This window comes from Mesorhizobium sp. B2-3-13 (genome assembly GCF_006442195.1).
GTDB classification, from domain to species: domain Bacteria; phylum Pseudomonadota; class Alphaproteobacteria; order Rhizobiales; family Rhizobiaceae; genus Mesorhizobium; species Mesorhizobium salmacidum.
Map to the genome: position 1 here is coordinate 1 of NZ_VFVQ01000032.1, position 45,975 is coordinate 45,975.

Below are 45,975 nucleotides of genomic sequence, written 5' to 3' on the forward strand. Positions count from 1 at the left end.
GCCCGGTGGCACCAGTAGAGCCAGTTGCTCCGGTAGAGCCAGTCGCCCCAGTCGAGCCGGTCGCTCCGGTCGAGCCTGTCGAACCGGTCGAACCAGTCGATCCGGTCGAGCCTGTCGCACCGGTCGAGCCGGTCGAGCCGGTCGAGCCGGTCGAGCCTGTCGCGCCGGTCGAGCCTGTCGCACCGGTCGATCCGGTCGAACCAGTCGAGCCGGTCGAGCCGGTGGCACCAGTCGAACCTGTCGCTCCGGTCGAGCCGGTCGAACCCGTCGATCCGGTCGCACCGGTTGAACCAGTCGACCCAGTCGCACCAGTCGCACCCGTCGCACCCGTCGAGCCAGTCGAGCCGGTCGAGCCCGTTGTACCGGTCGAGCCCGTAGAACCGGTCGAGCCGGTCGAACCGGTCGCACCAGTAGAGCCTGTCGCTCCGGTATCACCGGTTGCACCCGTGGCTCCGGTATCACCGGTTGCACCTGTGGCTCCGGTATCACCGGTCGCACCTGTGGCTCCCGTAGAACCGGTCGAGCCGGTTGCTCCAGTCGATCCGGTCGAGCCCGTCGAACCGGTCACACCAGTCGAACCGGTCGAACCGGTCGCTCCGGTATCACCGGTTGCACCTGTGGCTCCCGTAGAACCGGTCGAGCCGGTTGCTCCGGTCGAGCCGGTCGCTCCGGTATCACCGGTTGCTCCTGTGGCTCCAGTCGATCCGGTCGAACCGGTCGAGCCTGTCGCTCCGGTATCACCGGTTGCACCTGTGGCTCCCGTAGAGCCGGTCGCGCCAGTTGCTCCGGTCGAGCCGGTCGCTCCGGTATCACCGGTTGCTCCTGTGGCTCCAGTCGATCCGGTCGAACCGGTTGAGCCTGTCGCTCCGGTATCACCAGTTGCACCTGTGGCTCCCGTGGAGCCGGTCGCGCCGGTCGCTCCGGTATCACCGGTTGCTCCTGTGGCTCCAGTCGATCCGGTAGAACCCGTAGAGCCTGTCGCTCCGGTATCACCGGTTGCACCTGTGGCTCCGGTAGAGCCGGTCGCGCCAGTTGCTCCAGTCGAGCCGGTCGCGCCAGCCGGACCCGTTGCGCCTACAGTACTGGTGCTGAAAGTGCCAATATCAAATTGATTGCCCCCGTTCCCATTGGCGGGGCCCAAGATCGGCCCATCAGCAAAATTATACGTATTTCCAGCTCCAGGTGTAAGCGTTCCGTACAAATTAAAACCGCTATCATATATTTTATAAGTATGAGTCGGATCTGGAATTGTTATCGTCACTGCAAATTCGCTGACAACTCCATTTCCAGACTGCGGAAGCGGAAAACTACCTACCAACAGATCAGGATCGGCCGTAATGTCTACTAAATAGTACGTATTTATACTGGCACTTCCATTCTGCGTGGTTAAGTTGCCGGTGAGAGTCAGATCAACCGAAAGCACTCCTGTATAAATTAGTGCGCCAGCTGAAGTCAGCGGCGGCAGCGGCCCGGGTGCGTTGACGCGCGCGGACAGCTCCCATGCGCCGCCTAGTGCGGCTGCGCCAACCAGCGATCTCGACGCGCAGACGTCCGCGCCGACGGCCTCTTCTAGCGCCGCCACGAAGGTCTCGCCCCCATTGCCCGATGCCGTCTCGCAGCTCCACAGCCGCAGTTCGCCATCAGCGGCAAGCGCCCGGCCGATTGCGGCAAGATCCTCAGCCTCTTCCTTCAATGTGGCGGTCGACCACTCTCCTGCAGTGAAGCTAACCTGGCCAGGCGCGCCATGCGCAATCACGTGCACTGCATCGAGCCCTGCATGCCCTGCGAGCGCGGCAGCGATCTGCTGCGCCGCCGGCCGGCGGCCGTCGAGCACAATCGCTTGAATCTCGGGGCGCAGGTTGCCGAGAACCGTCTGGAGGTCGGAGACTGAAGGATCGACAAAAAGAATTTCAGAGGCACGGGCCATGACTGGCTCCTGTTGGCTTCGAATTCAATTCACGGGGACACAGCCCACCGGCCTGGCCGGCGAGCGCTGGGGACAAGGGGCTTGAGACGCGTCACCTTCCGGCCGGCCCGACGGCGTCGTCGGGACGTTCTACGGCTGGGGTCTCGACGCGAAGGAAGCTGGCGGCCTGGAAATTCCCGCCATCATCAAACGTTCCAATGGCAAGTGAACCGGCGGTGCTTGGGACTTTGGCGGTGAGAGCGACGGCGAGGCTTCGCTTGACGGCTTTGGGCAGAATGACCTGACCGACGATCGCGCTCTTGGCCGTGTCCAGAATGAAATAAGGTGCATTTTCGGTCGTGTCGCCGATCGGCAAAACGCCCCGAACTGTGACTTCCATGACCGCAAATCCTGCCGTGTAGCTCATCATGTCCTCCTCGTCGGCTGCGGCCATGCCGCAGCTTCCTCCTGTTTCGTATCTTAGATTTCAACTGCTGGTTCCAATCGCCGCCGAGCGCATGCGACCTTCGCGGATCGGCGGATCGACAAAGTCTCGACCCACGTTGGCTGCAGCTCCGCAAGCCAACCGGCGACGCGCAGGGTGACGAGACCGGCGCGCAAGACTTGACGGCGTCTTCGCGCTGCTCGATCGAACGTGTTCAATGAGGTGGGTGTGAAGTTCGCAGACGCGCTGCGATCCACAGGGCGCAGAGGAAAACCCGTCAATCTCGGGACAATCCCGGCTAGTGGCCCGGTGCGGATAATTGGGGGACTGATCGAAGCCGAACCGGCGTCGCGAGCGCATCGTTTCGTACTTGGTATCACGCCAACCACAGCCAACTCCCGTAACGCACGTGCCGATTTCTCGACGACGACTTGCGAGGGAACTGACTACTCGCGAGGGAATATCAGGTTGGGAAAACGCTGGCCTTGAGTTCAAGGCGATACGACGTCTCTCCAGCACGTCAACAAACGCCCCATGCGCCCTAACGCACGAAGTGATTTGGCCCTGCGCGCCCTCAACGCACAAAGTAACTTGCTCCAGATACTCTCCTGGTCTTGTAGACTGCGTAGCCGACAGGCCCTCTGCCCGGTCCGCGGCTACCTTCCCATGCACAAGACATTAGTAAAATCTAAATTTAGCAACTTGTAAATAACGAAGTTAACGATTTATTAATTGTTGAGGACAAGCAACTACTTTTCGGCCGAGATCGAAATGGCGCGCATGGCCCAAACGCCTTGAAAAAACCGAGGCTTAAAGACGTCCCTGGGCTCGCGTCGAACCCTCGATGTCGCGGAAGAATTTGTGCGTCAGCGGTTGAGCCGACGGGAACGTCTGTTCGCACCCCCCGGGTGCAAGGGTGAACACGAGCCCCCTTGCCGTGACGGAAACCGCTGGCTAACAATGGATAGGGTTGAGATGCTGAACAGGAAGGGGCGATCGATCTCTGCAACAAACGCCATGCAAATGGCCGAGGCCGCGCGGAATGTGTCTTGCGAACCGTCCCCCTTCAACAAATTTCGAGCAGCGTGTAACCAACGCCGCTCCGCCGAGGGATTAGCATGAGCACCATCGGCCTATGCATGATCGTCAAGAACGAGGCAAAGGTCATCCTGCAATGCCTCGCCAGCGCGCTTCCTCTCGTTGACTATGTGCTCGTCGTCGACACAGGCTCCGGGGACGGCACGCAGGATCTCATCCGTACTTTCCTGAGCACGCACGATGTCAACGGCGCAGTCATCGACGAGCCCTGGCGGAACTTCGCCTACAACCGGACCTTCGCCCTTGACCGGCTGCGTGAAGTCGAGACGGTCGACTACGCCATGATCATCGACGCGGACGACACTGTGGTCCAGGACCCCGGCTTCGATCCGATCGAGTTCAAGTCGCGGATGGAACACGATCTATACGACCTCGAGGTGTCCCATGGTGGCATTTCGTTTTATCGCCCGCAGATCTGCCGCAACCGGCTGCCGTTCTCGTTCAAGGGCGTGCTGCACGAATATCTCGAGGCCCCTCCTGGCAATCTCACACGCGAGACCGCCAAGGGATTTCGCGTGGCGACGGGGCGTGGCGGAGCACGCAGCCAAAACCCCCGAAAGTACCAAGACGACGCGGCTGTTCTTGAAAATGCGCTTGCAACGGAGACCGATCCCTTCCTTGTTTCGCGATACACTTTCTATTTGGCGCAGAGCTACAGGGATTGCGGTGAACGTGAAAAATCGCTGGCGAACTATCTGAAGCGTGCCGAGCTGGGTTTTTGGGACGAGGAGGTCTATGTCAGCCTGCTCGAGGCGGGCAATCTCATGGCAGCGCTGGCACGGCCATTCGACGAGGTCGTTGCCGTATTTGAGCGTGCGACGCAGATCGTTCCCACCCGCGCGGAGGCTCTTCACGCCGCGAGCCTCTATTGCCGCCACCAGGGTCGGAATGCGGAAGGAATGGAATTTGCGCGTCGAGGGCTCGGCCTTACCCAACCCGCTGGACTTTTCGTACAGCCCTGGGTCTACGACCACGGACTGCTCGACGAGTTTGCTGTCAATGCCTACTGGACAGGCGCTTACCGGGAATCGCTCGACGCCTGTCTGAAATTGCTCGCCAGCGACAAGTTGCCAGCAGACATGCTGAAACGCGTGGTGGCCAACGCGCGCTTTGCCGCCGACAAGCTTCAGGTCGGCGAGCCAGCGGCTTTGGGCAGGTTCGGCGCCGAGAGCTTGGTTGAACAGCACAAGCTCATCCCGCAGCGTTCGTTGCGATCGCGCATCAAGGGCACCCCACGCGTCCTCATAGCAATCTTGGCAAAGCAGAAGGAGCCGGCACTGCCGCTTTACCTTGAGTGCATCGAGGCGCTCGACTACCCGAAGGAGTCGATCGTCCTCTACATCAGGACGAACAACAACACCGACAGGACCGAGCACATATTGCGCGAATGGGTAGAGCGTGTGGGCCACCTCTATGCGGCGGTTGAGTTCGATGCCTCAGACGTATCCGATCGTGTGGAGCAGTTTGGCGAGCACGAATGGAACGAGACGCGCTTCAGAGTGCTCGGTCGAATCCGCAACATAAGCTTGCGGAAAACTCTCCAGCACGGCTGCGATTTCTATTTCGTTGTCGACGTCGACAATTTCGTACGGCCGGCCACGCTGCGGGAACTTGTCGCGCTCGACTTGCCCATCGTCGCTCCCCTGCTTCGCTCCATCTCGCCCGGCCAATACTATTCGAACTATCACGCCGAGATCGATGCGAACGGCTATTATATGCAGTGCGATCAATATGGCTGGGTGCTCAACCGCCATGTGCGCGGCATTATCGAGATGCCGCTCGTGCACTGCACCTATCTCGTCCGCGCCGATGTGCTGATCGAACTGACATATGAGGATGCCACATCCCGGTACGAGTACGTCATCTTTGCCGACAGCGCCAGGAAGGCCGGCGTCGTCCAGTATATGGACAACCGACAAGTCTATGGCTACATCACCTTTGGCGACGGCCAATACCATGTGAGTGACGGGATCGAGCGCGCTCGAGCACTGTTGCACGGTGCGGGCGACACCCCCGCATTCATTGGCATCACCCTCTCGGGCTCCGGGACGATGCCAGCTCGACCTGTCGAGCCTACGGGTTCGCCGAAAATTCACCTGATAAACCTCGACCGCAGCGTCGAGCGCTGGAGCAGGTATCAAAGCAACAACTGGCATCTGATGCACAATACGGTTCGCGTATCGGCCGTTGACGGCACTTCTCTCGACAGGGCGGCGCTCGTCGAGGAAGGGCTGATCACCAGTGATTGTCCGTATCCCCCGGGCACGCTGGGATGCGCTCTATCGCATATCAACTTGTGGAAGCTGTCGGCTTCAGAGAACAAGACAATAACCATTTTTGAAGACGATGTTCGATCATCGTTTCGATTCATGGAGGAATCCGCCGATATTTTATCTCAAGCACCAGCGGATTGGGATATGATACAGTGGGGCTGGATATTTGATCCATCTTTCATTTGGTTGGATTTTGGTTTCTCGAAGGCCAAGCTGGATTTCTACGATCGCCGATATACCAATAGAACTGCCTTGTTTCAGTCCGAGAAATTCGCCAGATCCCTCATCAAGGTTGAGCATTCATTTGGGCTTCAGGCCTACACAATCACACCAAGAGGTGCGCGGATACTTCTGGAAAAATGCCTGCCGCTACGAAGAAGGCTAATCCCATTTCCTGGAACTGCCGTCGTCCTTGACGACACGGGTATCGACTGCGCGATGTGTGCTGCATATGGCTCGATGCAAGCTTTCCTTTGCATGCCACCACTGGTCATTCTGGACGACGAGCAACCTTCAGATCGAGTGGCGGCGGATCAGGGGGGAGCTTGGAATGAGGACAAGCTGTTGAGGTTCCAGAACTAGGACTCTATCTCGGTAGCGACCGTCGCTGCATCCATGCCTCACGGGTAAGGAGGTATTCCTAGCACTTGGCTGGCTACAGCAAATTTTCTCTTTGCTAGACTGGAGAGAGCGGCGACCTTATCGCGCCTCTTGGTAAAGAGAGCGTCAAATTCGACTGCATCGCCATCGAAGTGCGGTACTTGATTAAGCTGGCGTAGAGCGAAACCAAAATCACCAAGAATATCGACTATGTCACCAAGAAGCTTTTGTCCGTGATATATCGGAACAACATGCGTTTCTAACTCTATAGCCAAACACGATTCCAGAAGATGGCCGAAACCAAGCAGAACTTCGTATTCAAGACCTTGGACGTCTATTTTTATAACATCCGGTGACGGAACCGCTCCTGCACGGAACAACTCGTCATACCGAGCACAGTCGACCTCTTGAATATCGACAACTTTGAAGACACGGCCTACTGAGTAGTGCTGTAAGATATCAAAGTTTGGCTCTCGTAAGGATGAGCAGTAGGATCCGGCGGTGACATACAGCTTTTGGGGGCCAGACGTGTTGGCCAGCGCCTTTTCTACCACCTGCGTGCCCGGAATCCGAGCAAGGGTTTGGCGTATCACGGTCGCTTCCGACGACAAGGGTTCGAACACGACGGGCGTGATACAATCGGCTCGTAGCATCCACTTGAGTTGTAGCCCGCCTTGGCCGCCAACGTCGACGAGTGTGATCCTCTCCTCCGCCGGCGTGCGAGACAACTCGGGGTATGCATCAAACGTTTCAACCAGAACGCTCAAGAGTGCAAACTGTTCGAGTCCAGTGCCGGCATAAACGGGACGACTATTGTCGGAGCAACCTATTGAGAGAGACCCGTGACAATTCAAAAAGCTCACATCGATCTCGATCGCGTCATCTGGACGAACATTGATCGAAATGTTGTGACTGATGCCCTTATTTATTATGGTGCCGTCGAACGCAATTTCTGCAACATCCAAAGAACCGTAATGATGGATATAGAAATTTGTGGTGGTCGTGGGGAAGAATCTGACAACGCACTTCATCCGAACCATTCGAAACAGAAAAGCTGAATCGTGAAGTCGTAGAAGATGCCAGTCGCGGTGGTCACTATCGCAAACGACCAAAGCTCCGCCGACGATATGAGTCGACAGCTCGTGGACGACCTGCCAGCTTGATAAAGCATCTCCAACATACGTTTTGGAAAAGATCGCCTCGCCCACTCTCACGCCCCTTAGCCGCTTCCGAGTAGTTCAACTTTCAAGCTGGCCTACGCCTTAGACCTCGGCCGATAGCAGAACAAGCTGGGAGTTCCTATTTTTCGCTTTGCAGAGCCACATTAGGCTGAAGTCGTGACATCGGGGTTCGAAGTTGCAGCGACGAAATCTCCTGACATTGCTTGCGGGTTCAGCTGCCGACAGCCTAGCAGCGGTAGCGTTGACACGCTTGGGTGGTTGGAGCACAGGCTACGCGGCTATGTCTCCCCAACAATCCCCGGCCGGCCCGCAGCCAACCCTCCTCACCGCCCCCATCGAGCTTGCCGGGGACTGGGGGCGCATGCTGCCTGGTGCGGCCCAGCAGGTCGTCGAGCGCATGCGGCACGCCTGCCTGGATGGGGTCCGCCTGCTGTCCGACCGCCAGCCGACGCGGCTGCGTGTCGACGAGCACACTTCCGGCACGCCGGCCGTCTGGCTGCATCCGGACGGCAGTAGCATGGCGTGGATCATTGTCGACATCGGCGAGCGTGACTGGTCGAAGCTTGCCTACCAGTTCGGGCACGAGCTCGGCCACGTGCTCTGCAACAGCTGGCAGCCGGACGCCAAGCCAGCGCCCCCTTGCCAATGGATCGAGGAAGCCATGGTGGAGGCCCACTCGCTGCGCGGGCTCGGGCGCCTGGCGAAAAGCTGGAAGGACGCCCCGCCCTTCGCCGGCGACAACGCCTTCGGCGATGCCATCGCCCGGTATCGCCAGGACATTATCGACCGCTATGCGGCCCTCGCTGAAAGCCAGGGGCTCACGCGCGATGCCGCGGCGTGGTTCGCCGACCATCGCGGCGAGATCGAGATGCCCGCGCTCAATCCATTCGCCCAGGCGATGTCGCTGACCATCCTCAGCGAATACGACCGCGCGCCGGACTGCGTCGAGGCGCTGGGCGCACTCAACCGCTGGCCCGGCCGAGCCAGTATTCCGATCGCCGAATATCTCCGGCAATGGGAGAACAGCTGCAAGCAATTGCACGCCTCGCCGCAACTGCCGCGCCGATTGCAGGACTTGTTGCGTACGCAACGGTTCAAGTGAAAGTGAGCGCGGAGCTCCATCGGTCCGGCCTCGAACGGGTGTGCCATGTAACGCTAAAAGGACCGTTTCGCGGTCTTCCCTACTCCCACTCGATTTTTCTAAAGCATCATAACGCATTGATCCATCGAGGAAAATTTTCCGCTGGCGATGAAGAACCGTATCCCGGATCCGTCGGAAATTCTTGCTCTTGAATTCGGAGGAGAATTTCGGCGATCCTCGATCTGGTCGGTTTCAAAGACGGTCGGTTTATTTCTGGGGAGTTCTCCGCATTACGGCAAGCGTCGCCGGCGAGCTGCCGGGCGTCAGTCGCGCGATATGGACAGCCCCGCGAGAAGCGGACCGTATGCGGCGAGCCTGCGGGATACGAACTCAGTGAAGAGCTGCACGCGCTTCGTCTTGCGTGTCTCCCCCTGCGTGAGAAGCCAGAGCGTTCCGTACATGTGCAAGTCGGTGCCCGGCACCCTCACCAGCAGAGGGTCGGCATCTCCGACGAAGCACGGCAGTGTCGTGATCCCGAGCCCTTGCCGTACAGCAACGATCTGCGCCTCGGCATCCGTGGTCCTGAACGGAACCCCCGTCGTGCGAACCTCACCCTCGCTGGCCCAATCCGGAATTCCATGAATGCTTATGACGATCCACCGGATGGGATCAGGCGCGCCCGCACGCCATGCGGCCAGTCGATCGCGGGACATGTAGACGTGGCCGAACAGCTCCGGCCCTTTCAGGCCGTGAAGATTGAGCGGCAGGGTCTTGCGGTCGTAGACGACGCGGATCGCCACGTCGGCCTCTCGGTTGGTCAGATTTGCCAGCTCGCCGGACGATGAGATTTCCATCTCGATGTCCGGATGCAGACGCGCGAACTCGGCGAAGTCCGGCATGAGCAGGTGTGTCGCGAGGGTCGGAGCCAACGTCACCCGCAGAAGCCCGCGCACGCTCTGGTCGCGCCCGAAAACGCGGGTCTCCAGCTGGTGCGACGACGCTTCCATCTGGTTCGCGAGCTCCAGGACCTCCTCGCCCGCAGTCGTCAGGCGATAGCCCGAAGGCAGCTTTTCGAACATCCGAGCCCCGAGGCGTTCCTCGAGCTGAGCGATGCGTCGCAGCACGGTCGAGTGATACACCCCGAGGCCCTCGGCGGCAGCCCGCACCGAGCCACCGCGTGCCACGGCAAGAAAATGGCGAATGTCATCCCAGTCGATCATGGTGCAATCCCGCACCGTGCGGTGCGCCTTCCCAAAGCCCGTATCCAACGCATCGTACAGCAGTACGGCGGTCATCATAGCTTATGTCAACGAGCGCCGCCCAGTTCCGAATGGCGGAAACAGATCGTCGCGCGGCTGGCGTCAGTCGTCCAGCCGGATCGATTTTGCACCACCGATGTGCGCGTTTCCGCACTCACCAACTGACGCCAGCGGACCCATTTCGAGGTCCTCGGAGGCAGATGCTGTCTCGACACCACGAAAGGAGAAGTCATGGGAAAGCTTGAAGGTAAGGTTGCAGTTATCACGGGTGGATCGAGCGGCATGGCGCTGGCGAGCGCCAAGCGGTTCGTCGAAGAAGGCGCCTACGTTTTCATCACGGGCCGGAGGCAGGAGGCGCTGGACGAGGCCATCATGCTGATTGGCCGGAACGTGACCGGCGTGCGCGGCGATGCGGCCAATCTCGACGACCTCGACCGCCTGTTCGATACAGTCAAGCGGGAAAAGGGCAAGATCGACGTCCTGTATGCGAGCGCCGGCACGGGCGAAGCCGTCCCACTGGGCGAGATTACCGAGCAGCATTTCGATGCGACCTTCGGCCTGAATACGCGCGGCACGCTGTTCACGGTTCAGAAGGCGTTGCCGCTGTTCAACGATGGCGGATCGATCTTCATGACCGGATCAGTTGCTTCGCTGAAAGGTTTTCCCGGCTACAGCGTGTATGCGGCGAGCAAGGCGGCGTTGCACGCATTCGCACGCGGGTGGCTCAACGAACTGAAGGGCAGGAATATCCGGGTGAACGTGCTGCACCCGGGGCCGATCGCCACACCGATGCAGGACCAAGTTCTCACCGAAGAGGCGAAGCAGATGTTCGAATCCCTGATCCCGCGGGGAAAGATGGGGCGTCCTGAGGAAATTGCGGCGGCCGCGCTGTTTCTTGCTTCAGACGATTCGAGCTTCGTGAATGGGCTGGAATTGTCTGTCGACGGAGGCTTCTCGGCCATCTGAAATCGCGCCGGATCGCGGGAAGCGGCTGATCGGCGGGAACCAGCGTGTCCATGGTCGAACGACTTCCGCGCTGAACGGTCGGTCCGGCCGCGCCGGAGTCGTTCACGACGGGACGTCTACGCAAAGATCGCCATAAAGCAGAACGGATAACCCGGCGCCGTTGAGGGCCGGGGAGCCAATATCAACACGGATCGGAGAAGTATTATGAGCTATGCGATTGTAGGATTCGGTAAGATAGGCCAGGCCCTCGCCCACGCCTTCGCCCGTAAAAACATCGAAGTGGCCGTCGCGAGCCGCCGGCCGCCCGAGGCGCTGGCGCCGCAGGCTCGGGCGATTGGACCCACGGTCGTCGCCAAGTCGCTGCGGGATGCACTCGAGGCCGACACAATCATCTTGGCGGTCCCGTTCGGGGAGCATCGCGAGGTTGCGAAGGCCCTGCCGAGCTGGAAAGGCAAGACGGTCATCGACGCGATGAACGCGTTAGTTCCCCCTGAGGAGTTGGACGGTCTCCCGTCCTCCGCCTTCGTCGCGAAGGCGTTCACCGGCGCCAAGTTCGTGAAAGGTTTCAATCACCTGATTGCGGCCACCCTGGCTGCCGATCCGACCGTCGAGGGCGGACACCGGGTCGTCTTTCTGTCGAGCGACGATGAGGACGCGATTGGTCCCGTGGGGGCCCTGGCCAAACAACTCGGGTTCGCACCCGTCAAGCTGGGAAAGCTCAGCGAGGGTGGCGCGCTGGTGCACGCACGCGGCCGCGTTTGGGGCCAGCTCATCTTCCAGGATTTGTTCAAGAAGGAGCAATGACCGGTGTACGACCATGTAATTTGGCCCGAGCGGTATGATCCGGGAACGTCGACTCTCTACGCGCTCAACGACATCGACGTGAAGGCGCCCCCTGAAGTGGTTTGGAGGCTGCTTGTCGACGCCGAAAATTGGTCGAGCTACTTTCCGGCCGAGGATCAGGTCAAGGTTCTGACCGACGATCCGGAACTTGCGCTCGGAACCAAGTATAGCCGGGTGACGGTTGGATTCCCGATGAGTTTGATCGTGACGGAATGCGAGCCCTTCCACAGGCTTGCGTGGGCGACGACCGTCGATGGCGACGCGACCGGCTCAAGCGCGTACCACGGCTGGGTCATCACTCCCACGAGCGATGGTTGCCATGTGCTGACCGAGGAGACACAGCAAGGCCCCTGGTTCCTCGAGGAACTCGGACGCAAGCATCCCGGTGCGCTCTACCGCTATCACCAGGAATGGGTCGAAAGCCTCGCACGCGCGGCGGAGGCGGAAGTCGCGAATAAGGCAGGTTAGCCCGTTTATCCTGATGCTTGGGCGGCCCTGCCGCCTAGGCATTAACTCATTGAGCGCAGCGATGGCTGTGCCGGCCAAGGTTGGAGATGAATGACATGAATATCGAACTCAAGGGCCGCACGGCGATCGTCACCGGGTCGACGGCAGGCATCGGGCGCGCCACCGCAGAGGGTTTAGCTCGTGCCGGGGCGTCGGTCGTCATTAATGGCCGTGGAAATGCCCGGGTCAACGAGGCGGTGCGGCAGATGCGCCAGTCTTTCCCGGACAGAGAGATCTCCGGCGTCGCCGCCGATCTGTCGACCGCGGAGGGCGCCGACACATTCTTCGCGCAAGCGCCCGACGCCGATATACTCGTGAACAACCTCGGTACGGCTCACATCCGGGACTATAACAGCGTCGAGGACATCGCCAAGATCCCCGATGAGGACTGGCTTGGCCTGTTCCAGCTGAACGTAATGAGCGGCGTGCGCATGACGCGCCACTACGTGCCGCGCATGGTGGCGAAGGGCTGGGGCCGCGTCGTGTTCGTGAGCAGCGAGTCCGCAGTCAACACCCCCAAGGAGATGCTCGACTATGGCATGACCAAGACCGCGCAGCTGGCGGTCTCGCGCGGTCTTGCCGAGGCGGTCGCGGGCACGGGTGTCACCGTCAACGCCGTCCTGCCGGGACCTACCCGGTCCGAGATCCTGGGTGACTTCATGGCCAAGCAGGCTGAGGCAACCGGAATCACGCAAGAAGAAGCCGAGCAGGGCTTCCTGAAGGCGATGCGTCCGACCACCCTCATCCAGCGGTTCGCGACCAACGACGAGGTCGCCAACATGATCATCTACGTGTGCTCAGAGCAGGCCTCCGCAACCACTGGCGCGGCTCTGCGCGTGGATGGTGGCGTGGTCCGCTTCGTCGCCTAAGCGTCTAGCTATAGGGCGTCAGTACGAGATCGCGTGTAAACCGCTGAATCGATAGGGACTTTTCTAACAACACCCTCCCCTCACTCCCGCTCGATTGTTTTGAGACCAGCTATGTCATTGATCTAGATGGGCCCCCACGACTGTTTCCAGCCGCGGGGGCGTCGGGATAACTTCCCGGAAACCCGTGGTCAGATGTTGGCGAGCAATTCGTTGACTCGGCTTTCCATGTCCGCAAGCGCGGCATCGACGTCTTTCTGGCCAGTGATTGCGGCGCTCATCTCTTCGCCGACAATGTCCTGGATCGCAAACTGACGCTGCACCGCTGACGGCAGCGGCCTGCCGAGATCGGAGATGGCGGCAATCGTGTTGCGATGCGGCAGCGCCTTGAAGGCGTCCGAGGTGATGATGGCCTTGTATGCCGGCAGGTGACCGGTGCGCGACCATTCGAAATCGTTGTCGGCGAAGAACTTCAGGAACTTGCCGATGGCCGCGGTCTGTTCCGGCGTGCGGTCCTTATGCGAGACTGCCCAGGTGTGGCCATCGGCATATTGCGCATGGGCGCCGCCAAACAGCTGCGGATACGGGTAGACCGCGTAGCCGCCCTTGTTGAGCGCCGTGCCCTTGGTTTCGGACTGGGCATTGTTGTCGCCGACAACCCACGTGCCGTTGAGCTGAACGCCACCCTCACCGGCAAGGAAGGCGTTGATAGCGCCGCCGTAGTCGAGGTCCTTGGTGGTGTAGCCCTTGTCGAAGATCGCCTTGTACATCTCGACGACCTTCTTGGCTTCCGGCGTATTCAGCTTCACATGCTTGGGATCGGCAAAAAAGTCGGAATCCTGCTGGAAGAGATAGGTGTAGAGATTGCGCGTGTAGAGTGCCGTCTCATTGGCCAGGTTTTGAACGAAGTAGGGCTTGCCGGTCTTCTGTTTGAACTGTTCGGCCTGGGCGAGCAGTTCCTCAGGCGATTTCGGAAGCATCGGAGTGCCGTCGGCATTGACAAGACCGGCCTGTTTAAAGAGGTCCATATTGATGTGATAGAGCATCGTCCAGCTGTCGATCGGCAAGCCATAGATCTTGCCGTCTTTGGTGGCGCCGTTGCGCGCTGCGTCCGTGAAGGCTTCAGGTGCGACGCCGACGGACTTCAAGAGGTCATCGAGTGGCATCAACAGGCCCTTGGACTGATAGTCCGACAGCGCGGATTCGTGGATCGTGACGATGTCTGGAGCATCGCCCGAAGCGAACTGCGCAGTCAGTTGGTCATAGCCCGGCCATTCCACGGTGGTGACATTGACGTGCACGTCGGGATTGTCGGCGTTGAACTTGTTGATCAGCGAGGTGATGATGCCGCATTCGCCGACGGCCTTGCCTACATCGGTGTTGGTGCCGAAATTGGCATCGCAGGCACCGAAGAAGCGCTGCACGGTCAGTTCCGTCGCTGCAAGGCTCGGGCTGGCGAGCATCATTACCCCCGCGGAGACCGCGGCAAACAGTATTTTCTGCATTTTCATATCAGTTCCTCCTACTGAGTTTCCGCCTCTCCACCCTGGATTGGCTTCATGCTTTCCATCGCCGCGGCGCACTCCCCGCCGCCTGCAGTCGGGCAATTTCGTTATCGGACTGCGGCGCCAGAGACGGCCGTGACGATGTATTTCTGGAAAAAGAGGTAGACGATGAGGATCGGCGCGCCGGCGAACACCGCCTGCGCCATCAGAAAGCCGATGCCTTCAGACTGGGCGAAATTGGTCTGTGTCGAAGCCATACCGACGGTCAGCGTGTACATGTCCTTCTTGGTTGCCGAGATCAGCGGCCACAAATAGTCGTTCCACGCGCCAAGGAAGGTGAAGATGCCGAGGGTTGCCTGTGCAGGCACCGTGAGTGGCAAAAGCACCTTCCAGAAAATCCTGAAGCGGCTGGCATTGTCCAGCATGGCGGCTTCGTCCAGCTCCTTCGGGATGGCCTTGAAATATTGGGTCATCAGGAAGACGCCGAACGAAGCCGACAGGCCGGGGAGAATGAGCCCGTGATAGGTGTTGTGGAACTTCAGTATGCTGAAGATCTGGTGGCGGGCGACAAGCACGGCCTGTTCCGGAACCGCCAGACCGAAGAGCACGATCACGAACAGGACGTTTCGGCCGGGAAAGTTCAGCCGTGCAAAACCGTAGCCGGCGAGCGATGACAAAACCAGCGTGCCGAGTGTCAATCCGCCCGAGACGACGATGCTGTTGCCCACCCAGAGGAATACGGACGAGGTGCCGATGGTGTTGAGGTAGTTCTTGAGGGTGTAGGGCGCGTGAAACACCGAATTCGGATCGGCCATCAGCTCGGCATTTTCCTTGAGCGACAGGCCGATGACCCACAGAACCGGGGCGATCATGACGATCGAAAGCAGGATGACGAGGGCCAACAACACGCGGTCGCCAAATGCCCGCCCCTTGATGGAAGTGGCTGGAGCACTCATGCCTGGTCTGCCTTGTTGCGTGCGACGAGGTACTGGGCCATGGCCGCGATCAGGATGAGGATGAAGAGGATTTCCGATGCCGCGGCACCCATGCCGAGATCCCAGCGGCGGAATGCGGTGTCATAGATGTAGAGCACGATTGGCTTGGTCAGGTTGTTGGGACCGCCGCGCGTCATCAGCCAGGCTTGGCCGAACAGCTGGAATTGCAGCACGATCTGGATGATGATCACCAGGACGAAAGTGCGTTTGATCGACGGCAGCGTGATTGAGCGCAAGGTCTGCCAGCGATTGGCATTGTCGAGGGCCGCCGCTTCGTAGATATCCTGCGGGATCTGCTGCAGGGCCGAGAGAAAGAGCATCATCGGCAGGCCGATGCACCACCAGACAGTGGCAATGGCGATACCGATCATGGCAAGGCTTGGATCGGAAATGAAGGCTGGGGCGGTGGCACCAAACCATCCGTAGATCGTCGACAGCAGGCCGACATTCGGAATGAACACGATGCGCCAGATCAGTGTGACGATGGTAACCGACAGCACCGAGGAGGAAAAGAACAGGGTCCGCAGCACAGCGGCAGTGCGCGTGCGGCGGTTGAGGCAAAGCGCGAGAAAAAGGCCGATCAGTGCCAGGGTCGGCACCGTCAGGAGCACGAAGTAGAAGGTATTCCAGACCGATTGCAGGAACACCTTGTCGTGAAACAGCCTGATATAGTTGCCGAAACCGACGAAGTTTCCGGATGAGAATGTGTCGGCCTTGTGGAAACTCAGCCACATTCCCCAGAACAGCGGGACCAGCAGAAGCGTCGTGAAGAAGAACAGGAACGGCGCGACGAAAATGAAGTTTCGCCATTGCGGCGCGTAGATATCGACGCTTGCAGCTCTGACGCCGGCGGCCGGAAGCGCGGTGCGCGGCGTCGCCCGTCGGTCGTCCATGTCAGACCTCCCTCGCGTGCCAGGCGCGACCGGTCTCGCCGAACAGATGCGATTTCCGCCCGTCGAAGGCGAGCCCGACCTTGTCGCCGACCGCGACGCGGCTGTTGCCAGCATCCGAGCCGACGATCTGCTGGCCGTCGCCGAGCCGGGCGTAGACCAAGGTGCGTTCGCCGAGCCGCTCAAGCACATCGACCACGCCATCGGCATTGCCCTGCCCGGCGGGAGCGATGCGCACGTCTTCCGAACGGATGCCGAAAGTGTATTTGCCATCGATCGTCTGGCCGGAGGCGATCTCGGTCTGAACCGCTATCCCGTCCGCAAACCTGACCGTGGCATTCCGGCTCGATCTGTCAAGCGTCGCCTCGACAAAATTCATCGCCGGTGCGCCGACGAAGCCTGCGACGAATTTGGTCGCCGGGCGGTCGTAGATTTCCATGGGAGAGCCGATCTGCTCGATCTTGCGATTGTTCATGACGACAATGCGGTCGGCGAGCGTCATCGCCTCAACCTGGTCGTGGGTGACGAAGATCATCGTCGATTGCAGGCGCTGGTGCAGTTGGGCAAGCTCGATGCGGGTACGGGTCCGCAATGCCGCATCGAGATTGGAGAGCGGCTCGTCGAACAGGAAGGCCTTCGGCTCCTTGACGATCGCACGGCCGATGGCGACGCGCTGCCGCTGACCGCCGGAGAGCTGGCCCGGCTTGCGCTCGAGCAGGTGCTCCATTTCGAGGATGCGGGCGCTCTCCTTTATGCGCGCGTCGATGAGGTCGCGCGGCATGCCGATATTCTCGAGCCCGAATGCCATGTTGTCGCGCACGCTCATGTGCGGATAAAGCGCATAGGACTGGAACACCATGGCAATGCCGCGCTTGCCCGGCGGCAGATGATCGATACGTTCGTTGTTGATGGCGATCTCGCCAGTATCGACAGTTTCGAGGCCTGCGATCATTCGCAGAAGCGTCGATTTTCCGCACCCGGACGGCCCGAGAAACACGATGAATTCGCGTGCCTTGATGGACAGCGACAGATCCTCCAGCACCGCCATGGCACCGAAATGCTTGCTCACATTCCTGATTTCGATATCGGCCGTCACGTCGACGCTCCTCCTCAGCGCATGCACTTTTCGATGGTCCGCCCGAGATCAGAGTTTCAGGCGGATCATCTGGTAGGAATAGGCCGGCAGCGATAGGCTCAGTCTGCCGCCAGCCACCGAGGCGCCCTCCCCCCTCTTGGGCCCGACATTGCCGGGGTTCCCGGCCGAATTGACGGCTTTCAAATCCGCGTGCGTTATCACTTGGTGATCAGCGAGGTCAGCCGCACCGAAACCGCTGATGTCGATCACGGTTTCGATCGCCTCGCTCGAATGGCGGTTGACGGCGAAGAAGGTGACATGGCCGGTTTTGGTGTCATGCACGCCGGCCACGTCGACGCAGGAAACCTCACCCGCGACGGTGGACTTGTAGGTCGGGCTGTCCAGCTTGAGATCCAGCGCATTGCCACGACCGTAGATCGAGGCAAAGAGATAGGGATAGAATATCGTCTGGCGCCATGCCGGGCCATCCGGAACGGTCATGATCGGCGCAATGACGTTCACCAGTTGCGCCAGGCAGGCGATCTTGACCACATCGGATCGACGGATGAAGGTGTTGAGGATCAGGCCAACCTGCAGCACGTCCTCGAAATTGTAGATGTCTTCGAGCAATGGTGGGGCGAAGGGCCAGCCGTCATTGCCGCCAAGGATCTTCTTGTCCTGCTCTTTGGAATGATACCAGACGTTCCATTCGTCGAACGAGATGTAGACCTGCTTGCTGGAGCGCTTCTTGGCCTTGATATAGTCGATCACGCCGGCGACTGAGACGATGTAGCCGTCGAGCTTCTCGTTCATCGCGAGATAATTCGGCGCGTCATTGGCTTCATTGTCGAAATACATGTGCAGCGAGATATAGTCGACCTCGTTATAGGTATGGTCGAGAACGGTCGCCTCCCATTCAGGATAGGTTGGCATCTTGGCATTCGAAGAGCCGCATACGACCAGTTCGAGCGACTTGGAAAAAGCGCGCATGGCCTTGGCGGTCTCATGGGCCAGGCGGCCATACTCGTCGGCGGTCTTGTGGCCGATCTGCCAGGGGCCGTCCATTTCGTTGCCGAGGCACCACAGCTTGACGTCGAAGGGCTCCTTGCGGCCGTTGGCGATACGCTTGTCGCTCCACTCACTTCCGCCTGGATGATTGGTATATTCCAGAAAGTTGCGGGCTTCATCGAGGCCACGCGAGCCGAGATTGACGGCAAGCATCATCTCGGTGTTGGCGGACGCGCACCAGTTGGCAAATTCATGCAGGCCGACTTCGTTGCTTTCCGACGTGTGCCAGGCGAGGTCGAGGCGCACCGGGCGTTCTTCCTTGGGGCCGACACCGTCCTCCCAATTGTAAGCGGACACGAAATTGCCACCGGGATAGCGGACGATCGGAACGTTGAGTTCCCTGACGAGATCGATGACGTCTTGACGCATGCCGTTGGCATCTGCCGTCGGATGGCCGGGCTCATAGATGCCGGTGTAGACCGCCCGCCCCAGATGCTCGATAAAGGATCCGTAGAGCCTCGGATCGATTTCCGAGACGACATAGTGCGGATGCGCCGTTATGGCTGCCCTCATGCATTCCTCCCTAAATATCACAAATGATGATTTAAATCATCTTACTCGATATCAAAGGGAAGCAGGATCCATTCGTCAAGCGAAAAACCACCAAAAGTCTGACAATTAACCGACAGTCTCGGTCGTAAATGGAACCAATATATTGAAATCGCTGCGTTATTTTTGAGACCCGATTTGGTGATATCAATTGGTTTTGATCCTGAGCAGGATGTCCTGATCGTAATTTCCAAATCCCTTGCCGAAAATATTGATGCCGCCGGGACGCTTGGCATCGTCCTTGACGCCAATACGGACCCGGATTGAATGATGGCCCTTGAGGTCGAGGGCGGCGAGGCTGGTTTCTGAAATCCTGACACCGTCGACATAGGTGCCGTCGGTGGAAATTCGCCAGTTCTTCAGCTTGCCATATTGCGAGCCCTTGAGCTTCCACCAGGAGGGCGTGAAGACGCCGCGCTTGTCGCCGAAATCGCCGGGTGACGTCCACGTTCCGACATCGACGCCATTGATCGTCAGCGTGATGTCGGAGGGCCAATCGGCGCTGGTGCCAGGCACTTCCGAGGACAACTCCGTCACCAGTTCGAGTTCGGTAATCTCGGCATTGGCGAGCTTGGCATTGTTGGGGAACTGGTATTCGACAAAGCCGCGGGTGAACCACAACAGACCAGCCTTCATGCGGTCCGGATCGAGGAAGGTGTTGGGCACATCGAGGAGACCGATGATCCCGTCCGGCGAGCAGAGACCGCAGGGCGCGGTGACCTCGAATCCAGTGTAGAGCCCAATCGGCATCGACACTTCGATCGCGTCGTTCTTGAGCGAACGATATTCGCTCTTGAAGACCACGAGCACTTCCTCAGCGGTCGGATAGCAGATCTTTTGACTGCCCTTCTTAGCCTTCTGGTTCTCGGTGCGGATCAGGCCAGCATCCTCGAGCACCTGTATATTGGTCGAGACCGTCGACTGCGGCAGCGACAGCAGGGCGGCGATGTCATTGACATTCATCGGCCCTTTCTCATGCAGCAGTTTCAGCATCGAGATGCGCGCCGAAGAGGCCAGCCCCTTGAGGACGGCCATGCCTTCCTCAGGTTCGATCACCAAAAAATTGCGACTCATCGATTGGCCAGTCTATACGAATTCCATATCCGAAATTGCGCCTGTATATCTTGGAATCTGATTTAAGCAATGCGCTGACCGCCTCCAAATCACTTTTATTGATCGCAACCGTGCGGCGGGTTCCTTCCTTGGGGACTTTCGTACGCCTGCCGGCGCCCGAAATTCTTCACGCCCGAAACTCTTCACGAAAGCGGAATGACAGCGCAACAGCATCGGGATGGCGATAGCGGCATGGACGCTGGAAGTCTCGACCTGGCCCTCGGACTCGGGGGTCCCTTACCGGACGACATGCCAATTCAACGCATTGGCGGGCCTACGCTCAGCAGCGGTCCGACAAGAGCAGCAAAAAGCTTGCCTACTTGGTATGCTGGTATAATATGTAGATGGTATGGTGTCTTTCGGAAAGAGCCACCGTACGGAATGAACAGACGAGCCGATCAGGTCGGCCGGTGTTTTTGGGAGGAGGTATCATGAAGTTTTCAATTGTGGCGGCGCTTGCCGGCGCCGCGCTGGCCAGTGTTTCGGTTTTGCCGGTGATGGCGTCGCCGGACGCACCGGTGATCGCACTCGCCAACGCCTATTACGGCAACACCTGGCGGCATCAGATGGTGGAGGCTTTCGAGGCCTCGGCCAAGGAAGCCAAGGCGGCCGGTCGGATCGCCGACTACGTCGTCATGAACGGTGACGGCTCGGTGGCGCAACAGAACAGCCAGATCGCCGAACTGATCCTCAAGAAGGTCGACGTGCTCGCCGTCGACGCCGCCTCGGAAACCGCAGTCAACGGCATCATCGAAAAGGCCTGCAAGGCCGGCATCATCGTGGTTTCCTTCGATTCGGTTGCTTCGGCGCCCTGCAACTACCAGCTCAACTTCGACTTCAAGGGCTACAAGGCGGCCCAGGCCGAAGCCGTCTTCAAGATGATCGGCGGCAAGGGCAACGTCATCCAAGTGCGCGGCGTGAAGGGCTCGGCGCCCGACAACGACATGTTCAACGCGCAGCAGTCGGTGCTGGCGAAATATCCCGACATCAAGGTTGTCGCCACCGTCTATGGTCAGGCGACCGCCTCGGTCGCGCAGGCGGCGATCGCCAACGTCCTGCCCTCGCTGCCACATGTCGACGCCGTGCTCGGCCAAGGCGGCAGCGACGATGTCGGCATTGCCCAGGCCTTCGTCCAATATGGCGGTGATTATGCCGGCAAGATGCCGATCATCGAAGGCGGCGGCGGCACCGACTTCGTCAAATGGTGGGCCGAGGAGAATGCCAAGAACAGCTACCAGACGGTCTCGATGAACACCACGCCGGGCATTGGCGGCGCCGCATTCTGGCTCGGCCTTTCGCTGCTCAAGGGCGACAAGGCACCGAAGCTGATGATCATGCCGGTGGCGACCGTCGATGCCAGCAATCTCAAGGAGTATGCGAAGCTGCCGGGGGGCCAGATCATCAGCCCCAGCTATTCGCTCGACTGGGTCAAGCAGAACCTGCTCAGCAAGTAAGGCTTGTCATTGCCAAGGACCGGGCGCCGCCCAGACGGCCGCGCCCGGTCCTTGCCCGTAAAGAAACGGAGGACGAATGTCCCATCTTGCCGTAGCCGATCCGGAAGGCGCAGCCGCTACGATACCCGACATCAGGCCAAACGTCGTCTCGCTGTCGCGGGTCACCAAGAGTTTCGGGCCGACGCTGGCGAATGCGCAGATCGACCTCGCCGTCTCGGCCGGTGAAATCATCGGCCTGGTCGGCGGCAACGGCGCCGGCAAGTCGACACTGATGCGCATCCTGTGCGGGGCGACGTCGCCGACCCTCGGCTCGATTTCGTTCGCCGGACAGGGCGTGAGCTTCGGCGCCTATGACACGGCGGAGGCGCAAAGGCGCGGCATCCGCATGGTTCACCAGGAACTGTCGCTGTGCGCCAACCTTTCCGTCGCCGAGAACTTCTTCCTGGAGACACCCGGCGACGCGGCCAACCGGCCGGGCTGGCGCGCACTCTACAGGGACCGCGCCCGCGCAGCGCTGGACGCCGTCTTTCACGCCAACGGCATCGATGTGAACGCCGAAGTCGGCCATCTCTCCATCGCCGAGCGGCAGATGGTCGAGATCGCGCGCGCCGCCGCCACGCCCGGCGTCAAGCTGATCGTGCTCGACGAGCCGACCTCCTCGCTCGACCTCGACCGCTCCAGACAGTTGCGGGCCTTTATCCGTGAGCGTGCCAAATCCGGCTTCGCCTTCATCTTCATCAGCCACAAGCTGCAGGAAATCATCGACATCGCCACGCAGGTGATGGTGCTGCGCAACGGACGCACCGCCTGGCGCGGCGATGTCGCCGACACCTCGATCGGCCAACTGGTGCAGCTCATGGGCGGCGACGCCAATTCAATCCACCAGCACAGCGCCGTCGCCGCCAGCAGCGGCGAGGCGCTGGTTAAATTGTCCGGTTCCCTGACCGCCGGACTCGGCCGCGATATCGAGATCGGCCGCGGCGAGATCATCGGACTGGCGGGGCTCGAGGGCAGCGGCCAGAAGGAGTTGCTGCACGCTATCTTCGAGCCGGATTCTACCGGAGGAACCGCGATCACCAGGAGCGGCGATGCCGGTTTCATTGCCGGCGACCGCCAGAAGGAAGGCGTGTTCCCACTGTGGAGCGTGCTTGGAAACATCAGCATCGGCAGCCTTGCCCGCCGTCCGGCACTGGGCCTTGTTTCGGAACGCGCCTGCCGCGAGGCGGCCGGCGTTGCAGCCGGCCGGTTGCGGCTCGACGACAAACGCTTCGGCTCCAACATCCTCGAACTCAGCGGCGGCAACCAGCAGAAGGCGCTGGTTGCCCGCGCGCTCGTCGCCGACACGCCGATCCTGTTGCTCGACGATCCGACGCGCGGCGTCGACATTGCCACGAAACAAGACTTCTACAGGCTCTGCAACGAGATCGCGCACAGTGGTCGCACGCTGGTCTGGCACACGACCGAAGACGCCGAGCTTTTGGCCTGCGACCGCGTGCTGGTGTTTTCAGGCGGGCGCATCGTCAAGGAATTGAGCGGCGAAGCGATCACGGAATCGGCCGTCGTCGGCTCGTCCTTTGCCCAGCAGGCGGACACCTGTGCCGGCCCGGGGCACAGCGCCGCCGGCGCCGGCCTTGCCCGCCGGCTGGTCAACGCGGCCCCCTTCATCGGCCTCGCCGCCGTGCTGGCGGTGATGATCTCGGCCAACCCGGCGGTGGCCTCGATCTTCGGGCTCGACCTGCTGTTGATGCCGGCGCTGTCCCTGGTGCTGGTGACGGCGGCGCAGATGTTCATCGTCGGCGGCAGCGAGATCGATCTCGGCGTCGGCGCCTTTGCTGGTCTGGTCAGTGTGCTCTCCGCCACGCTGCTCTACGATCAGCCATGGCTCGGTGCGCTGGCGCTGGCGGCGGCGGTCACCGCCTATGCTGGGCTTGGCGGGCTGATCCAGGCGCGCAAGATCCCGGCCATCGTCGTCACGCTCGGCGCCTCCTTCATCTGGATGGGACTGGGCTACGCGCTGCAGCCGACGCCGGGCGGCACCAGCCCCGAATGGTTGTCGGCGATGTTCAGCTGGTCGCTGGGTTTCCTGCCCACCTCCATCATCCTTATCGCCGCCGTCGCGCTGGTGGTGCTGGTGATCGACCGGCTGCCGCTCGGCGTGGTGCTGCGCGGCTTCGGCAACAATCCAACCGCCATGATCCGCTCCGGCTGGTCGCCGACGCGCTATGCCCTGGTGCGTTACCTCGTCGCCGGATTGTTCGCCGCTGCCGCCGGCATGTCGCTGACGGCGATCAACACGGCAAGCGACATCAATTCCGGCAATTCGTTCACGCTGCTCAGCGTCGCCGCCGTAGTGATGGGCGGCTGCTCGCTGCTGGGCGGTGTCATCTCGCCGGTCGGCACCGTCGCCGGTGCGGTCACACTGGCCTTGATCGGCGCCCTGCTCGGCACGCTAAACGTGAGCAGCGACTTCAACGCGGCAACGCAAGGGCTGATCCTCATCGCCCTTTTGACGCTGCGCAGCCTGATCGCAGACCGCAGGAGCGAACAATGAACGGCCTCGTCGCCTTCAGCCTCTGGGCACAGAAGAACCGCTGGGTCTGGTCGGCGATCGGCGTGCTTTTGCTTTGGCTGGTGCTCTCCGTAGTCACCAACCGCTTCAGCCTCTCCAGCCTGTCGGGCATCATGCTGTCGGCCTCGTTCCTGACCGTCGTCGGCATCGGCCAGATGTTCGTCGTCACCACCGGGCGCGGTAATATCGACCTTTCGGTGGCCTCGGTGATCACGCTCAGCGCCTTCGTGGCGCTGGTCACGATCAAGGGCCAGGACGCCAACCTTGCCATCGGCGTCGGTGCCGCGATCCTGCTCGGCCTTGCGATCGGCGGGTTGAATTCGCTGCTCGTCGTCGGGCTGAACATACCGGCCATCATTGCCACGCTGGCGACAGGTTATGTACTGGCAACCGCGACACTGCTATCGAACCGCGCCATAGCGGGCTTCGCCGTGAGCCCGCTCTTGAAGACGCTGGCGACGGGCCGCATTGCCGGCGTGCCGATCATGGCCGCCATCGCCATCGTTGGCGTGGCCGCGACCTCCTTCGTACTGCGCTACACGGTTTTCGGACAATTGCTGTCGGCAGTCGGCCAGAACCGCACCGCCGCGCGGCTGGCCGCGATCCGCAACAACCGGGTCATCGCTTCGGCTTTCATCATCTCGTCGGTGCTGGCTTCGCTCAATGGGCTGCTGCTCGGCGCCTATATAGGTGGCGCCTTCCTCGAAATGGGCCAGCCCTATCTTTTGCAGTCGATCGCCGCGGTGGTGCTGGGCGGCACGCTGATCTTTGGCGGCTCGGCGAGCGCCGTCGGCACGCTGTTCGCCAGTATCCTGCTGATCCTCATCGTCACCACCATGCAGATCGTCGGCCTGCCGCCAGGTGCGCAGGACATCGTGCAAGGCATCGTCGTCATCTTCGTTCTGGCGCTGGCCGGCCGGCAAGTGCTGTCGCGCCGAGCCGCCGTCGACCGCACCGACGACGACGGCACACTGGGATCCGAGCCAAATGCGGCGGCTGTCCGCCGGGAATGACAAGCGGATGATGATTTCTCTTGCCAATCTGGTAGAGTGATCATACCAGTAGATAAGATGACGATCGGTAACGCCATCGTCCACGACCAGGGAGCAAGGGCTAGATGACGACGATTGCGCTGTTCGGTGCCGGCGGCAAAATGGGCTACCGCCTTTCGACCAATTTCCGCGGCTCGCCCTATACGATCCGCCATGTCGAGGTCAGCGAGGCCGGGCGTGAGCGGCTGAAGACCGGACTGGGCTTCGACACGGTCAGCGCCGACGAGGCGCTGGAAGGCGCCGACGTGGTGATCCTGGCCGTGCCGGACACCCATATCGGCAAGGTCGCGACTAGCATCGAGAGCAAGCTTGCGCCGGGCACGATGGTCATCGTACTCGACGCAGCCGCGCCGTTCGCCGGCCATTTGCCCGATCGTCCCGACCTGACCTACTTCGTCACCCATCCCTGCCATCCGCCGATCTTCAACGACGAGACCGACATGGCGGCGAAGAAGGACTATTTCGGCGGTGTGAAGGCCAAGCAGCACATGGTCAGCGCCCTGATGCAGGGGCCGGAAGCCGACTATGCCAAGGGCGAGGCCATCGCCAAGATCATCTGGGCGCCGGTGATGCGCTCGCACCGCGTTTCCGTCAAACAGATGGCGCTGCTCGAGCCAGGTCTTTCGGAAACCGTTTGCGCTTCGCTGCTGGTCGTCATGAAGGAGGCGGTCGACGAGGTCGTGGCGCGTGGCGTCGACCGGCAAGCGGCGCTCGATTTCCTGCTTGGCCACATGAACGTGCTCGGCGCCGTCATCTTCGGCGAAACCAAGGGCGTGTTCTCTGACGCCTGCAACAAGGCGATCGAATTCGGCAAGCCGGTGCTGATGCGCGACGACTGGAAGCGGGTCTTCGAGCCGGAAGAGATCGCAGCCAGCATTCAGCGGATCACCTGAGTCGACTTGGGTACAGATTACCTGAATTTGTGGTTGACTCATCATACCAGTTAACTAAGCTAATCTCCGCTCGGATCAACCACGCTTCGCCGGGAGTTCGAAGCTGAGACGAGTGGAGGATGGCGGGGAACAGGAACTTGCTTGGGAGGCCGACTGACGGCTTGGGCCAGGCGTTCCGCAACCTTCACAGGCTGATGGATTCTAACGCAGACACTGGCCTCGATCGGTCGAGACACAGGCTTTTCAAACGGGAGGACTTCATGAAACTGACTCGCAGAATAACGCTTGCGGCGTTCGCCGGCGTGCTGGCACTCGGCACGGCGATGCCTGCTTACGCGGCGGACCTCATCGCCATCATCACGCCATCGCATGACAATCCGTTCTTCAAGGCGGAAGCGGTCGGCGCCGAGGCCAAGGCCAAGGAACTCGGCTACGAGGCGCTGGTGCTGGTGCATGACGACGATGCCAACAAGCAGTCCGAACTGATCGACACCGCGATCGGCCGCGGCGCCAAGGCGATCATCCTCGACAATGCCGGCGCCGACGCCACCGTCGCCGCCGTGCAGAAGGCCAAGGACGCGGGCATTCCCTCGTTCCTGATCGACCGCGAGATCAACGCCACCGGCGTCGCCGTGGCGCAGATCGTCTCCAACAACTACCAGGGCGCCCAGCTCGGCGCGCAGGAGTTCGTCAAGCTGATGGGTGAAAAGGGCAACTTCGTCGAGCTGGTCGGCAAGGAATCCGACACCAATGCCGGTATCCGCTCCAAGGGCTATCATGACGTCATTGATGACTATCCGGACCTGAAGATGGTCGCGCAGCAGTCGGCCAACTGGAGCCAGACCGAGGCCTATTCCAAGATGGAATCGATCCTGCAGGAGGGCGTCATCTCCGGCAACGACACGATGGCGATGGGCGCCTATGCCGCGCTCGCCGCCGCGAACCGCAAGGATGTCATCGTCGTCGGCTTCGACGGCTCGAACGACGTGCGCGATTCCATCACCTCCGGCGGCATCAAGGCGACAGTGCTGCAGCCTGCCTTTGCCCAGGCGCAGATGGCGGTCGAACAGGCCAACGACTTCATCAAGAACAAGAAGTCACCCGAGAAGGAAAAGCAGCTGATGGACTGCGTGCTCGTCAATGGCGAAAATGCCGCCAAGCTGGAAACCTTCGCGCTGAAGAACTGAGCCGGCTCAACGCAACGGCGGGGGGCGGACCTGTGTTCGCCCCTCGTCCAGTTTTGTTCTGACGCAATTTCGGACGGAAAACCGTTTCACACTTTTTCTGGAATTGCTCCAGTTTCACGTTCCGGGTGATTTTTTGACCGCCATGCCGAACAGATTGACTTGGCTGACCCGTTTCACCGGGATGATGCTTGCGGCGCTCGTGGGCCTTGGCCTCAGCGCCTGCAAGATCCTGCCGACGCCCGTGGCGCAAGGCGAAAACAATGCGCCTGCCTTCAAACCGGACAAGATGGTCGAGGACATCTGGGGCTCGAAGGTCATACCCTATCTCAAGCAGAAGGCCGGGCCGTTTGCCGAGGTCCATGCGTTGGCGAAGACCGATCCGGCGTCGGCCGGCGCCAAATACGGCAACCCCAGGAAGCAGGCGAATTCGCCATGGACCTTCGCGGTGCGTGTCGAGGGCAAGATCATCGCCGCCAACACGCAGTCGCGCGCGGCAACGATGGACATTGACGTGGATGGCGACGGCAAGGCCGATGCGCGCGTCCAGATCGGGCCAGCGATGCGCGGCACGGCACTGCGCGACAGCCTCGATTTCGTCCAGTTCAACGACTTCACCAACCAGATCGACTTCGCCCAGTTCGGCAAGGCTTTCAACGCCTATGCGGACAAGGCCGTGCTGTCCAAACTGCCGCGCGAGGCACTTGAAGGCCGCGCCGCCAAGGTGATCGGCGCTTATACGATCGAAGGTGGCCAGGACCTGCCGCTGGTGACTCCGGCGGAGGCCGAGATCGGGCCGAAGCCATGAGCCCTGGTCGCGAGGTCATCCTCAAGCTGGAGGACGTCTCGAAGGTCTATGCCGGCACGGTGGCGGTCAAGCAGGCGAACTTCGAGGTGCGCAAGGGTGCCGTCAACGTGCTGGTCGGTGAAAACGGCGCCGGCAAGTCGACGCTGATGAAGATCATCGCCGGCGTCGAGCAGCCGACCGCCGGCCGCATCCTGCTCGAAGGCGAAGAGGTTTCCTTCTCCTCATCGGGAGATGCGGTGGCGCGCGGCATCGGCATGGTGTTCCAGGAGCTGAACCTGTTCGGCAACATGACCGTCGCCGAGAACATCTTCGCCACACGCGAAATCACCAACCGGCTGGGCAAGATCGACCGCAAGGAGCAGGAAAAGCGGGCGGGCGAATTCCTCGACCGGCTCGAAGCCGGCATCCGGCCAGACATGTTGGTCGAGGATCTGCGCATCGGCCAGCAACAGCTGGTCGAGATCGCCAAGGCGGTTTCGCTCGACGCCAAGATCCTGATCATGGACGAGCCGACCTCGGCATTGAGCGCGGCGGAAGTAGAAATCCTGTTCAAGGTGATCGCCGACCTCAAGGCGCGCGGCGTCGCCATCGTCTACATCTCCCACCGGCTGGAAGAACTGATCCGCATCGGCGACACCGTCACCGTGCTGCGCGACGGCCGTATCACCGGCCAGGAGGAAATGAGACGAGTCGACACGCAGTGGATCGTGCGGCAGATGATCGGCTCGGATGCCAAGGATTTCGCCAAGGCCGACGGACATCAGCCCGGCGAGGAAATCTTCCGCGCCGAGGAGATCTGCCTGCCGCGCGTTACCGGCGGACTGGCGGTCGACCATGTCTCGCTGTCGCTGCGCGCCGGCGAAATCCTCGGCATATACGGGCTGATGGGCGCTGGGCGCAGCGAGCTGTTCGACTGCATCATGGGCCGTCATGGCCATGCCAGCGGCAAGATCTTCATCGCCGGCAAGCAGGTGAAGGAGCGCGACACGACGCGCCGCATCCAGCGCGGGCTGGCATTGATCCCCGAGGACCGCCAGCGCGAAGGGCTGGTGTCGATCCTCTCGGTCGCCAGCAACCTGACGCTGGCGAGCTTGTCGCGCTTCGTCAGCCTGTTCCATATCCGCGGCGGCGCCGAGCGGCAGGCCGTCGTCCAGATGGTTCGGGAACTGGCGATCAAGGTCGCCGATCCGGCGCAGGAAGTCTCGTCACTGTCGGGCGGCAACCAGCAGAAGGTGGTGATCGGCAAGGCACTGCTCACCGAACCGAAAGTGCTTTTGATGGACGAACCCAGCCGCGGTATCGATGTCGGCGCCAAGGCCGACGTCTTCCGCACCATGCGCAAGCTTTCGCGCGACGGGCTCGGCATCCTGTTCGCCACCTCCGATCTCGACGAGGTGATGGCGCTGTCCGACCGCGTCGCGGTGATGAGCAATGGCAGACTGACTGGCATGTTCGACCGCGCCGAGGCGACGGAAGCGGCGATCGTCGCTGCGTCGGCGCTGGGCCACGGACCGGCACATGGAGAGCAACGCTGATGACTGACATTCCGGCCAAGGCGGCCGCTCCTTCCGCCTCCAGCGGTTCCGCGCTGCTGACGCTGATGAAGCTCAGGACCTTCATCGCGCTGATCGCGGTGCTGGTTTTCTTCTCGATCGCCGCGCCGAACTTCCTGTCGGCGGCGAACCTGATCCTGATGGCCAAGCACGTAGCGCTCAACGCCTTCCTGGCCATGGGCATGACCTTCGTCATCATCACCGGCGGCATTGATCTTTCGGTCGGCTCGATCGTCGGCCTGTGCGGCATGGTGGCCGGCTATCTCGTGCTCAACGGCATCGACCTGCAGATCGGCTACACCGTCTATTTCAACGTCGTCGAGATCGCCCTGATCACGCTTCTGGTCGGCATAGCGATCGGCGCCGTCAACGGGCTGCTGATCACCAGGCTCAACGTCGCCCCCTTCATCGCCACGCTCGGCGTTCTCTATGTCGCGCGCGGTTTCGCGCTGCTGTCCTCCGACGGCCGCACCTTCCCCAACCTCGTCGGCAAGCCGGAACTCGGCACCACCGGCTTCGGCTTCCTCGGCGCCGGCCGGCTGCTCGGCTTGCCGGTGTCGATTTGGATCCTGATCGTGATGGCGCTGGGGGCTGCCTACCTCGCGCGCTACACCCCGCTCGGCCGCCACATCTTCGCCGTCGGCGGTAATGAGCGCGCGGCGCGGATCTCGGGCGTGCGCGTCAACATGGTCAAGATGTTCGTCTACATGTTCTCCGGCTTCTGCGCCGCGATCGTCGGCCTGATCATCTCTTCGGAACTGATGGCCTCGCACCCGGCGACGGGCGAGAGCTTCGAATTGAACGCCATTGCCGCGGCGGTGCTCGGCGGCACTTCGATGTCGGGCGGACGCGGCACGATCGGCGGCACAATCGTCGGCGCCTTTGTCATCGGCATCCTGTCGGACGGGCTGGTGATGATGGGCGTGAGTTCCTTCTGGCAGATGGTGATCAAGGGCCTGGTCATCATCGTCGCCGTCGTCGTCGACCAGGCGCAGCGCCGGCTGCAGCAGCGCGTCACGCTGATGCAGATGGCAAAGGCGGGTTGAGCATGGAGAGCCTAAGTGGAGCGCTGATCGGCTGCGGCTTCTTCGCCGTCAACCAGATGCATGCCTGGCGCGACATCGAGGGCGTCTCGATCGTCGCGGTCTGCGACCGCGATGCCGAGCGACTGCGGATCGTCGGCGACCAGTTCGATGTCGCACGGCGCTACACTGACGCAGCGTCGATGTTTGCGGCGGAGAAACTCGACTTCGTCGACGTCGCCACCACGGTGGGCAGCCATCGTGAGCTGGTCGAGATGGCCGCCGCGCACGGCGTTCCCGTCATCTGCCAGAAGCCGTTCGCGCCGACGCTCAGTGATGCCAGGGCGATGGTGGAGGCCTGCCAAACAGCCGGCGTGCCATTGATGGTGCATGAGAACTTTCGCTGGCAGTCGCCGATCCAGGCGGTGCGCGCCGTACTCGACAGCGGCGAGATCGGGACGCCCTTCTTCGGCCGCATCTCCTTTCGCTCCGGCTATGACGTGTTTTCCGGCCAGCCCTATCTGGCGACGGGCAAACGCTTCATCATCGAGGATCTCGGCATTCATATTCTCGACATCGCCCGCTTCCTGCTCGGCGATGTGTCGAGCCTGACCGCGCGGACCGCACGCATCAACCCGGCCATCGCCGGCGAGGATGTCGCCACGATGCTCATGGACCACGCCGGCGGCGCCACTTCGGTGGTCGATTGCAGCTATGCGACCAAGCTCGCCGTGGAGCCGTTCCCGGAAACACTCATCGAACTCGACGGCAGCGACGGCACGATCCGGCTGGCGCAAGGCTACCGGCTGACCGTCACAGGCAAAACCGGAACCAAGGTGAACGACGTCTCGCCACCACTGCTGCCCTGGGCCTCACGGCCTTGGCACAACATCCAGGAAAGCGTTGCCGCCATCCAGCGGCACTGGGTCGACTGCCTTGCATCAGGCCAGGAACCGGCGACTTCAGGCGCTGACAATCTCAAAACATTTGCCCTGGTCGAGGCCGCCTATGCGGGTGCCGCCAGCCGCGGGCCGGTGCAAATCGACGCCTTGCTCAGATGACGGCTGAGGCTTTCCAGCTCTACGGCACGCGCGCGGCCGAGCCCAAGCCGGTCACGTTGCGCGCGGGCGCGCTGAGTACGGAGCTGGTCAACGGCAATCTGCGCACCATCCGCCATGGCGGCATCGAAGTGCTGCGCGCTATCGCCTATATCGTGCGCGACCGCGACTGGGGCACATACGAGCCTGATCTGACAGATCTGGCGATCGATCAGGAGGATGACCGTTTCTCAGTCAGTTACACGGCAAGCTGCCTCGGCCCGAACGGCAGCCGGCTCGGCTTCCGCGCCACGATCGAAGGCTCCGCCGACGGCAGGCTGGTGTTCGATGTGACCGCGTTGCCAGAGAGCGATTTCGAAACCAACCGCTGCGGCTTCTGCATCCTGCACCCGATCGCCGGGCTTGCCGGCAGCCCAGTGACGGTCGAGCATACCGACGGCGGGGTAGTCGAGACGGAACTGCCCGATCTGATCGACCCCTGGCAGCCGTTCAAGAATTTGCGCGCCATCACGCATCAGGTGCGGCCCGGCGTTGTCGCGCAATGCCGGATGGATGGCGACACATTCGAGATGGAAGACCAGCGCAACTGGTCTGACGCTTCCTACAAGACCTATGTGAGGCCGCTGGCGCTGCCATGGCCCTATGTGCTGCCGGCCAGACAACCCCTGCGTCAGACGATCAGCCTGCAAATCACCGGCGACGCCAACGTGCCTGCCTCGGCAGCGGCGGCCGAACCGGTCCGCGTCGAACTCGGCAAGGCCGGCTCGAAGCTGCCTGACATCGGCGTGGTGATCTATCCCGAGGATGTCGAGGCGGCACTTGCCGACCTGCCGGTGCTGGGAAGGCTCGGTCCGCGGCAGCTGCTTTTCCACTTTGATCCGACGCGAGGCCACGGCCTCAACGCGCTGCGCGCCCATGCCAGGCTCGCCGCCGCCTACCCTGTTTCGACGACGCTGGAATGCGTGGTCGCCTGCGCCGGCGATCTCGACGCCGAACTTTCCGATGTCGCCGATATGGTACGCCGGGCAGGCCTGCGGCTCGATGCTGTCGCGGTGTCTCCTGCGGTCGACCGCCAGTCGACGCCGCCGGGCAGTGCCTGGCCGGCATGCCCGCCGCTCGAGGACGTCTACACGGCGGCGCGGCGCGCCTTTCCCGATATCCGTCTCGGCGGCGGCATGTTCAGCTATTTCACCGAGCTCAACCGCAAGCGCGTTCCGGCCCACCAGCTCGATTTCATCACCCACTGCACCTGTCCGATCGTGCATGCCGCCGATGATCTCAGCGTCATGCAATCGCTGGAGGCGCTGCCCTTCATCACCCGGTCCACGCGGGCCATCTTCGGGACAAAGCCGTACCGGATCGGACCATCAACGATGGCCATGCGCCAGAACCCGTATGGTGGCGCGACCAAGGACAATCCGCAGGGGCAACGCATCGCCATGGCGAACCGCGATCCCCGCCATGCCGCGCAGTTCGCCGCCGCATGGACGATCGGCTATGCCGCGCGCGTCGCGCCGGCGGGCCTGGAGATGCTGACACTGTCCAGCTTCAGCGGGCCGTTCGGCGTGGTCGCGGGATCAGGCGAACCCGTCGCGCAAGGAACGCCGCGGCCGATCTTCCAGGCCGTCGAAGGGCTTTGTGAGTTGGCTGGACTGACGCATGTTTCCGCCATGACGAGCGACGAGACTCGGGTCCTGGCGCTGGCCGGTCGCTCTGTCTCGGGCAGGACCATCGTCTGGCTGGCGAACCTGACGGCGAATGATGTGTCCGTCGATGTTTCGGCGCTTGGCCAGGACCATCTCGTGATGTCGTCCTACGCCACTATGCGGGTCGGCTAGAGCTTCACTTCTCGGAATTCATCACATAGAGCGCACGCGAGCGTTCGAGGTGCTTGATCATCGCCTTCTCGGCACCGTCGGCATCCCGGTGCTCGATGCGGTCGATGATCTCCTCGTGCTCGGTCAGCGTGTATTTTTCCTTGCCGGTCCAGATAAGCATTTCAGTGTGGTATTCCTTCAGCCAGCCCAGCGTGGCTTCGCTGACGGCGACATAGATCGGATTCCCTGAAATGGACGCGATCTGGGTATGAAACTTCATGTCGGCTGAGATGAAGGCTTCCGAATCGCCGCGCGCGGCGCGCTGCTCGGCCACGGTTGCCTTCAGCAGTTGCACATCCTCCGATGTGGCCTTTTCCGCGGCTTCCCTGACCATGCCGCGTTCGAAAAAGATGCGCGCGGTCTTCAGGTGCTCCAGCGTGTCCCTGGACGAAGACAGGATGATCTTGGCCGCGCCGTCGACCTGCTTGATGATCGACTTGGCGGTCAGTTGCAGCACCTTGGCGCGCTCGCCATGCGAGATGGCGACGAGCCCCATATTGTTCAGCGCCTGCATGGCTTCACGGATCGCCGGTCGGCCGACCTCAAAGCGCTCCATCAACTCGCGCTCGGACGGCATGTCATCGCCGGGCTGCAGTTCGCCGCTGGTGATCAGCCGCTTCAGTCTTGCAAAGACTTCGTCGGAAAGTTTGCGCCGGACGATCGGCTCCGAACGGTTCATCGTCGCGAATCACTCCCTTGACCCAGCCCTATCTAGCATTGCCGCTGCGATTCCTGGAATGCCCGTCCGCTGACCGGACTGTAGCCGCCAATTGGGATAGTGCTTGCAATACTTATGTACTCATTATACCAGATTTCCTGCGCGACGAAACTTTTTTCGAACCCTTTTCGACCGGCCGACGTCCATGATCACTTTGACCTACCGCATCGAGACGGCCGGCAGCATCGAGTCCCTGGCGGCCAAGATCGCCAGCGACCAGTCGACCGGCACCTTCGTCGCGCTGCCGGGCGAGACGGAGGAACTGAAGGCTCGCGTGGCGGCGCGCGTGCTGGCAATCCGCCACCTGCCTGATGCCGCGCAGCCGTCTCTCCCGGGATCCGGCAACGGACCGTTCAGGCGCGCTGATGTCGACATCGCCTTTCCGTTCGATGCCATCGGCACCGACCTTGCGGCACTGATGACCATTGCCATCGGCGGCACATATTCGATCAAGGGGCTCACCGGCATTCGCGTCATCGATATGAAGCTGCCGGAACAATACCGGGGCGCCCATCCCGGACCACAATTCGGCCTCGCTGGCAGCCGCAGGCTGACCGGCGTCGAGGACCGTCCGATCATCGGCACCATCGTCAAGCCGGCGCTGGGCCTCCGGCCGCGTGAGACGGCCGCGATGGTGGGCGAACTGATCGAGGCCGGCGTCGATTTCATCAAGGACGACGAGAAGCTGATGAGCCCTGCCTATTCGCCGCTGGCGGAGCGGATAAAGGCGATCATGCCGCTCGTCCTCGACCATGAACAGAAGACCGGCAAGAAGGTGATGTATGCCTTCGGCATCTCGCATGCCGATCCCGACGAGATGATGCGCAACCACGATCTGGTGATCAAGGCCGGCGGCAATTGTGCCGTGGTCAACATCAACTCAATCGGCTTCGGCGGCATGGCGTTCTTGAGGAAGCGCTCCGGCCTGGTGCTGCACGCCCACCGCAATGGCTGGGACATCCTCACCCGCCATCCCGGCCTCGGCATGGATTTCAGAGTCTGGCAGCAGTTCTGGCGGCTGCTCGGCGTCGACCAGTTCCAGATTAATGGCATTGCCTCGAAATACTGGGAACCAGATGCATCCTTCGTCCGCTCCTTCAAGGCAGTGACCACGCCGATCTTCTCGCCTGACGATTGCGCGCTGCCGGTGGCCGGTTCCGGCCAATGGGGTGGACAGGCACCCGAGACCTATGAACGCACCGGGCGAACGGTCGATCTCCTTTATCTCTGCGGCGGCGGCATCGTCAGCCATCCGGACGGACCAGGCGCCGGCGTGCGCGCCGTGCGTCAGGCCTGGCAGGCGGCTGTGGACGGCATTCCGTTGGCCGATCATGCCCGCAGCCATGCCGAACTAGCGCGGTCGATTGAAAAATTCGGCGATGGCAGGGCGGCCTGACAGCCATGCAAGACCTGCTGCTCAGCTACTATGGCGACGACCTCACCGGCTCGACCGATGTGATGGAAGCACTCGAGCTTGGTGGCGTTCCGACCGTGTTGTTCATGCGCCAGCCGGACGCCGAGCAGCTTGCACGGTTTTCGCACTGTCGTGCGGTTGGCCTCGCTGGCACCAGCCGCAGCGAGACCCCGCAGTGGATGGACACGCATTTGCGTGACGCGTTCGCCTGGCTGAAGGCGCTGAGAGCCGAGATCTGCCATTACAAGGTCTGCTCGACCTTCGATTCAAGTCCGGTAATCGGCAGCATCGGCCGGGCAATCGAGATCGGCCGCTCGGTCTTCGCACAGGACAGCGTGCCTATGCTGGTCGGCGCACCACAGCTCAGACGCTACACTGCCTTTGGCCACTTGTTCGCGGCCTATCGCGACCAGTATTTCCGCATCGACCGTCATCCGGTGATGAGCCGCCATCCGACGACGCCGATGAATGAGTCCGACCTGCTGATTCATATGTCGCGACAGACCGGACTCTCCTTGGGATTGCTTGACCTGGCGACGCTGCAGTCCACATCGCGATCGCAGGCATTCGATCGCCTCGTGGAGAACGGTGCCGCCATCGTTCTTATCGACGTCGATAACCGGGAGACCCAAGCCCTTGCTGGCAAGGAAATATGGCGGGTTCGCAAACCGGGCGGTTCCATCGTCGTCGGCTCGTCCGGAATCGAATATGCGCTGTTGACCGAGTGGGCGTCGAGGGGCATCGCCAACGCTGGGCCACGCTTTGCGCCGCCGGGTGCCGTCGACCGGGTGGCCGTCGTGTCGGGCAGTTGCTCGCGGACCACCGAACGACAGATCCGGCATGCCCTGTCCGACGGTTTCGACGGCATTGAGGTCGACCCTGTCGAATTGGTTTCGGAGGGGTCGATGCAGGCGATTGCGCGTGCGGCGGCAAAGGGCCGCGCCAGTCTGCAAGCCGGGCGCAGCGTCATCCTCTATACGGCACTTGGCCCCACCGCCGACAGGGGCGCCGAAATCGACCGGGAGGATGGTGCCCGCCACAAGCTTGGCCGCGGCCTTGGTGCGCTGCTGCGCCAATTGACGGAGGAGCAGAGCTTGCGGCGCGTGATCATCGCAGGCGGTGACACATCAAGCCATGCGCTGGGACAAATGGGTGTAGACGCGCTGACCGTCAGGATGCCCCTGCCCGCCTCGCCCGGTTCCCCGCTTTGCGTAGCCCATTCCAGCATCGATGCGATCGACGGACTGGAGATCGCGTTGAAGGGCGGGCAGGTAGGAACCGACCGCTATTTCTCGTCCATCCGTGACGGCCTTCAGAATTGACCATGACGTTGCGCTGGGACATTGCGAACCTTGGGGAGACATGCACAGTCGATTAGGGTTTGCGCCTGAGCACCAAGCGAGCACATGTCTGCTCGAAAGTCGACCGGCAGAGCCCCCCGGAACAGGCCTTTAGAATAAGCATTGGTTGAGCGACGACCGCTTTCGAAAAAGGCTGCGCTTCGCCAGGAATGGCAGACATGCTGCGCAAGCGAGCCACCCCGCCTGACTGCTCAAAATGACCGCTTTCGGGGACTGGCTACGGCGGGCTCTACAACTGATTGAGGCGCATTGCGGACCCGCCTTTGGGCACGCCAAACCGCAGCCTCCGCGATCGCACCAGGAAAACCTCTCGATCCGGGTATTGGTCGTCAGGAGAAACCGTTCTTGAGCGCCTACTGTCCAGCCTGTCGCTGGTTAGATGAGAGGAAGTGAATCTAACCAGCGATTACCTTTGGCGAGACAAACCTGCTCTCGACAAAACGGCTTCGCGCGATCTGTCGAGGGGTCGGCATCTTCTGCGTCTCCCGGATACCAGAGCCAACAAATTCGACGGGTCCACTTATGCGGCCGAGCTGAAGCATTTCCGGTTTGGGCGATTGCGCGGGATGTAGGACTAGAGATGCAGCTTAAGCCGCAAAAACTGCCGCCGACCTCGAACGCAGCAAACCACAGCCCTTGGTTACGGCCTGTTAGACAAGCCTATTTGCACGCCGTTGTACGCCAAAACCCTCTGTCGGGCTGAACGGGATTTGCTTCCGAAGCACGACGTGTCAGATCAACAACGGTCCGGAAGAGGGCAGCTGAATCTCTGCTATTGCCGTATCCCTCACTCCCACTCGATTGTTTCCAGCCCAGCTAGGCTATTGATCTAGCTGGTTTTTTCTTGTTTTCCGCTCAAAAGTCCGAAACATGGCCGTCAAAAAGTTAATCTTTTGATTTTAAAGGGAAAATCGTCGCAAAAAATATTTTGAGGTTTCACCGACTATCGGGACCAATCGGACGATTTCAACCTCTCGGCACCCGGCGGCATGCTCGCTCCCGTCTTGAAAAGTACCGTCATCCTTGAGGTCGAATCTTTGTGTCGCCACGAGTTCGTTCAGGCTTGGTAGAGGCCTTTTTGGCTGATGCCATGACTGTCTCCTCTTCGAGGACCGTTTTCGCGTCACCACCTTTGATCATATCGGAATAGACGGCTCGGATCTCACTACCCATAATCCGGCGCGATACGCGACCCTCGGTGCCGAATTCACACATATCCTTTAAAGCGAGGCAGCCTGCGAGGCATAGGTAGCAAGTAAGGCTGGAGCCTTCCCACCGGCGCTCTCGGCCAGCAAGTTCGCCAACAACTGTTGCGCCAAACCGGTTACGCAAAGTCTATCTAGGACCGCTCCTTCGCCCGCTTTGAGGTCTCGTTGCCCGCGAGGTAGACTGCTCGCATGACCTTCAGGCTTATCTTCCTCGGGACCTCGGCCAGCGTGCCCTCGGCCGAGCGCAATCACCCGGCGCTGCTCGTTGAAGCCGGCAGTCAACGGGTGCTGGTCGATTGCGGGGAAGGCACCCAGCGTCAGCTTCTGCGCAGCGGCGCCGGATTCAGGCGACTTGATCGCCTGCTCCTCACGCACGCGCATTTCGACCACGTGCTCGGGATTCCAGGCTTGTTCTCGACGCTTCGGCTCCGGCAGAGCAAGAACCATGTGACCATTCATGGTAGCGCAGACACTCTTGACGTCGTCGCCCGCATGCTCGCTGGCCTTTGGGGTGAGGGACGCGCGCCGATCCCGCTGCAACTCGTGCCGCTTGCCCCCGGACGCGTGTTCGAGGTGGATGAGTTCACCGTCGATTGCTTTCAAGTTCGCCATCGCGACACCGACAGCTATGGCTTCGTCTTCGAGACGCCGGCGCGTCGTCACCTCCGTTCGGACCGCTTGGTAGCTCTCGGTGTGCCAGACGGTCCGATCCGGAAGGATTTGGCTGAAGGCCGCTCAATTTCTCTCCCCGACGGCCGAACGATTGCTCCCGAAGCAGTCCTCGGGCCACCCGGGGCTGGCAAGAAGCTGGTCATAGTAGGCGACACCGAAACCACTGATGGATTGGCCGACAAGGTGAGCGGCGCCGACCTGCTTGTCATCGAAGCCACATTCCTGCAACGAGATGCAGCGATGGCGCGCGACTACGGACATCTGACAGCCGCGGAGGCAGCATCGCTGGCAGCGACAAGCGATGTAAAGCAGCTCGTTCTTACGCACATCTCCGGCCGCTATTGCGACGAAGAAATTCTCGCGGAAGCCGTTCAGGCGTTTGCGAACAGCCTTATCGCAACGGATTTAACCACCCTCACCGTCTAGTGGCAGGGCCATGACATTCAGAATTGGCGTCATCTCGGACACGCACGGCTTGCTGAGGCCGGAGGCGGCGCGTTGCCTGGCCGGAGTCGACCACATCATTCATGGAGGAGACATCGGTCGCCCTGAGATCATCACGGCGCTTCGCTGTATCGCGCCGGTTACCGCGATCAGAGGAAACGTAGACACCGGTGGCTGGGCGCTCCCATACGCGGAAACCGAGCTCGTACGCCTCGCCGGGCGAGCAATCTACGTGCTTCATGATCTCAAGACGCTGCAGGTCGACCCGGTTGCCCAAGGCATCGACTTGATCGTGTCCGGTCACTCGCATGTGCCGAGGATGGAGACAGTGGATGGCGTGCTTTATTTGAATCCGGGCAGCGCTGGCCCACGACGGTTTAAGCTGCCTGTCACCCTTGCGGCGGTCGACATCACTCGAGACAGCATAGAGCCTTCGATATTGAGCTTGGCAAGCGGCTGAACCAATTCACCGCGCACATCACGCCCGCACCCTATCCGACTGTCTCCTCGATTTTTCACAAGATGGCAGGCGCGCCGCAACGCGGAGACACGCATTCTTCGCGATTTGTTAACGGGAGTTCTCGCCGCGTGCGGTGATGGACTGATCCGTCATTTCTGGCGAAACGCTGAGTGGAACGACACAACCAGCGGCCCTAGAATGTAGTCGAGCGCCGTGCGTTGCTCGGTAACGATCATGACTGACGCCGGCATGCCCGGATAAAGCGCGATCTGTGGGGCTGCGGCCAATTCCACCGGATCGACCGCTACGTCCGCGAGATAATAGGGGAAGCCGGTCTTGGTGTCGGTAATGCGATCCGCCGAAATGCGGGCGACGCGTCCATGAATTATGGGGATCGAACGCTGCTTGTATGATGTGAAACGAACTTCGGCGGCCATGTCGGGACGCAGGTTCGATATATCCTCGACGCGAACCTGTGCCTGGACGATCAGTGAATTCTCGGTCGGCACGATGTCAAGGATGGTCTGGCCCGGCGCCACGATCGCACCGATCGAGAAAACGCTGAGATCCATCACCTGGCCATCATAGGGCGCACGCACTTCGGCCCGGTCCATGGCAGCCTGGGCGGCGAACATCTTGGGTATGAGGTCGGACAGGTTCGATTGCGTATCGATCAGCATGGCCGACAGCTTGGTCCGGCGCTCATTGGTCAATTGTGCGATCTGGCTCTCGAGTTCGGCTTTGCTCTGTTGGCTGCCGCCGATGGCGCCGAGATTATCGTCGATCAAGCCCTGCAAATCCGAGGCCGACCTTTCCAGTTCCAGGATGCGTGGGCGGGTCGTCAAACCGGCCTTGAGCAGCTTCGACAGGCTGGCCTTCTCGCCGATCGTCGATTTGAGCTGGGCCCGGTAGGATTCGACCCGAGACTGCTTGCCCCGTATCTGCTCCTCGAGCTCGGCAATGCGCCGCTCGAGGATCTGCCTTGCGCCGGCCATCGAGGCGCGTTGGCTTTCCAGGTCGGCGATCTGGTTTGCCATTGCGTCCTTGAGGTAGTCCTGGTGCTCCTTGAGGATGTCCTTGGGAAAGGCAACCGCCTCGCTGCCGTCCAGTTCGGCGCGGATCCTGGCATCGGTGGCGCGCAACAGTGCATATTGCTGGGCATAGAGATTGAACTCGGACCGGATCCTGGTGTCGTCCAGCTTCAGCATTATGTCGCCCTTCCTGACGACGTCGCCATCCTTAACGCGGATCTCCTTCACCGTACCGCCGTCGAAGTGCTGGACGCTCTTGCGATTGCCTTCCACCTTGACAATGGCATCGGCGAGCACGGCACCGTTCAGAGGGGCAAAGGCCGCCCAGCCGCCGAAAATGCCGAAAAAGGCCATTATGATCAGCAGGCCGATATAGGCCGGCACCCGGATGGAATCCGGAGCCAGGATGCCGGCCTCGCCGGGCAGGCTATGGTAAGTGAGGGCACTGTCGCTCATCGATCTCTCCGACCACCACAGCTCATTGGGTCGCCACTGCCATTGGAGCCGCGCGCTGGTTGAGCAGCGCCACGATCTCGTTTCTCATGCCGAACGCCTCGACGGCGCCATCGCGCAACAGCAGGATCTTGTCGACATTCGCCAAGGTCGAGGGCCGGTGCGAGACGATGATCACCGTGCTGCCGCGGCGTTTCAGCTCAATCGCGCAGTCGCTCAGCGCGCGGTCACCATCGGCGTCTAGATTGGAGCTCGGCTCGTCGAGAATGATCAGTTTCGGCGTTCCAAACACCGCCCGGGCAAGAGCAATCCGTTGCCGATATCCTCCCGACAGCACGGCGCCGCCCTCCCCGATCTGCGTCTCGTAGCCCTGCGGCAGTCGGATAATCATCTCGTGTACGCCGGCGAGCCGCGCGGCCTCGATCACCTCCTGGTCAACATTGGTCTTGAAGCGCCCAATGTTGGCGGCGACGGTATCGGAGAAGAGTTCGATATCTTGCGGCAGGTAGCCGATGTGATCACCTAATGCGTCGTGCCCCCATTGCGACAGGTCGGCGCCATCCAGCCTGACTGTGCCGCGACTGGGTTGCATGACGCCGGCAAGGTGGCGCGCCAGGGTCGACTTGCCGGCGCCGGAGGGGCCAACGATTCCGAGCGCCTCGCCTGCTTCCAACCGAAACGACACGTCGCGCAGAAGCACTTTCTGCTGGCTTTGAATTGCAAAGCTTACCTGCTCGACGGAAATCATGCCGCTGGGCTTCGGCAGGTTGAACGCTCTTTCGTTGCGCGCACCCCCGTCGACCAGCCTCTCGACCCTTGCCAACGCTGCCCGCGCCAGGATCAGGCTGCGCCAGAGGCCGACGATCTGCTCGACAGGCTGCAACCCCCTGCCCAGCAGGAGGCTCGCCGCGAACATGGTGCCGCCGGTAATCTGCCGTTCGATGACCAGATAGGCGCCGAGGCCGAGGATCAGCGATTGCATGGTGAGCCGCAGGAACCGGATGAGGCCCGACATCAAGGCGGCACGGTCGCTTGCCTCCGCCTGGCGCCGCAGCGCGAGGTTGCGGTCGCGCCCCCAGCGGCGGATGAGACCGTCGATCATCCCCATGGCGCGAACGACTTCGGAGTTCCTGAGGCTCATCTCGGTGAAGTTATAGTTGTTTGTCGCTAGCTCGTTGGCCTGCTTCAGCGGCGAGCGCACGAGATACTCGTTGAGAACGGCCATGCCGATCAGAAGCAACGAGCAGCCCAGCGCGAAGAAGCCGAGCCACGGATGCAGCAGGAAGATGATGCCGATGTAGATGGGCGACCATGGCAGATCGAACAAAGCGTGGATGCCGCTGCCGGTGATGACCTGTCTGAACGTATCGAAGTCGCGGATCGGCTGGCTCGGCGAGGAGCCGGGCGATGGGGTTTCGACTGACGCGGCCAGGATCTTTGCCGAAAGCAGCCGGTCGAGCCGGGCGCTGGCACGTGTCAGGATCCAGGCGCGGACCAGGTCGAGCCCCGCCAGCGAAAGGAAGGCCGCCAGCAACACCAGGGTCAGCATCACCAGCGTGGTTTCGCTGCCGCTGGTGACAACCCGGTCGTAGATCTGCAGCATGTAGAGGGGGGAAGCGAGGTAGAGCAGGTTGATCGCGAGGCTGAATGCCGCCGCAACCAGGAAATAGCGGCGGCATGCCCGAAGCGCATCCTTCACAATTCGAGACTTGCTATCCACTTCCAGAACCCCACTCGATACTCGTCAGGTCAGGGAGCCGCCGTAGCCGGCGGCCCTTTTCGCTCACACCACGAAGTCGCTTGAAATCGCTCCATTGCCGATGCCGGTCAGCGTGAATTCCGCCGGATTGTACGAAACGACGGTATGACCCTGGCCGTCATCGGCAAGCTTGAAGGCGTTCGCATCATAATTGCCGACCAGATGCAGCGCGGCGCCGTGGGTGCCGTCCGAAACGGTCAGCGTTCCGCCGCTGCCATCCTGGTTTGCCTGATAGACGGCCGTCGTTCCCGCACCGAACAGGATATCGCCGAGGTCCAGCCTGTCATCATTGGTGATGCCCCCGATCCGTCCGCTGTAGTCGAAAGAATCGTCGAGTTGCAGCATGCCGGCAGCGTCGTGTCCGAAGGTGACGTCCGTCGACGAGGCGCCACCGAATTCCAGCTTCGACAAATTGCCGATGGTGGCGTCGCCGTCGCCGGTAACCTGGCCGTGGATCACGATGTCGCCGCCATTGGCCCAGAGCATGCCTGAATTCGCCAGGCCGCCGGAGACCGTCAAGCCGCCTGAACCCGTTGCCTCGAGCGTTCCGGAGTTGGTGACGACGCTGCCACCGGTATCGATGACCAGCGCGTGCGAGCCGGTGGCGATAATGGTGCCCTGGTTGTCGATGCTGAGCATGCCGCCGCCCAGCTGGCCGGCGCCCGAGATCGTGTTATCGACGTTGACCAGAGTGACGTCCGGCCCTGTGCCGGAAATCATGTTGGCGGCGCTGTCGGACAGCAGGATCTGCCCGCCCCCCTGCAATGTCACGCCGTGCTGAACGACCTGCAGCAGCGTATCGCTGCCGGTCGAGTCGAGCGAGATGAGGCCGCTGTTGTTGATAATGCCGCTGAGCGGCAGCAACGCGCCGTCGCCGATCGTCATGGTGCCTGAATTGTTGACCACAGGCGTCTGGTCGAACACGAAATTACTCGCTGTGAGTGCGCCCGAATGCACGCCGTCCAGCGTGATCGACTGTCCGTCGCCGAGTGCGATCACCGCATTGCCGTTGGCATCGTCGGCGATATGCGTCTGGAGGTCGGCGAAGTCCGCCAGTCCGTTATAGCCGATGAGATCGATCTGGTCGGCGGCCGCATCGAAATTGTGCACCGTGTCGGCGCCAATCGGTTGCGAGAAGACGAAGAGATCATTGCCGTGCGAGCCGGTCAGCACGTCGTCGCCGGACCAGGCAAAGATCGGCGAACCCGGTGCATAGGCCTCGACATTGTCGGCTATCGACGCGGTGCCCAAGGTGCCGTCGGCATTGATCCAGGTCATCTGGACATCGAGAACGGCGGCGCCGGTAAAGTTCACCGGCGTGGTGACGGTCAGCCCGTGCAGGTCGTTGGTCTGCGTCGTCCAGCTTCCGTCGGCATTATGGGTCGCACCGTCGATGGTCCAGCCCGAAGGCACATCCTTCACCGTGACGGTGATGAGGGCACCTTCATGCGAGGGGTCGGCGAGAGCAAGTTTGATGGGCTCGCCGGAGGTGCCGGCGGGTTTAAGGGTGCCTTGGCTGGCGCCGGTGCTGAGATTGCCCGCGCCGTCTTTGAAGGCCCCTGCGGCAAAAGTTGCCGTGTAGGTTGTGCCGTTATTGGGCTTGGTCACTAGGAGAGTATACGTATCAACTGTGTTGCCGCCGCCATCGGTCGTTGTGCCCCATGTGCCCGTGGTCGAGACCAGGAGTACGCTGTTCGACAGCGCCAGCTTTGTTGAATCGAAGAATGAGTGGTTCATCCCCACTTCGCTAAACGTGACAACGAGCGTGCTCGGCGCGTTGTTGTTCCCCTGAACACCGCTGATTAAAGTAATATTGGGCGGCGTGGTATCGCCACCCGTCACGTTGATCGTCGCGGTGGCGCTGCTGGTATCCGCGCCTCCATTGGCCGTGCCGTCTCCATCCACCAACGTGTAGGTCACCGTCTTAGCGATGGTGGCGCTGGTCGCGTTGGCATAGAGGATATGATCGGCGAGGGCCTGTGTCGCGGCCTGCGTGGCGTTTGCATTGAAGGTGACGACGAGGCTTGTCCCGCCTGTTCCGCCGGTGAATGTACCGATGGTCGTGCCGCCATAGGTGACGTTGGTGCCGGTGACACCGATCTGCCCGACCCCGGTACCCTGGTTCTGGATCGTCAGCTGGTCCGCCGCTGTGCCGTTTGTCGTGAAGGCGACGGTCAGCGATCCGCCACCGAAGTTGGCGGAGTCGATATCCGTTACTGTTCCCGCAGGAGCGATGGCGGTCGCCGCGGATCCAGCCGTGTAGCTCAGCGACGCCGATGCTCCGGCCGCGGCGCCGTTGAGATCAATTACGGGTGCGTCATTGGTGCCATGGATCGTGACCACAACGTTTTGAGTGGTCGAACCGCCATGATTGTCCGCAACCGTGACCTTATAGGTCTCCTGAATGGTCTGACCCGCCGCCAGGAACTGAACCGCCGCGTTGTTGACGCTGTAGTTCCAGGTCCCGGTGCCTCCAGTGCCGCCGGACGTATCCAGAGTCTTTGCAGCGCTGAGTGAGCCGAGTTGACCCCCGCCGGCATTGGTTGATGACAAGAAGCTCGCGCTCACAGTGTGGGTGTCGGTCAGGTCCACGTCAGCGAAGCTGATCGTGCCCGAGGTGGTCTCGGTCGCACCCGCCGGACTGTCTTCCGTCACCGACCCCGTTGCGGTCGCCGTCATTGTCGGATTGTCGTTGGTGCCGTGAATGGTGACGGTGACCAGCTGGCTGGCGGTGCCGTCGGAGGAGACGGCGGTGAAGCTGTCGG

The 45,975-nt window shown here is 61.4% G+C and carries 34 protein-coding genes and 1 pseudogene; 20 read left to right on the forward strand and 15 right to left on the reverse strand.

Going from position 1 to position 45,975, the window contains the following annotated elements; genetic code table 11:
* The 3 genes and pseudogenes from FJ941_RS29560 to FJ941_RS26760 form a co-directional block, all read right to left on the reverse strand.
* Positions 1 to 568, reverse strand: a 568-nt coding sequence (locus tag FJ941_RS29560; RefSeq protein ID WP_246674023.1) for a hypothetical protein, incomplete at its 3' end; no start/stop codon positions are given.
* Between the two features lie 966 nt (positions 569 to 1,534).
* A pseudogene (locus FJ941_RS29110) lies at positions 1,535 to 1,927 on the reverse strand (DUF4347 domain-containing protein); the annotation flags it as partial.
* A 91-nt stretch (positions 1,928 to 2,018) separates the two neighbouring features.
* Complete coding sequence (locus FJ941_RS26760; protein ID WP_140510378.1) at positions 2,019 to 2,360, reverse strand: hypothetical protein; 342 nt, start codon at positions 2,358 to 2,360, stop codon at positions 2,019 to 2,021.
* A 1,109-nt stretch (positions 2,361 to 3,469) separates the two neighbouring features.
* Here FJ941_RS26760 and FJ941_RS26765 point away from each other — a divergent pair.
* Positions 3,470 to 6,304, forward strand: a complete 2,835-nt coding sequence (locus FJ941_RS26765; RefSeq protein ID WP_140510380.1) for a glycosyltransferase family 25 protein — start codon at positions 3,470 to 3,472, stop codon at positions 6,302 to 6,304.
* 38 nt (positions 6,305 to 6,342) lie between these two features.
* Here the strand turns inward: FJ941_RS26765 and FJ941_RS26770 are convergent, their stop codons facing one another.
* Positions 6,343 to 7,530, reverse strand: coding sequence for an FkbM family methyltransferase (locus tag FJ941_RS26770; RefSeq protein ID WP_140510382.1), 1,188 nt, complete (start codon positions 7,528 to 7,530; stop codon positions 6,343 to 6,345).
* A 334-nt stretch (positions 7,531 to 7,864) separates the two neighbouring features.
* Here FJ941_RS26770 and FJ941_RS26775 point away from each other — a divergent pair, with 334 nt between their 5' ends.
* Complete coding sequence (locus FJ941_RS26775) at positions 7,865 to 8,605, forward strand: hypothetical protein (protein ID WP_246674021.1); 741 nt, start codon at positions 7,865 to 7,867, stop codon at positions 8,603 to 8,605.
* Between the two features lie 302 nt (positions 8,606 to 8,907).
* Here FJ941_RS26775 and FJ941_RS26780 read toward each other — a convergent pair whose 3' ends face one another.
* Positions 8,908 to 9,804 (reverse strand): LysR family transcriptional regulator, encoded by an 897-nt coding sequence (locus tag FJ941_RS26780; RefSeq protein ID WP_140510432.1) that lies wholly within the window; start codon positions 9,802 to 9,804, stop codon positions 8,908 to 8,910.
* A gap of 270 nt (positions 9,805 to 10,074) precedes the next feature.
* On the opposite strand from FJ941_RS26780, the gene FJ941_RS26785 reads away from it, so the two are divergent.
* The 4 genes from FJ941_RS26785 (at position 10,075) to FJ941_RS26800 (ending at position 13,028) form a co-directional block, all read left to right on the forward strand.
* Complete coding sequence (locus FJ941_RS26785; RefSeq protein WP_140510386.1) at positions 10,075 to 10,809, forward strand: SDR family oxidoreductase; 735 nt, start codon at positions 10,075 to 10,077, stop codon at positions 10,807 to 10,809.
* Positions 10,810 to 11,013: 204 nt separating this feature from the next.
* The gene (locus FJ941_RS26790) at positions 11,014 to 11,613 is read left to right on the forward strand and encodes an NADPH-dependent F420 reductase (RefSeq protein WP_140510388.1); all 600 of its coding nucleotides are present in this window, start codon (positions 11,014 to 11,016) and stop codon (positions 11,611 to 11,613) included.
* 3 nt (positions 11,614 to 11,616) lie between these two features.
* Positions 11,617 to 12,120 (forward strand): SRPBCC domain-containing protein, encoded by a 504-nt coding sequence (locus FJ941_RS26795; RefSeq protein WP_140510390.1) that lies wholly within the window; start codon positions 11,617 to 11,619, stop codon positions 12,118 to 12,120.
* A gap of 95 nt (positions 12,121 to 12,215) precedes the next feature.
* Complete coding sequence (locus tag FJ941_RS26800; RefSeq protein ID WP_140510392.1) at positions 12,216 to 13,028, forward strand: SDR family oxidoreductase; 813 nt, start codon at positions 12,216 to 12,218, stop codon at positions 13,026 to 13,028.
* A 188-nt stretch (positions 13,029 to 13,216) separates the two neighbouring features.
* Here the strand turns inward: FJ941_RS26800 and FJ941_RS26805 are convergent, their stop codons facing one another.
* The 6 genes from FJ941_RS26805 to FJ941_RS26830 all read right to left on the reverse strand — a co-directional run bounded on the left by FJ941_RS26805 (position 13,217) and on the right by FJ941_RS26830 (position 20,181).
* Complete coding sequence (locus FJ941_RS26805) at positions 13,217 to 14,536, reverse strand: extracellular solute-binding protein (RefSeq protein ID WP_140510394.1); 1,320 nt, start codon at positions 14,534 to 14,536, stop codon at positions 13,217 to 13,219.
* Between the two features lie 101 nt (positions 14,537 to 14,637).
* A complete protein-coding gene (locus FJ941_RS26810; RefSeq protein WP_140510395.1) occupies positions 14,638 to 15,486 on the reverse strand; it encodes a carbohydrate ABC transporter permease in 849 nt (282 codons plus the stop codon).
* A complete protein-coding gene (locus tag FJ941_RS26815) occupies positions 15,483 to 16,418 on the reverse strand; it encodes a sugar ABC transporter permease (RefSeq protein WP_140510397.1) in 936 nt (311 codons plus the stop codon). Before FJ941_RS26815 ends, FJ941_RS26810 begins: the two co-directional genes overlap by 4 nt.
* A 1-nt stretch (position 16,419) precedes the next feature.
* Positions 16,420 to 17,511 carry a sn-glycerol-3-phosphate ABC transporter ATP-binding protein UgpC gene (gene ugpC, locus FJ941_RS26820; protein WP_140510399.1) on the reverse strand — a complete coding sequence of 364 codons (1,092 nt, stop codon included), beginning with the start codon at positions 17,509 to 17,511 and terminating at the stop codon, positions 16,420 to 16,422.
* A 48-nt stretch (positions 17,512 to 17,559) separates the two neighbouring features.
* Positions 17,560 to 19,071, reverse strand: coding sequence for an alpha-N-arabinofuranosidase (locus FJ941_RS26825; RefSeq protein ID WP_140510401.1), 1,512 nt, complete (start codon positions 19,069 to 19,071; stop codon positions 17,560 to 17,562).
* Positions 19,072 to 19,254: 183 nt separating this feature from the next.
* Positions 19,255 to 20,181: a helix-turn-helix domain-containing protein gene (locus FJ941_RS26830; RefSeq protein ID WP_140510402.1), complete on the reverse strand. Its 927-nt coding sequence runs from the start codon at positions 20,179 to 20,181 to the stop codon at positions 19,255 to 19,257.
* A gap of 470 nt (positions 20,182 to 20,651) precedes the next feature.
* On the opposite strand from FJ941_RS26830, the gene FJ941_RS26835 reads away from it, so the two are divergent.
* The 10 genes from FJ941_RS26835 (at position 20,652) to FJ941_RS26880 (ending at position 33,651) form a co-directional block, all read left to right on the forward strand.
* Positions 20,652 to 21,674, forward strand: coding sequence for an ABC transporter substrate-binding protein (locus FJ941_RS26835; protein ID WP_140510404.1), 1,023 nt, complete (start codon positions 20,652 to 20,654; stop codon positions 21,672 to 21,674).
* Positions 21,675 to 21,750: 76 nt separating this feature from the next.
* A complete protein-coding gene (locus FJ941_RS26840) occupies positions 21,751 to 24,225 on the forward strand; it encodes an ATP-binding cassette domain-containing protein (protein WP_140510406.1) in 2,475 nt (824 codons plus the stop codon).
* Positions 24,222 to 25,256, forward strand: a complete 1,035-nt coding sequence (locus FJ941_RS26845; protein ID WP_140510407.1) for an ABC transporter permease — start codon at positions 24,222 to 24,224, stop codon at positions 25,254 to 25,256. The genes FJ941_RS26840 and FJ941_RS26845 overlap by 4 nt, the downstream gene beginning before the upstream one ends.
* 104 nt (positions 25,257 to 25,360) lie before the next feature.
* Positions 25,361 to 26,188, forward strand: coding sequence for a phosphogluconate dehydrogenase C-terminal domain-containing protein (locus FJ941_RS26850; RefSeq protein ID WP_140510409.1), 828 nt, complete (start codon positions 25,361 to 25,363; stop codon positions 26,186 to 26,188).
* Between the two features lie 260 nt (positions 26,189 to 26,448).
* On the forward strand, positions 26,449 to 27,375 hold the full coding sequence (locus tag FJ941_RS26855) for a D-ribose ABC transporter substrate-binding protein (protein ID WP_140510411.1): 927 nt from the start codon (positions 26,449 to 26,451) through the stop codon (positions 27,373 to 27,375).
* A 142-nt stretch (positions 27,376 to 27,517) separates the two neighbouring features.
* On the forward strand, positions 27,518 to 28,180 hold the full coding sequence (locus tag FJ941_RS26860; protein ID WP_140510413.1) for a DUF2291 family protein: 663 nt from the start codon (positions 27,518 to 27,520) through the stop codon (positions 28,178 to 28,180).
* Positions 28,177 to 29,715, forward strand: coding sequence for a sugar ABC transporter ATP-binding protein (locus FJ941_RS26865; RefSeq protein WP_140510414.1), 1,539 nt, complete (start codon positions 28,177 to 28,179; stop codon positions 29,713 to 29,715). Before FJ941_RS26860 ends, FJ941_RS26865 begins: the two co-directional genes overlap by 4 nt.
* Positions 29,715 to 30,779, forward strand: coding sequence for an ABC transporter permease (locus FJ941_RS26870; RefSeq protein WP_140510416.1), 1,065 nt, complete (start codon positions 29,715 to 29,717; stop codon positions 30,777 to 30,779). Before FJ941_RS26865 ends, FJ941_RS26870 begins: the two co-directional genes overlap by 1 nt.
* Before the next feature lie 2 nt (positions 30,780 to 30,781).
* Positions 30,782 to 31,816 carry a Gfo/Idh/MocA family oxidoreductase gene (locus FJ941_RS26875; RefSeq protein ID WP_140510418.1) on the forward strand — a complete coding sequence of 345 codons (1,035 nt, stop codon included), beginning with the start codon at positions 30,782 to 30,784 and terminating at the stop codon, positions 31,814 to 31,816.
* Complete coding sequence (locus tag FJ941_RS26880; protein WP_140510419.1) at positions 31,813 to 33,651, forward strand: hypothetical protein; 1,839 nt, start codon at positions 31,813 to 31,815, stop codon at positions 33,649 to 33,651. The genes FJ941_RS26875 and FJ941_RS26880 overlap by 4 nt, the downstream gene beginning before the upstream one ends.
* 4 nt (positions 33,652 to 33,655) lie before the next feature.
* Here FJ941_RS26880 and FJ941_RS26885 read toward each other — a convergent pair whose 3' ends face one another.
* Positions 33,656 to 34,369 (reverse strand): transcriptional regulator NanR, encoded by a 714-nt coding sequence (locus tag FJ941_RS26885; protein WP_140510421.1) that lies wholly within the window; start codon positions 34,367 to 34,369, stop codon positions 33,656 to 33,658.
* A 184-nt stretch (positions 34,370 to 34,553) separates the two neighbouring features.
* Between FJ941_RS26885 and oiaX the strand changes: the two genes are divergently transcribed.
* The 4 genes from oiaX to FJ941_RS26905 all read left to right on the forward strand — a co-directional run bounded on the left by oiaX (position 34,554) and on the right by FJ941_RS26905 (position 39,967).
* Entirely contained in the window at positions 34,554 to 35,804 is a 1,251-nt protein-coding gene (oiaX, locus tag FJ941_RS26890; RefSeq protein ID WP_140510422.1) for a 3-oxo-isoapionate-4-phosphate decarboxylase OiaX, read from the forward strand.
* Positions 35,805 to 35,809: 5 nt separating this feature from the next.
* Entirely contained in the window at positions 35,810 to 37,144 is a 1,335-nt protein-coding gene (locus FJ941_RS26895) for a four-carbon acid sugar kinase family protein (protein ID WP_140510424.1), read from the forward strand.
* 1,436 nt (positions 37,145 to 38,580) lie between these two features.
* Complete coding sequence (locus FJ941_RS26900; protein ID WP_140510426.1) at positions 38,581 to 39,489, forward strand: MBL fold metallo-hydrolase; 909 nt, start codon at positions 38,581 to 38,583, stop codon at positions 39,487 to 39,489.
* 10 nt (positions 39,490 to 39,499) lie between these two features.
* A complete protein-coding gene (locus FJ941_RS26905; RefSeq protein WP_140510427.1) occupies positions 39,500 to 39,967 on the forward strand; it encodes a metallophosphoesterase family protein in 468 nt (155 codons plus the stop codon).
* A gap of 149 nt (positions 39,968 to 40,116) precedes the next feature.
* Here FJ941_RS26905 and FJ941_RS26910 read toward each other — a convergent pair whose 3' ends face one another.
* The 3 genes from FJ941_RS26910 to FJ941_RS26920 all read right to left on the reverse strand — a co-directional run.
* A complete protein-coding gene (locus tag FJ941_RS26910) occupies positions 40,117 to 41,454 on the reverse strand; it encodes an HlyD family type I secretion periplasmic adaptor subunit (RefSeq protein ID WP_140510429.1) in 1,338 nt (445 codons plus the stop codon).
* Positions 41,455 to 41,476: 22 nt separating this feature from the next.
* Complete coding sequence (locus tag FJ941_RS26915; RefSeq protein WP_140510430.1) at positions 41,477 to 43,171, reverse strand: type I secretion system permease/ATPase; 1,695 nt, start codon at positions 43,169 to 43,171, stop codon at positions 41,477 to 41,479.
* Positions 43,172 to 43,234: 63 nt separating this feature from the next.
* Positions 43,235 to 45,975 (reverse strand): VCBS domain-containing protein (locus FJ941_RS26920; RefSeq protein WP_210242235.1); only part of this gene is annotated, 2,741 nt, incomplete at its 5' end.

What these genes read in the sequence shown, in the direction of transcription:
- oiaX (WP_140510422.1), top strand. Translation starts at nt 34,554, where the DNA reads ATGATCACTTTGACCTACCGCATCGAGACGGCCGGCAGCATCGAGTCC.
- FJ941_RS26830 (WP_140510402.1), bottom strand. Translation starts at nt 20,181, where the DNA reads ATGAGTCGCAATTTTTTGGTGATCGAACCTGAGGAAGGCATGGCCGTC.
- FJ941_RS26875 (WP_140510418.1), top strand. Translation starts at nt 30,782, where the DNA reads ATGGAGAGCCTAAGTGGAGCGCTGATCGGCTGCGGCTTCTTCGCCGTC.
- FJ941_RS26905 (WP_140510427.1), top strand. Translation starts at nt 39,500, where the DNA reads ATGACATTCAGAATTGGCGTCATCTCGGACACGCACGGCTTGCTGAGG.
- FJ941_RS26870 (WP_140510416.1), top strand. Translation starts at nt 29,715, where the DNA reads ATGACTGACATTCCGGCCAAGGCGGCCGCTCCTTCCGCCTCCAGCGGT.
- FJ941_RS26855 (WP_140510411.1), top strand. Translation starts at nt 26,449, where the DNA reads ATGAAACTGACTCGCAGAATAACGCTTGCGGCGTTCGCCGGCGTGCTG.
- FJ941_RS26895 (WP_140510424.1), top strand. Translation starts at nt 35,810, where the DNA reads ATGCAAGACCTGCTGCTCAGCTACTATGGCGACGACCTCACCGGCTCG.
- FJ941_RS26885 (WP_140510421.1), bottom strand. Translation starts at nt 34,369, where the DNA reads ATGAACCGTTCGGAGCCGATCGTCCGGCGCAAACTTTCCGACGAAGTC.
- FJ941_RS26880 (WP_140510419.1), top strand. Translation starts at nt 31,813, where the DNA reads ATGACGGCTGAGGCTTTCCAGCTCTACGGCACGCGCGCGGCCGAGCCC.
- FJ941_RS26865 (WP_140510414.1), top strand. Translation starts at nt 28,177, where the DNA reads ATGAGCCCTGGTCGCGAGGTCATCCTCAAGCTGGAGGACGTCTCGAAG.
- FJ941_RS26780 (WP_140510432.1), bottom strand. Translation starts at nt 9,804, where the DNA reads ATGATCGACTGGGATGACATTCGCCATTTTCTTGCCGTGGCACGCGGT.
- FJ941_RS26835 (WP_140510404.1), top strand. Translation starts at nt 20,652, where the DNA reads ATGAAGTTTTCAATTGTGGCGGCGCTTGCCGGCGCCGCGCTGGCCAGT.
- FJ941_RS26900 (WP_140510426.1), top strand. Translation starts at nt 38,581, where the DNA reads ATGACCTTCAGGCTTATCTTCCTCGGGACCTCGGCCAGCGTGCCCTCG.
- FJ941_RS26765 (WP_140510380.1), top strand. Translation starts at nt 3,470, where the DNA reads ATGAGCACCATCGGCCTATGCATGATCGTCAAGAACGAGGCAAAGGTC.
- FJ941_RS26825 (WP_140510401.1), bottom strand. Translation starts at nt 19,071, where the DNA reads ATGAGGGCAGCCATAACGGCGCATCCGCACTATGTCGTCTCGGAAATC.
- FJ941_RS26800 (WP_140510392.1), top strand. Translation starts at nt 12,216, where the DNA reads ATGAATATCGAACTCAAGGGCCGCACGGCGATCGTCACCGGGTCGACG.
- FJ941_RS26785 (WP_140510386.1), top strand. Translation starts at nt 10,075, where the DNA reads ATGGGAAAGCTTGAAGGTAAGGTTGCAGTTATCACGGGTGGATCGAGC.
- FJ941_RS26860 (WP_140510413.1), top strand. Translation starts at nt 27,518, where the DNA reads ATGCCGAACAGATTGACTTGGCTGACCCGTTTCACCGGGATGATGCTT.
- FJ941_RS26845 (WP_140510407.1), top strand. Translation starts at nt 24,222, where the DNA reads ATGAACGGCCTCGTCGCCTTCAGCCTCTGGGCACAGAAGAACCGCTGG.
- FJ941_RS26805 (WP_140510394.1), bottom strand. Translation starts at nt 14,536, where the DNA reads ATGAAAATGCAGAAAATACTGTTTGCCGCGGTCTCCGCGGGGGTAATG.
- FJ941_RS26760 (WP_140510378.1), bottom strand. Translation starts at nt 2,360, where the DNA reads ATGGCCGCAGCCGACGAGGAGGACATGATGAGCTACACGGCAGGATTT.
- FJ941_RS26910 (WP_140510429.1), bottom strand. Translation starts at nt 41,454, where the DNA reads ATGAGCGACAGTGCCCTCACTTACCATAGCCTGCCCGGCGAGGCCGGC.
- FJ941_RS26850 (WP_140510409.1), top strand. Translation starts at nt 25,361, where the DNA reads ATGACGACGATTGCGCTGTTCGGTGCCGGCGGCAAAATGGGCTACCGC.
- FJ941_RS26840 (WP_140510406.1), top strand. Translation starts at nt 21,751, where the DNA reads ATGTCCCATCTTGCCGTAGCCGATCCGGAAGGCGCAGCCGCTACGATA.
- FJ941_RS26790 (WP_140510388.1), top strand. Translation starts at nt 11,014, where the DNA reads ATGAGCTATGCGATTGTAGGATTCGGTAAGATAGGCCAGGCCCTCGCC.
- FJ941_RS26810 (WP_140510395.1), bottom strand. Translation starts at nt 15,486, where the DNA reads ATGAGTGCTCCAGCCACTTCCATCAAGGGGCGGGCATTTGGCGACCGC.
- FJ941_RS26815 (WP_140510397.1), bottom strand. Translation starts at nt 16,418, where the DNA reads ATGGACGACCGACGGGCGACGCCGCGCACCGCGCTTCCGGCCGCCGGC.
- FJ941_RS26775 (WP_246674021.1), top strand. Translation starts at nt 7,865, where the DNA reads ATGCTGCCTGGTGCGGCCCAGCAGGTCGTCGAGCGCATGCGGCACGCC.